The organism is Arthrobacter sp. Z1-9 (genome assembly GCF_054792695.1).
On sequence record NZ_CP096456.1, the window covers coordinates 1,194,491 to 1,252,161 of the forward strand.

The following is a 57,671-nucleotide window of genomic DNA, read 5'->3' on the forward strand; positions in this document are numbered from 1 at the left end:
CCTGGGGCGATGATGGAGCTCATGATGTTCCAGCCTGCGCCGAGATCAACGCGCTTGAGCCAGTCGCCGGCACCGTCGTTGCGATACAACCACAGTTCGCCGCTGCTGTCCCGGGCGATCAGGTCCAGCAAACCGTCACCATTGAAGTCCCCGGGGGCAACGATGGAAGTCATCACGTTCCAGCCGCCGCCCATGTTCTGCCGTCTGGACCAGTCGCCGGTGCCGGTGCCGGGGTAGAGCCACAACTCACCGTTGGTGTCCCGGGCGATGACATCTGCTTTTCCGTCGCCGTTGAAGTCACCTGCGCTGACGATTGTGGACATCACGTCCCAGCCGCCGCCGAGGTCGATCCGCTTGGACCAGTCGCCGGTCCCCGTCCCGGGGTACAGCCACAGCTGACCGGATCCGTCGCGGGCGATCAGGTCTGTTTTGCCGTCCCCGGTAAAGTCATTCAACCGTTTTGCGGTGTACGGGGTGGCTTTGAAGGTGGCAACCCATTCGGTGGTGCCAGTCAGGACGTAATCCGTCTTTGCCTTCGCGGTGACCGTGATGGTCCCCGTGCCTGGGTAGGTCCCGACGGCAACAACAGTGTTGTTGATGAGGTAGTCGACGCCGTTGGTGGCGGGGATGGTGTAGGCGTCCTCGGCTGTGCCGTCTTTGTCCGTGAAGACCACCGGTGCGGGGGTGACCTGGTAGGGGGTGGCCTTGAACGTCGTGGTCCATTCGGTGGTGCCGGTCAGGATGTAGTCGGTCTTGGCTTTCGCGGTCACCGTGATGGTCCCCGTGCCGGGGTAGGTGCCCGCCTCGATGGTCTTGCCACCGACTTCATAATCGACGCCGTCGTTGGCTGGGATGGTGTAAGTGTCCTCGGCGGTGCCGTCGTTGTCGGTGAAGACCACCGGTGCGGGGGTGACCTGGTGCGGGGTGGCCTTGAACGTCGTGGTCCATTCGGTGGTGCCCGTCAGGACGTAATCAGTTTTCGCCTTCGCGGTGACCGTGATGGTGCCGGTGGCCGCGCGGGTGCCGGCAGCAACAACAGATCCGTTGACCAGGTAGTCCACGCCGTCGGTAGTGGGGATGGTGTAGGTGTCCTGGTTGGTGCCGTCGTTGTCGGTGAACACCACCGCGGCCGGGGTGGCCTGGTAAGGGGTGGCCTTGAAGGTGGCGGCCCATTCGGTGGTGCCGGCCAGGACGTAGTCCGTCTTGGCCTTCGCGGTGACAATGACTGTTCCCGTGCCGGGGTAGGTCCCTGCCTCGATGGTCTTGCCGCCGATCTGGTAGTCGACGCCGTCGGTGGCGGGGATGGTGTAAGTGTCCTCGGCGGTGCCGTCGTTGTCGGTGAACACCACCGCGGCCGGGGTGGCCTGGTACGGGGTGGCCTTGAACGTCGTGGTCCATTCGGTGGTGCCGGTCAGGACGTAGTCGGTTTTGGCTTTCGCGGTCACGGTGACGGTCCCGGTGGCCGCATGGGTGCCGGCGGAAACAACAGCGATATTGATGAGGTAGTCGACGCCGTTGGTCGCTGGGATCGTGTAGCTGTCCTGGCTCGTGCCGTCCAGGTCGTTGAAGACCACCGGTGCGGGGCTGGCCTGGTGCGGGGTGGTCTTGAATGTGGTGGTCCATTCGGTGGTGCCGGTCAGGACGTAGTCCGTCTTGGCCTTCGCGGTGGCCGTGATGGTGCCGGTGCCGGGGTAGGTGCCTGCCTCGATGGTTTTGCCGTTGATCTGGTAGTCGACGCCGTCGGTGGCCGGGATCGTGTAGGTGTCCTCAGCCGTGCCGTCTTTGTCACTGAAGACTACGGGTGCGGGGGTGGCTTGGTACGGGGTGGCCTTGAAGGTCACGGTCCATTCGGTGGTGCCGGTCAGGACGTAGTCCGTCTTGGCCTTCGCGGTGACCGTGACGGTCCCGGTGGCGGGGTAGGTTCCGGCGGCTTTCGTCTCACCGTTGACCTGGTAGTCGACGCCGTCGGCGGCCGGGATCGTGTAGGTGTCCTCAGCCGTGCCGTCTTTGTCACTGAAGACTACGGGTGCGGGGGTGGCTTGGTACGGGGTGGCCTTGAAGGTCACGTTCCATTCGGTGGTGCCGGTCAGGACGTAGTCCGTCTTGGCCTTCGCGGTGACCGTGACGGTCCCGGTGGCGGGGTAGGTTCCGGCGGCTTTCGTCTCACCGTTGACCTGGTAGTCGACGCCGTCGGCGGCGGGGATGGTGTAGCTGTCCTGGGTGGTGCCGTCGTTGTCGGTGAACACGACCGGTGCCGAGGTGACCTGGTGCGGGGTGGCCTTGAACGTCGTGACCCACTCGGTGGTGCCGGTCAGGATGTAATCCGCCTTGGCCTTCGCGGTGACCGTGATGGTCCCGGTGCCGGGGTAAGTCCCGGCCGCGATGGTCTTGCCGTCGATCTGGTACTCGACGCCGTCTGTGGCGGGGACGGTGTAGGTGTCCTGGCTCATGCCGTCCCGATCGGTGAATACCACCGCGGCCGGCGTCACCTGGTAGGGGGTGGCCTTGAACGTGACCGTCCATTCCGTGGTGCCGGTCAGGACATAGTCCGTCTTGGCCTTCGCGGTCACGGTGATGGTGCCGGTGGCCACGTGAGTGCCGGCAGCAACAACAGATCGGTTGACCAGATAGTCGACGCCTTCGGTCGCGGGGATGATGTAGGTGTCCTCAGCCGTGCCGTCCTGATCGGTGAACACCACGGGTGCCGGGGTGACCTGGTGCGGGGTGGCCTTGAACGTCGTGGCCCATTCAATGGTGCCGGTCAGGACGTAATCCGCCTTGGCCTTCGCTGTGACCGTGATGGTCCCGGTGCCGGGGTAAGTCCCGGCCGCGATGGTCTTGCCGTCGATCTGGTACTCGACGCCGTCGGTGACCGGGATCGTGTAGGTGTCCTCAGCCGTGCCGTCGTTGTCGATGAAAATCACCGGTGCCGGGGTGACGGAGATCCTCTGAGCCAAGGCGATCAGTTTTGCTGTGGTGGTGGTGTTGGGGTCTGCACCCTGCGGGATGGTTGTAGTGAGGGTGATGCCTGTGTCTGGGTCCTTGTAGTGGATGAAAAGGTTCGGCAGGCCTGAAGCGAGGCGTGGAGTTCTCAGGTGCGCTTCTCCGGCTGCATTGGTGGTGGAACGGGGACGCCAGAATCCGTGGCTGGCTATTAGGCGTTCATTGAGTCCGGTGCCGGCGTCGATCCACTCGTTCGGGCTCATGTCGATGTAGTGGTCGTTGGAGACGGTGGCTCCGGCCACGGGACGTCCGTTGCTGTCGACCACGCGAATTACTGCAGGGATCAGCGGGGGAAGTTTAACGGTTCCGATGTTGGTCGAGCCGCTGATTTCCAGGTTGTTGGTCTCGATGGTGATTTGAGGCTCGGCCTTCGGGGCAGCGTAGGCAAAAGCAAGTACGGGAGAAGTCCCGCCTACGGGGATACTAAAACGGCCTTCGCTATCGGTTAGGGAGTCAGGATCGAGGACGTCCCCGCTGATTCCTGCGAAGGCACCAGCGATCGGCTCGCCGTTCGAATCAACAAGAACACCCGACACAGAGGAGACCGGAGGCAGTTTTGCTGTGGTGGTGGTGTTGGGGTCTGCACCCTGCGGGATGGTTGTAGTGAGGGTGATGCCTGTGTCTGGGTCCTTGTAGTGGATGAAAAGGTTCGGCAGGCCTGAAGCGAGGCGTGGAGTTCTCAGGTGCGCTTCTCCGGCTGCATTGGTGGTGGAACGGGGACGCCAGAATCCGTGGCTGGCTATTAGGCGTTCATTGAGTCCGGTGCCGGCGTCGATCCACTCGTTCGGGCTCATGTCGATGTAGTGGTCGTTGGAGACGGTGGCTCCGGCCACGGGACGTCCGTTGCTGTCGACCACGCGAATTACTGCAGGGATCAGCGGGGGAAGTTTAACGGTTCCGATGTTGGTCGAGCCGCTGATTTCCAGGTTGTTGGTCTCGATGGTGACTTGAGGCTCGGCCTTCGGGGCAGCGTAGGCAAAAGCAAGTACGGGAGAAGTCCCGCCTACGGGGATACTAAAACGGCCTTCGCTATCGGTTAGGGAGTCAGGATCGAGGACGTCCCCGCTGATTCCTGCGAAGGCACCAGCGATCGGCTCGCCGTTCGAATCAACAAGAACACCCGACACAGAGGAGACCGGAGGCAGTTTTGCTGTGGTGGTGGTGTTGGGGTCTGCACCCTGCGGGATGGTTGTAGTGAGGGTGATGCCTGTGTCTGGGTCCTTGTAGTGGATGAAAAGGTTCGGCAGGCCTGAAGCGAGGCGTGGAGTTCTCAGGTGCGCTTCTCCGGCTGCATTGGTGGTGGAACGGGGACGCCAGAATCCGTGGCTGGCTATTAGGCGTTCATTGAGTCCGGTGCCGGCGTCGATCCACTCGTTCGGGCTCATGTCGATGTAGTGGTCGTTGGAGACGGTGGCTCCGGCCACGGGACGTCCGTTGCTGTCGACCACGCGAATTACTGCAGGGATCAGCGGGGGAAGTTTAACGGTTCCGATGTTGGTCGAGCCGCTGATTTCCAGGTTGTTGGTCTCGATGGTGATTTGAGGCTCGGCCTTCGGGGCAGCGTAGGCAAAAGCAAGTACGGGAGAAGTCCCGCCTACGGGGATACTAAAACGGCCTTCGCTATCGGTTAGGGAGTCAGGATCGAGGACGTCCCCGCTGATTCCTGCGAAGGCACCAGCGATCGGCTCGCCGTTCGAATCAACAAGAACACCCGACACAGAGTAGACCTCGGCTGATGAAGCTGGCGGATTCCAAAGCAGCGCCCCTGCTGCGATCGCAAAAATAGTGAAAGCGCTAGCCATACGCTTCAAAGTGGCGGTTGCGCCCACTTCTGCCCCCAAATTCAATGTAAACGAGTATCAAGCCGCATCAAGGAGCCACGTGCCCGGACCCCTTGCCGCTCCATCCTCGTGAAGCGCGGAAACCTCGTAAGAATATCCCACCGAGCTGCCCAGTTACGGCAGATCCCTGACTGGTGCCGTTAGCTCGGCAGAAGAAAACACAGCATTTCCGTGTGTGTCCACGGGTGTGTTAGGCGAAGCCGATATGTCCTGCAGCATTCGGGGCACGGTACGCGGTCGAAAGGCCGCTTCCTCGTTCCGCTGCTGTTTGATCTGTGCTTCGAATGATGAAGGACTCGACGTAGCGGGCAGGGCAATAGGCGCGACGATACGGCTCCCATATCGAGTCTATTAATCGCTTTTTCGATCCATTAGTTGTTGAAGGTCAGTTGAACGGGAAGGGCTGGATACTGAACGCCGCAAAGTGGCACGGCGGCGCAGAAGCCCGGGTCCTCAGCATCGTTCGGGATCCCGGCCCAAAGACTCACAAGGAGGGTGCGAGCGGCAAGTTGGGCATCGAAAATATGACCTAACGGTTGCAGCAACGTGAGGTTTTCGCTGGCAAACTTAGCCCGCACCGTCGGGTCTGGGAATGCCTACCCTTGGTACATCAACATACCGCCCCTTGCTCATCAGGTCAGCCAGGGCACTAAGGTCTTAGACCGCCTACTTGCATTGATGCGAGGGAAAGGATAGTTCTTCTTCAAGGCGGGCATGCTCAGGAGGCTTGGAAAATTCGCGCGCATTGCACCGAGCATGATTGCCAAGAGAGGATTGGTAGGCTGGACAACGACTAGCGGTCCCAAGGCTGTGGGCGGTATTCGCTTATGAGTTGAGCTTCACGAGGCAGAGCCTGAGCTCTTGTCCCGACCGTCTGCCAGCGAACTTCGAGGCCTGCGTGGTCAATTGCGGAACGGGCGGCGGCCTTTGCCCTCATGGGAGTGCCTGCAAGAGCTTCGTCCAGCCGAGCTTGGAGCCACTTCGGGTCTTCTAGGGCTCTGTCAAAAGCATGTTTTCCCAAGCCGGATCCGGCTCCCTTGCCGCTTGCATAGATTGCAAGCCGGCCACGGAGCCCATAGCCCTTCCGTTCTCCAGCCATCCCTACGTAGACAGGGCCGCGACGAGGTTCCGCCGCAATGCGGAACATGTAGATGCCAGGAAAGCGCGGAGCCAGTTTGAGGGCATCACTAAAGGGAATCCATTCGGACCAGGTGCCATGACCCGGGTCATCAACAACTGCTCGCGCGGGATCGGGTCGGAGACTCGGCTCTTAGTCTGCTGGCAAAAGGGCTGGATTAGTGGGAACAGACAAAGGCGTCAATTGTTTTCAAATGCGCCGTCCACGCTCGGCAGCGAGTTGTTCCACGTAAGCGGGTCGAAGAAACGAATTTCCTCCATGCTGGGGAGGTATTTGCACGGCACCGTTGGAACGTTTGTCACGGAGCCCTTGTCGTAGCGTCTTCGGACTCATCCCAACAACGACAGCAGCCCTCTTCCGTGCTGTAGTCGTCCATGAGGCCATCCTGTGGCGGCGGCACGAATGCGAGAGTCTCAATTTAGCCGGACGCCGATGGCCCTCCAACATTTGCAAGCCCCATAAACATCGTCCGGTGCAGGATGTCCACGTGTTTCCGGGCAACCTCCACGGCCTCCTCAACGTTGCGGGCGCGGAGGACGGCCACGAGCGCAATGTGGTCGTGGTTGGACTTGTGCAGCTTCTCGATGGGGTAGGGGATGAAGTAGTCGTAGAGCTCGGCGAGCGTCTCGTGATAAACCTCGACGGCGGAGTGCAGGCATGACGCAGTACCCACGAGTTGATGGAACTGCTCGTCCATCCGGTGGTAGTAGGACCAGTCGCTCGCTTCGGCCATCTCATGCGTCAGCCGCTCCAGCTCATCGAGCTGCTCAGCCGTGGCGTTGACCGCCGCATAGTGTGTCACAGCGCATTCGAACAGCAGCCGCCGGTCCACCAGGCGGTTTACAACCTGGGACTCCGCCGGCGAAGCAGAGAGCTCAGCCAAAACATCAGAAGGCGGCGAATCTGCCACAAACGTCCCGCCGGCCCGGCCGCGCCGGCGGACCACCACGCCCTGCTCGGCAAGGCTGGCCAATGCGCGCCGGGCGGTAATCGGACTGACCGAAAGACCCAGCGCCACGTCCTCCTGGTCCGGCAGCCGCTCGCCCGGCTTCAGCAGCCCCAGGGAGATCGCCATGCCAATCCGCATCCGCACAGCATCAATCGCACTGCGGCGCTCCATTCCGGGCATCCTGCCGGCACCAAAGCGGGCGGGCTCGGCGGTGTCCTCCAGCTGACGGGTCATGTCCGCTACCTTACGGCCCACGCCGCCCCCTTTCCTTTATTGGTTCATTCTGATCTAATATAACCCGGATCACACCCCAACGCGGAGACAAACCCATGCAACGCATCCTTCCCCTCATCGCTGCCCAGGCCCGGCCGCGGCTCATCGGCGAACCCGTCTCGGCCTTCGCGGACGAGGTCAAAGAAGCCCTCGAAGCCCAGCCGCACAGCAAACTGGTGGTCTTCCCCGAGCTCCACCTGTTCGGCGACGAAAACCCGGACCTGCAGCGCACCGAAATGCTCCAGGCAAGTGCCGAGCCCCTGGACGGCCCGCGGGTCAAAGAGCTCAAACAACTCGCGAAAGACCTCAACATCTGGCTGGTTCCCGGCAGCGTCTGCGAACGCGGTCCGGAAGGGCAGCTGTTCAACACCCAGCTGGTCCTGTCCCCGGAAGGTGAGCTCGCCGGCTACTACCGGAAGATCTTCCCCTGGCGCCCGTTCGAGCCGTACGACCCCGGCGACAAGTTCACCACCGTGGATCTGCCCGGCATCGGCAGGGTGGGCCTGAACATCTGCTACGACGCCTGGTACCCGGAGGTGTCCCGCCAGCTCGCCTGGATGGGCGCCGACGTCATCCTCAACGTCGTCAAAACCACCACCCCGGACCGCAAACAGGAACTGATCCTCGCCAAGGCCAATGCGATCGTTAACCAGGTCTTTATGGTCAGCGTCAACTGCGCCGGCCCCACCGGCCAGGGCAAAAGTATCATCGTCGATCCGGAGGGCAACACCCTCGCCGAGGCACCCGACGACGCCCCGCAGCTGCTCACCGCGGAACTGGACCTTTCCGCCGTCGACCGCGTCCGCACGCACGGCACGGAGAACCTCAACCGCCCCTGGTCGCAGTTCCGCGAGGGGGAGCCCGCCGTCGAACTTTCCGTCTACCAAGGCCGGATCAACCCGGCCACCTGGACACCGCCGTCCTACAAGCCCTAAGGAAACACCGTGACAACAACCCTCACCCGCACGCTGAAGCTGCCCTCGCTGGTCCTGTTCGGGCTGGCGTACCTGACCCCCATCATCGTCCTGGGGATCTTCGGCATCATCGCCGAAACCACCGGCGGCGCCGCACCCGCCGCGTACCTCGTGGCGCTCGTGGCCATGCTGTTCACCGCGCACAGCTACGGCCGGATGGCCATCGCCTACCCTGTGGCCGGCTCCGCTTACACCTACGTTCGCCGGTCCATCGATTCCCGGGTCGGGTTCCTGGTGGGCTGGGCCGTCCTGCTGGACTACCTCTTCCTGCCCATGGTCATCTGGCTGATCGGCGGCTCTTACCTGAGCGCCCAGTTCCCCGGCATCCCCATCGGCGTCTGGATCGTGGGCTTCATCGTCATCACCACGCTGCTGAACATCCTGGGCATCAAGGTGGCGGACAAGGCCAATTACGTGCTGATGGCGTTCCAGCTGCTGGTCCTGGTGTTCTTCGTGGCGCTGGCCATTGGCAGCGTGGTGTCCGCCGACGGCGCCGGGGGACTGGCCAGCGGGCAACCGTTCTTCAATGACACCGCCGGCTTCGCCACCATCTCCGCCGGCGCCGCCATCGCCGCGTACTCGTTCCTGGGGTTCGACGCTGTCACCACCCTCACCGAGGAAACCATCAACCCGCGCCGGACCGTGCCGCGCGCCATCATGCTTGTGGCCCTGATCGGCGGCGGCATCTTCGTGGCAGTGTCCTACGTGACCCAGCTGGTCCACCCCGGCGGCGTGTTCGAGGACGCGGCGTCCGCAGCGAGCTCCATTGCCCTGCAGATTGGCGGGCAGCTGTTCGGCGCCGTGTTCCTGGCGGGCCTGGTGGTGGCGCAGTTCGCTTCAGGTCTTGCCGCGCAGGCCAGTGCCTCACGCCTGCTCTACGCAATGGGTCGTGATTCCGTCCTGCCCAAGGCGGTCTTCGGCCGGTTGAGCGAGAAGTTTCACACCCCGGTGGCGAACCTGGTGGTCACCGGCGTCGTGGGCCTGATCGCGATCTTCCTGGACGTGGCCACGTCGACGTCGTTCATCAACTTTGGTGCCTTCACCGCCTTCACTTTGGTGAACGCCTCGGTGGTGTTCCACTATGTGCGCCAGCGCCGGGCCGGGCAGCAGCTGAACCCGGTGTCCTACGTGGTGGTCCCGGTGATCGGCGCCGTCATCTGCGCCTATTTGCTCTCCCAGCTGGACAGCAACGCCATTACGCTGGGGGTGTCCTGGCTGGTGCTGGGCGTGGTAGTCCTGGCCCTGATCACCCGAGGCTTCAAGGCCTCTCCGCCGGAGATGACGGCCACGGAGAAAGCGACGGTTGAGGCGGCTGCCTGACGCTCGCAGTTTGCAGTGTGGCCACCGGGCCGAGGGAAGGATTGCCGTGAGGATTGCGCTGGGGCAGCTGGAGTCGGGCGCCGACCTCCGGGCCAACCTCGCAGTGATCGACCGGTTCGCCGCCGAGGCAGCGCGCGATGGCGCCGCGCTGGTCGCCTTCCCGGAGTACGCCACCTACGAGAAGAAGAAGGTGGACGCGACCTTCCCCGCGGTCGCCGAACCGCTGGACGGGCACGTCTGCCGGGAGTTGGCCGCCATTGCCCGCCGCCACCGCATTGCGCTGGTGGCGGGCGTGGTGGAAACCTCGGACGAGCCGGGCCGGGCGTACAACACGCTGGTGGCGTTCGGGCCCGACGGCGGCGGGCTGGCTGTCTACCGGAAGATCCACCTGTTCGACGCGCAGGGCTTCGGGGAGTCCACGTTCATCAAGCCCGGTCCGTCCACCGCGCCGGTGGTGTTCGAGCACGGGGGAGTGCGGTTCGGGCTGATGAGCTGCTACGACCTGCGGTTCCCGGAGCTGGCCAGGTCACTGGCCGACGCCGGCGCGCAGGTCCTGCTGGTCTGCTCGTCCTGGGTGCCGGGTATTCATAAGACGGAGCAGTGGCTGGCACTGAACGCGGCGCGGGCGATCGAGAACAGCGTCTACGTGGCAGGGGTGTGCCAGGCGCCGCCGGTGTCGGTCGGGCGGAGCGTGCTGGTGGACCCGATGGGGGTGGTTGAGGCGGACCTCGGGCTGGAGCCGGGTGTTCGGGCGGTGGAGGTCTCGCTGGATACGGTGGACCGGGTGCGGGAGTCATTCCCGATGTTCCGGCAGCGGCGGCTGTAGCACCCCTGTATCCTGACAATGTAGGTTCAAGGGCTCCAGCGGCCATCGATCAAGAAGCTCGGTTCGCTGCCGGATGACGGTCTGGAATCTTGGGCCGTAGCCTTGGACGTCGTGGAATCGCCGCCGCAACCGTCAGTCTCCGATCCGCCCCCGGACTTTGGAATGGATCTTTATCAGTACCGACATGCCAGCTCCCCTGGGAATCCCGACGCCGGGCTCCAAGCCCTCGCGCACAGCTGTGGTGGATGAACGCGCCCTCGTGTGCTGGGTCGAGGCTGGTGTCAGCATGACCGCGCGATGGCGTTCGGCGAACGGCAGACCGGCGCCGACGCGCGTCGAAGTGGTCTCCGACTCTCTCACGGCCCATGAGGCGTACCGGATGGCGTCGCAGGGGATCGCGATGCTCTGGCACGGTGACTTCCACAACGCACGGCAGATCCTCAACGCCCTGGACCGGCGGATAAGCGCCGGAAAGAAAGAGATCGCAGGAACTCCGGCCGAAAAGTTCTATCGGCATCGCCAGTCCCGCTCGCATCGTGCACGCATTCTCGGCCTGCTGCTGATTCCCCTTGATCCGGGCCCGGTGGTGCCGCTGCGCCGAGCACCGGATATCCGGGAGGCCGCCGCTGAAGCGTACGGTGATGTCGGCGAATCTTCCATTGTGTCCCTGCATGAGCTTGTCGGGGCAATTGGCGCCCACGAGTGGCGACGCAATGGCGTCTACGTCGACGCCCTGCAGGGCCGCATCCACCCGCACTATGGCACGTTCTTCCCCACCCGGAGTGAGTATGTGGATCTCGTGGCCGCCGCTGCGCTGCCCTCTGACACGCTGGCGTTCGACGTCGGAACCGGCACCGGGGTACTCGCCGCCGTCCTCGCGCGCCGTGGCGTCCACCGCGTGGTAGCAACGGACAATGAACCTCGTGCAATCGCCTGCGCCGGTGAGAATTTCCGGAACCTCGGTGTCCAGGACCGTGCTGAGGCCGTCCTGACCGACATGTTCCCGCCCGGACGGGCACCGCTCGTCGTGTGCAACCCGCCCTGGATTCCGGCCACGCCGCATTCCACCCTGGACAGCGCTGTCTACGACCCCGGCAGCAGGATGTTGTTCCGCTTCCTGAACGAACTCCCCGACCATCTGGAGCCGGGCGGTGAGGGCTGGCTTGTCCTCTCCGACCTGGCCGAGCACCTTGGCCTGCGGTCGCGTGACGATCTGCTGACCGCCATCAAGGCGGCCGGGCTGAAGGTGCGGGAACGGCTCGACACCAAGCCAACCCACCCGAAGGCATCGGATCGCGACGATCCTCTGTTCGAGGCGCGCGCGGCCGAGGTCACGTCCCTGTGGCGGCTTGTTCGCCGATAGTCGCCCTGCAGATCGGCGGACAGCTGTTCGGCGCTGTGTTCCTGGCCGGGCTGGTGGTGGCGCAGTTCGCGTCCGGCGTCGCAGCCCAGGCCAGTGCCTCCCGCCTGTTGTATGCGATGGGCCGCGACTCCGTCCTGCCCAAGGCGGTCTTTGGCCGGCTCAGCGAGAAGTTCCACACGCCGGTGGCGAACCTGGTGGTCACCGGCATCGTTGGGCTGATCGCGATCTTCCTGGACGTGGCCACGTCGACGTCGTTCATCAACTTTGGTGCCTTCACCGCCTTCACGCTGGTGAACGCCTCGGTGGTGTTCCACTATGTGCGCCAGCGCCGGGCCGGGCAGCAGTTGAACCCGGTGTCCTATGTGGTGGTCCCGGTGATCGGCGCGGTCATCTGCGCCTACTTGCTCTCCCGGCTGGACAGCAACGCCATTACGCTGGGTGTGTCCTGGCTGGTGCTGGGCGTGGTGGTTCTTGCCCTGATCACGCGCGGGTTCAAGGCCTCGCCGCCGGAGATGACGGCCACGGAGAAGGCGACGGCCGAGGCCGCCGCCTGATTCTGGCAGTTTGTCGTGTGGCCGCTTGGCCGAGGGAAGGAAGTGCCGTGAGGATTGCGCTGGGGCCGCTGGAGTCGGGTGCCGTCATCCGGGCCAACCTCGCCGCGATTGACCGGTTCGCCGCCGAGGCCGCGCGCGACGGCGCCGCGCTGGTCGCCTTCCCGGAGTACGCCACCTACGAGAAGAAGGTGGACGCGACGTTCCTCGCAGTGGCCGAGCGGCTGGACGGACCCGTCTGCCGCGAGCTTGCCCGCATTGCCCGTCGTCACCGCATCGCACTGGTGGCGGGCGTGGTGGAAACCTCGGACGAGCCGGGCCGGGCGTACAACACTTTGGTGGCGTTCGGGCCCGACGGCGGCGGGCTGGCTGTCTACCGGAAGATCCACCTGTTCGACGCGCAGGGCTTCGGGGAGTCCACGTTCATCTAGCCCGGTCCGTCCACCGCGCCGGTGGTGTTCGAGCACGGGGGAGTGCGGTTCGGGCTGATGACCTGCTATGATCTGCGGTTCCCGGAGTTGGCCAGGTCACTGGCCGACGCCGGCGCGCAGGTCCTGCTGGTTTGCTCGTCCTGGGTCCCGGGCGAGCACAAGACCGAGCAGTGGCTGGCACTGAACGCAGCGCGGGCGATTGAGAACAGCGCGTACGTGGCAGGGGTGTGCCAGTCGCCGCCGGTATCGGTGGGCCGGAGCGTGCTCGTGGACCCGATGGGACTGGTTGAGGCCGACCTTGGGCTTGCCGCTGGCGTCCGGTCGGTTGAGGTTTCGCTGGAGACGGTGGACCGGGTGCGGGAGTCGTTCCCGATGTTCCGGCAGCGGCGGCTTTAGGGCAGAGAAAACTAGCTAGGTGCCGTAAGCGCGGGGATGCGGGAAAACGGTAGCTTCGGAAATGGTAACTGTCGACCTGGTGGTCGGGACGTTTTCACATCGCCGCCGTACCAATGATTTCAATTCTTAGGCGTCAGAGCCGGTCCAGCAGCTGTGCCTTCTTTGCGCTGAACTCATCGTCGGAGAGAATGCCCGCGTCACGCAGGGAGGCGAGCTTAGAGATTACCTCTGTGACATCGGGTGTGGTGATCGGCGCTTCGTCCGCCGGCGGAGTCTTGATTGGGGCAGGGAGTCGATCCTTGATGATTCCCGATACGAGCGAAAATGCCTGCTCTGTCACTGTGGGCTTCTCCACCGGACCCGGAACAACCTCACCTGGCGATCGTTCAGTGGTCAGCGCACGCTGATTCTCAAGCACGAGTTCAAAGTGTTTGAACATCCCGTCAGGCAACTTGATCAGTGAGCGCTTGCCGTCCGCCCAATCGACGCGCACAACATGAGACGATCCGATGGCATCGAACGTCGCGCTGACTGCCGCTGAAGCTGCCTTTCCAAGCCGCCCTGGAAGGACGGCTCCGGCTACCGCCTTGCTCACGTCGCCCACCGGGTTGCCCTTCCCGTCGGTGATGACTTCGTCCCACTCCACGACGTTGTCAGGCGTCAACTTTCGGAACTTGAGCCCTGCCTGCACAACGAGTGTGCTGCCCATTGGGGTCGACACAGTCGCACCTTTGTAATCTCCACCGACGACGCGCCCGTTACCCACCATGGCCACATTCTAACTGCGGACGGACAACAGGACGCATTGTTGCAACAGCGTGCGCGGTGGTGGCGTACGGGGTGGGCGCTCAAGCAGCGCAACCGAACCCGGACCCATGGCGCGGTGTTCTATGCCTGGAGTCCCCACTGCCTTGCCTCAGCGGTGGGACTGTCGCGACACCCCGGCCACTCACCCCTGCCTCTCACCGCGGAGTCGATGGAAGTCCACAGTGGCGCACCGCATTTCCTCTTCTCCGCGTTCCTGACCGAAGCCCCTGGTCTTAACGTCAGCTAGGAAGAGTCAGTCAAGCTTCGTAGCTTTTTCTCCCGATTCCACAGGTCTGCGGATCCGAGATCGACCGGGGTCTATCTCTCCCCGATCTCGAAGTTTGGCGATGTAGTCTCCGACGGTGCTCGTGTGTACCCCCACTCGTGCGGCGACCTGGGAACGAGTCCACCCTTGCTCGTAAAGCGTCTTCGTTAACGCCAGTCGTTCGGTAATCGTGTTTCTCTTTGAACTTGTGGGTAGCGCGCGAATCGCCGAAGTGGGACGTTCGGTCACCTCCGTGGGATCCTTACTCAAACCTCGTACTCCTAAAGCGTTGCGTTGCATTACAGCAGCTGCGGCACTGGTGTGCCGCTGTTCTGGGGTCAAGCCGTCGCGGTTCAGCGGCGGCTTCAGGGACGCGCGCAGAGACTTCTCGGTGCTTTCCACGAGTGAGGCCGAAATGACAACAAAGGACATGGATAAGTTATTGTTCATCCAGCTTGATAACTGCATCTCGTGTTCCCGGACTAGGCCAGGATGCGCTGAATTTCCCCGCCACTCGGCCTGCAAACCCATCAGCGACGCAAGCGCCCTCCGGAGAGTTGACTGGAGTGTAGGCAGTTTATGGTGCTTGGCGCGAGTGCGTAGAGACGTCGCCCGTCCGATATAGATCAGGTCACCCTGCCGAATGGGAGTCAGTGTAGGAGGCCAATTAAAACTCTTTGGAAGATCGCCTTGGAGAAACCACCTATACACGCCTGACAACCTTGGCGTGGCGACCCAGGCCTTTTCACAAGATTCGATGGCCGTCCATTGGTGACCTCCCGGTGATGCTTCCATTGTCAAATGTTAGCCAAAGCTGCGTAACCCCATGAAAAAGATTTTCCTCAAGGGCAGGTTCCGCGAGGTCATCAATGATCTGCCAGTTTTCAGGCCACTACGGAGTTAAGTGTATTTTGTGTCTAGTCAGCTGTATCACCCATAGTATGGGGGCATGGCACAGACGTCTGTTATAAATGGGGCATTCGAGGGCCGCGTCGTCGGCTTGATTTCGGGCGATTTTGTTGTTCCCGGCTATCAGCGTGGTTATCGCTGGGGCCGACCGGAAGTTCGGCGCCTGCTCGAGGACATTCAGACGAGCGAGGGTGCAACCTATTACCTCCAGCCCATCGTGGTCAAGCGATTGGGCGAGGACCGATGGGAGCTGGTTGACGGCCAGCAGCGACTCACGACCCTCTTCCTTATACTCCAATTCATTAGGCAGAATGCCCTGCCATCCGCCGAAGTGCCGTATAAGCTCCAATATGACACTCGCCCACGCAGTGCAGAATTTCTTCAAGCTCCAAGTGCCGATGGGGCGACGGAGAATATCGACTTCTTCCACATCTTCCAGGCCTGGGAGTGCATCGAGGAGTGGTTCGAGAGGCAGGGGCCCGGTAAGACACTCGCTGCAATCAACCTTTACAAAGCCCTCTCCGAACGGGTGAAGGTGATTTGGTACGAAGCGCCCGAATACGTAAGCTCGACAGATCTTTTCACCCGTCTCAACGTGGGCAAAATTCCACTTACGGATGCCGAATTGATCAAGGCGCTTGCGCTATCCCGTAGCCAGGATCTAGTGGACCAAACTGATCGGGCTCAAGCTATGGCCGCCGAGTGGGACGTCATCGAGCGTGATCTGCGCACCCCGGAGCTGTGGGCCTTCTTGACTGGAAACCCACGGCCTGAAGCGACCCACATCAGCCTCCTGCTTGACACTCTGGCAGGCAATCTGAAAGCACACGAACGCCCGCCGTTCCACACGTTCGAAACCTTGCGCCAACAGATCGTCGACAATGCAGACGAGTTCTGGAACAAAGTGGTGGATCTCCACTCACTTGTCCTCGGCTGGTTTGAAGATCGAAATTTGTTCCACAAAATCGGTTATCTCGTAGCCACCGGCAGCCGCTTCGAGGACATCGTCGATTTGGCGAAGGGCTCCAAGAAGTCAGAATTCGACGCTAAGTTGAATACCCAGATCCGAAATCGACTGCGGCTGTCTGTGGAGGTCCTCCGCGAGCTGTCCTATGAGTCTCCCAATGAACGGCAGCGGATGTCAGCTGCGTTGCTCCTTATGAACGTGGAAACCGTGCGAAAGCAAACAAACTCCACTGAGCGGTACTCCTTCCGTGCGCATGCAACCGGCCAGTGGTCCCTTGAACACATTCACGCGCAGAACGCAGAAGAGCTACGAACTGTCCAGCAGTGGCTTGAATGGTTGCGGCTGCACCGTGATGCTTTATCAAGCCTGCCAAACATACTGCAGGTTGACCGGCTCGCCCTCCAGGAGCGTATTGACGAAGCGATGTTAGACCTTACCGAAGAAAAGTTCCTGGAACTCGAACTCGAACTGGCCCCCTACTTTGTGCCGGACGGGGGTGGCACCACGGAAAGCGATGTTCATTCAATAGCGAATCTGGCACTTCTTGACAGCCGTGACAACAGTGCACTCAGCAACTCGTGGTTCGAGGTGAAGCGACTTGAAGTACTCAAGCGTGATCGCGGGGGATCCTATATCCCAGTTTGCACACGGAACGTGTTCCTGAAGTACTACACCGGAGAGCGTGCCCAGCAGGTGCATTACTGGAGCATGCAGGACCGCGAGGCATACTTCAAAGCCATCGAACGCGAACTCGGCCCGTACATGCTGGGCGATTCCGCCGCCAGCGTCTCAAGGCAGGAAGAGAACCAGTGAGTCGAATCGAATCATTCATCAGCGCATTTCGTACGGATGCTGCGGACGGAGACCAGGTAGAGAGAATCAAAATCCCGCTTATCCAACGCGACTATGCCCAAGGTCGTCGCGGAGTTAAAGTGGATGAGATTCGCGAAACATTCCTAGACGTACTACGCGAAGCCCTGGACGGGCCGAACCCGCAGCGTGTCAGCCTCGACTTCATCTACGGCGAGATCGATCACGGAACACTGCAACCGCTCGACGGACAGCAGCGCCTCACTACGCTTTTCCTTTTGCACTGGTATGTGGCAGCTCGTGCCGGGGTGCTGGATAACACGGCGCCGTGGACTCGCTTCTCTTATGCCACCCGGCAAAGCGCACGACGATTTTGCGAACGTCTGGTAACTGCGGTGCCGCCATCCGACGTCGAGAAACTGTCTGGATGGATCATCGACCAGTCCTGGTACCTCTTCGTTTGGCGCCACGATCCAACTATCCAATCGATGCTCGTGATGCTCGATGCGATCCACGAACAGTTTTTCGACGTAGATGCCGTCACCGCTTGGGAGCGGCTCGCCGACACAGCAGAACCGGCCGTGTCGTTCCACCTTCTCCCACTGCCCGACATGGGTTCGGCAGAGGACCTCTACATCAAAATGAACTCGCGTGGGAAGCCTCTCACCGACTTCGAAAACTTCAAGGCTCATTTTGAGAAAATCATCGAGACATCACCGCGCGCGTCAGAGTTCGCTCAAAAGGTGGACGTCGAATGGGTAGACGTCTTTTGGCACTTACGGGGCGACGACGATCTCGTCGACGACGAGTTTCTCCGCTACGTCGAGTTCGTCACCGAGGTATGCGAATGGAGCGACCCCATACTCCCGTCGATCCCCGGGCTGCCGCTCGTAAAAAGGACGGAACGCATATTCGGGGACACGAACCCCAGCAGTGCCGAGCACCTCGAATTCCTATTTTCCGCGTTCGACGCCTGGGTCGATCGTGACATCCCGGCGACCTTCAGCCAACTGTTCGGGAGAAATAGTGACCTGAACGAATCTGAGCGCAAAGTTCCTCTCTTTTTCCGGGGTACCGATGTTAATCTTTTTGGATCCTGCTGCAGATCCTACGGATTGAGAAGTGGCAGCAGCCGACTGTTCACCTTTGGCCAGACACTGATACTCCTGGCGGTACTGCTTCACATTACCCACGCCACTGAGGACTTTCCTCGTCGCATACGGGTGCTTCGCAACCTTATCGAAGGATCAACAGTGGAGATGCGTGCAGAGCGCATGCCTCGGCTGATCGCCGACACCAAAGTCCTTATTCTCACGGGCGAACTGCCGGAGCCGGGCAATGGCTTCAGCGTGCCTCAGATCGACGACGAGCGGGCCAAACAACTGTTTCGCGCCGCGAACCCGGCGACCGAGAAAGCGCTCGACGACTTGGAGGATCACCCACTCCTACGAGGATCGCTGAACGCGTTCGAGCTCGACGCCGCCAAATTCGAACAGCGAGCAGAAGCATTCCGGGAGGTAATCCGGTCCGATGATCTGTGGAGCGAAGCGGCGGGCGCTTTATTGACCTTGGGTAATTACGAGCGGGCACGCGGCCGCGACCCGCAGAACACACGGTCATTCCAATTCGCGACGCCCACCAAAGCGTACCGGGACGTATGGCGCCTACTTCTCACCGGGGCGACACGGAAGGGACTCGAGCCAACAAGCCAGGTGCTTGCTGATTTTCTCGACCGCATTACGGGCCGAGCGGAACCCCTCGCCGAGACCCTGCAAGACATGCAGCGCGAATGGTTAGCCGAGCGCGAGGTGACGATGGAATTGGACTGGCGTTACTACATGGTGAAATATCCGGACATGCGCTCAGGAGGGTCCGGAATCTACTTCGCCGAAGGTGGCAGACTCGGATACTCTCTCTGCAACCTTCGCGGTGGCATGACTCAAATGAACAGCCGCTACCGAGACCCCTACCTACTCACCATCTGGCGCCAACTTGGTGAACCACCAGAAGTCGAAAATCCATGGTTCATCGGCTACGAGTGGAACCCCCGTTTTTTGACGCTCATAACAAGCGGCACGGGGATCCAGTGCTTCGCCGACGGATTCCGGCTCTCGGCGCCAACGGAAGCAGATTCCGTTAGCGTTTTTGAAAGCGCACTCGCAGAGCTCGGTATTGGCGACGATGGCATTTTTGCCATCGAACAAACCGTGATTGGTAACCGCCAGGTTGACTCAGAGGATCGGATCGAGGTGGGGGCAGCACTTGTGCGGGCTCTCATCTCTAGAGGGCTCTGAGCAGTTGCAGTCACCCTAGATTTTGGTGCCGGCGCGCAAGCTGGCAAGCGCATCTCAAGTGAGCGCAGTACTTCGTTCTTGCTTGCTTCTAGAGACAACGCCATTACGTTTGGGTGTGTCCTGGCCGGTGCTTACGTGGTGGTCCCTCCCGCATCACGCGGGGCCTCAAAGGCCTCGTTCTCTTTCACCGGTCAGAATCAGCCATTGAATTCGAACACCAAGTAAGGATCGCATGCCTGATGATGGCCACCGTCGGGGAGCGAAAAATGATGTACGAACGCCTCCGTCTGGAGACGCGCGTGTGACGGCCCCTGTAAGTACTCTTGCTGACTTCGCATTAGGCTTGGTGAAAACATTTACATCGAGGGGTGGATGTGCCCGACTTTAAGTACGTGGACGTTGACAGGTTGCATTTCGACCCAGATAATCCTCGGTTCCCGAAGACCGTCGACGGCGAAAATATCGATTCCGTCTTGGATTTCATGCTGAACGATGCGAATCTAGTCGATCTTATGGGTTCAATTGCTGAGCAGGGATTTTTCCCTGGTGAGCCGCTTTTGGTCAGTCCACACGGCGAGGGGGGAGATGACTGGATCGTGGTTGAAGGGAATAGACGTCTTGCTGCGACCCTGCTCCTGCTTCGGCCGGAAGCTGCACCGACCCGAAGCGTGTCCGTTCGAACTGTTGCCGCTTCGGCCAAGGAGCGTCCAGACCAAATACCTTGCCTACAGTTTGAGACCAGGCAAGAGATTCTCGAGCATCTGGGCTACCGCCATGTTACCGGTATTAAAGAATGGGATCCCTTGGCCAAGGCCAGATATCTTAAACAACTCTACGATGGGTTGTCCGGCGATCCACAGAACCGGTATCAGCACCTAGCACGAAATATTGGTAGTCGTAAAGATTATGTTGGCCGCCTACTGACTGCTTTGGCAATCTACGGAGTAATTGAAGACAGTAACTTTTACAACGTCGACAAGTTAAACGAGGAGACTCTCAACTTTTCGCTCCTCTCCTCCGTGCTGGCATACGAGAGGATCGTGACGTTTCTCGGGCTCCCCACCGCCCAGAGTGCGGAACTACCCGGATTGGACAGGGGAGCGCTTCAGTGGCTGACCCGGTGGATTTTCGAGAGGGGTTCGAACGGCCGGACAATCCTCGGTGAGTCCAGAAACATCCGAGTTCTCGCAGATGTCGTATCTCATCCAGGGTCAAAAGAGGCGCTGAAGGCAGGGCAGCCGTTGGCCCTCGCGGCCAAGCTTAGTGGCGCGGCAACGGAGAGTTTTAACGTTGCCATAGCAGCTGCGCGCGAAAATGTCTCTCTTGCTCACAATTACATAGATGATTTGGATGAGGTCCTTGCGGCCGATACCGCCGCGGTCAATGAGTTATTCACCGACGTCAGGGCTCTGCGCCAGGCCTTGCAAAATCGTGCGGATGGGGAAGATTAAAAGTGCTTGGAGGTCTCCATCGTCTCCCGGGTTCCCCACAGATTCATCGCTGGACGGACTGGGCGGAGCTGTTATGCCTTACATCAGACTCCGGCGTGCTCTCGGCCTCGGAGCTTGCCGAAACCGCGAGGCGCCGTAACGACGTTCGGAACGACGAGTCTGGGGACGACGCCGAGGATTCGGATCGCAGCGAGGATGTCGACGGTGACTCGGACGCCGCGCTGAGTGATGCTCAACAGGCCCGTGCGGCGGATGTATTCCAATATCTGGAGGAGCGAGAACGAGTCTTCGGAACTTCGTATCCCTTTTACCTCGATGAGCGTCGCAGACTTCGCCTAGCTGAAGAAAGTCACAGTCGGAGCATTTACCTCTTCTTGCTACACTGCTCGGTCCTTCGTTATGTGCCGTCGCTGCTGACCAGGACACAGCTAACAGCACGTTTCGAGGCTCTCTCAATGCAGGTGCTCAAGGAGGTCATGCCTTTGAGCGCCCAAGTGCACCTTTTCGGCAAGAACGCCGAACTTTCCGACGATAGGTATGCAGGTAAGTTGTCTCATAAGTTGGACTTATTAGTAAAAGATCTTGGTGAGGAGGCTCGCTTCGACAAGGACGATTTTGGCCCTAAGGATTTCGGTGACAATGGACTGGATTTGGTTGCATGGGTACCTATGGGTGATGCGCTGAATGGCCGTCCGGTCGTATTTGGGCAATGCGCTTGCACCCCCCAGTGGGTCGTGAAGCAACATAGTTCCAGTGGGGCTGCTTTCAACATGGTCATGAGTCAGATCGTCGAACCGATCAACATGTGTTTTATTCCTTTCGACTTCCGCAGAGCCGACGGCACTTGGTACAAAAGACCCTCGATTCAGAGATCCGTTCCAGTTGACCGGCGTCGACTAATGACTCTCCTTGGGGTCTTGACAGATGGACATGCAAATGAGGATTTGGCAGCCAAATGGGCCGAGCGACTGGACTTTCCGAGCCTCAACGAGAGTCGCCGGATGGCCGCCGCGGAGCTTTTAGAAAATTGAAGTCGTAAGTAGCCTAGTAAACGTCAGTTGTTCGCGGCCGATCCGTGCTCGAGAGCCGGTTCTGGAACGAGGCTGGGATTCAATTTTGTCGAGTTCAACCCCGCCCTCGCCCTGGCGCTATGATCGCTCACGTCCCCGAGGTTCTGGTTGGGTACCAGCGAGTTTCCCGCCAGTTCTTCCTTGGAACGCTCCGAGACACGGCACGAATTCGTTACGGCCACGAATCCCGACCGTTGTCTAGGCCACCTTGGTATTCGCGTTTGCGGAGCGAAGCCGCCTCCCGGCAATGTCAGTGCTTGCTGGCAAAGTCGGAGAGACAGGCCTAAGTGCGAAGAGCAACAACAGAAATGAGATGATGGAGTACATGACTACCACCTCCAAACTTGCTGTGCTAGAAATCTGCGCTGGAGCCGGAGGTCAGTCAGTCGGCTTGGAGCAAGCTGGGTTCGGGCACTCTTTGGCCGTGGAAATTGACAACGACGCGGCGGCAACCCTGACGCTTAACCGCCCCGAATGGAAAATTCACCATGGCGACGTTCGTGAAGTCAGCGGTAGGGATTACAAGGGCGTAGATTTGCTCGCTGGGGGAGTGCCTTGCCCGCCGTTTAGCATCGCCGGCAAGCAGCTGGGCGCAGACGATGAGCGGGACCTCTTTCCGGAGGCGCTGCGCCTGGTCGAGGAAGCCAAGCCATCTGCCGTAATGCTGGAGAACGTCCGAGGACTGGCCTCGGCACGATTCTCCACCTACAGGCAGTCAATTCTTGATGCGCTCGGCAACCTCGGGTATCAAGCAGACTGGCAGCTGTTCTACTCCAGCGAGTTCGGTGTTCCTCAGTTGCGACCTAGGTTCATTCTTGTCGCAGTAAAGAAGCGATTTCACAAGAAGTTTGATTGGCCCGCTGCTCACGGGACGCCTCCAACGGTCGGCAAAGTGCTCCTTCCGCTGATGAAGAGCGGTGGCTGGGCCGGCGCTGAGGCTTGGGCGGCCAGGGCCAACGGAGTGGCTCCGACTGTCGTCGGTGGATCAAAGAAACACGGCGGCGCTGACCTTGGCCCGACGCGAGCTAAGGCGGCATGGCTCCAACTTGGCGTTGACGGCAAAGGCATTGCCAACGAAGTGCCAGGCCCTGCGACGCCGCTGGATCACGTACCTCGCTTGACCAATGAGATGGTTGCCCGCGTGCAAGGGTTTCCTTTGGACTGGCAGTTCTCGGGCAAGAAGACGTCGGTCTACCGTCAAATTGGCAATGCCTTCCCGCCGCCTGTCGCTGCGGCCATCGGCACCTCCATTGCCACGGCACTGGGCGTCAAAGCTCCAGTCAACAATCAATTCGAAGAGTCCGTAGAGCGCCACTTGCGCGCCGTCAGCTAGCTAAGGAGCGGCAGCGCTGATGAGCTTTTTGCTCTTCTCGATTTGTTTGATTGTGGCGGCAACAGGCCCGGATGGCCACGGCGTCCATCTGGTCACCTCGTAGTAGCTGCGGATTCGTCTATCTTCTTTGCGCTTGTGAGTCCTGTAATCCCAGTGCAGTTGGCGCAACTCGCGCATGCGCTTCTGCCAGTCATCCTGGTACTGAATCATGCAGGCGGCGAGACCAACAACTTCTGACGGGGCATACTCGCCAGCAGAATGGAAGGCCTTCAACGTCCCACCTATCCGCTTATGTGGCTCCGGCAGGGCTGCGTGACGGATCTTGTCGGCATGAGCATCAAAGGTGGCAAGAAAATCTCGCTTGCCGTGGTTGCAGTCGAGACAGAGCGCCTGCAGATTCTTGATATTGTTCGTACCACCCCAGGTGAGGGGCAGCTTGTGATCGACTTGTAGCTTTGCTCGTCTTCCGTCGGCGTCTTTCCGCATTATGCGCAGCGCTGATGGATCAGAACTTGGGCGCGTACCCGCCCCGAGATCGCGGTTCGTTGGGTTCGTGTTTCGGTCCGCGGACCAGGCAAGACGTAGACGTGTTTGTGGCCGGTGCGGACGGCCGCAATTTCGAAGTGTTCACGAAGACCTCGGACACGCCGACCGGTTTGGGCATGACTGGAGCCTGCTGTCGCCGCGGCATGAGCACGGATCTCCACCATGGTTGGGGGATCGTGGTGGCGCCTGTAGAGGTATGCGTATAGGACTCGGTGGTGTTTCCAAGTGATCAGCTCCGAGAGCTCCAGGCTGTCGGGCTTTGGCAATAACAGAAAATCGACGCTCATTGTGCGAGGACTTTTGGTGCTGGCCCTTTGGGCAACCCTTCGCCATCAATGCTCTGCCAGTATTGGCCTTCCAACGAGACCGAGTTCGCCACCGCAAAATCGACAGGGCCCACCCTGACACTGACAAACTCTCCGGGCTCAGGGACGGTGCAACCAAGTGACCGAGCAATAGCCGTTTGTGCCGAGTAGTCACCGCCGAGAATGATGTAGCCTTCGGATCGCAGCACGCTGCGTGCCCCACCGTTTTCGCGAACCCGTTTCATAAAATCGTCCTGCTGCGCGACGGTCGCGATGATATTGCGGGAAATTCTCCGGTTCGTGGCCACGCGGAAGAGCTCATTAACCCTAGCTTGACCGCTCCGTGGGGCAAAGATTCTGTCAACGTCCTTTTGAGGGAGCTGCAGCAAGATGTTCGGTTGCATGGGGTGGCCTTTGAAAAGCCAGCGGATACGAGACTTCCCGAGGGCATTCAGGCTGCCTTTCTGGTCCCGATTCATACCCACGTTGCGGTTTTCTGGAGTTGCACGAACGAGACCGATGCTCCACGTGGATATTTGATCGTTGGCGACGGATCCGAGGACCAAGTGATTTATGCTCTCCGGCGGAAGCATCCACGCTGCTGTGGCTGAGTACTTGGAGTCAACCTCGAACCCAGCGATTCGGTAATCGAGGACAACCCCGTCATCGAACTGAAATTCCCGCTGGAGATTGATCTCGATGAGAGTCCCATAGTGGGTCTTCTCTGTTTTGAATAATTGATCCCAGCGGTATCGTCCGGTTCGCTGGCCGTCATAGAGCTGATCAAAGGTTGCCCGGAAGACCTTGGCCATTCGGCTGCCATCAGGGTCCATAGCAAGGAGCGTCGCGGCGACTGCTTCGAGTTCAGGATCTTCAGGGTTGGACAGCTCGTCCAGCTCACAGGGCAACATGACCCTTACCCTATTGCACGGTCGCGCCGTCCCAGAATTGAGTTAACGACATCCTGAACAGCCTTATTAACCTGCCTGCCCCTATGCATGCATTTCGGACGCAAAATTGTCATGGGTGCCAGCTAGAGTTGCCACATGCAGGGGGACAAGGTCACTTTGAGGACCAACAGCAGCTATGACGAGTGGCAATCCAGATTGTCGGACGAATTCTTTCGGCCGAATCACTTGAAGTCACCAATCATAATGTTTCTCGATGATGAGGAACTGAGCCGATTGTCACCTGATGCCGCCGACGCCACGGAGTCACTTCGCTTAGCTGTGATGTCGGAGCTAAGGCAAACGGACAAGATAGGTGTCTTGGATTGGGTCCGTGGCAGGATAGAGTCCTGGACGACGGGCTTACAGGAGGATCCGCCCCCATGCCTGCCGTTGCTTGCTTTGACGGTAGTTGCTGGCTCGAGGATGCGGAATGACGGCGAGTTTTCTTCGACCGCGTACTACCCTCGGCTGGCGGACCTGATGTCATCCGAGCCAAACGATTTGCGAGTTAGCGGACTTCGAAAGCACTTTGATGAAGTGGCCACCATGTGGGAACAGCTGCATTCTTGGATCGCCGAACAGCAGGACAGGCTCGGACCCAGCACTATTAATACCCACCGGTTTTTCAGTCTGATCGGTTACCCACTCTCTCAGACTGTGTTGAAAACCTCCGACCGGGAGCGGCTCGCCGATTTCTTCGAACGCATCCACCTCGACAGGCGCTCCGCTCCGTCATCCGATGAGTTGCTGCGGCTTCTCCATTACTGGCTAGACCGCCCTCGGGGCCTGTCCAAAGCCTTCTTGCGTCTTGTGGAACAGGACTCGTCGAACCCTCTGCTGAGAGATCTGCTTCTGAAGCTCGGATCCGAAGAACGGTCCAGGATTTCCACGGCGCGAAGCCGGATTCGCCTCTCGCTCCGTCTCTGTATCGATTTGGAGGAATGGTCTGTTGGGTGGGCAATCCCCTTGCACAATGACCTGGAAGCCGATGAATTCAGGCCTGACGATGGTCCAGTTTTCTCAATTGCTCGTCCAGCATACGGTTCCAGGTATGAGGTGCGTGAGGGAGCTATAGCGCAGGGCCCGGGTCTCATAGACAGACCCTTCCGGGCCGTCGGGAACCGGGCGGTCCTAACAAAAGACGTCCAAGATGTCTGGATTTTACGCATCGACCCTGTGTCGGGCAAATGGGAATCGGTGGATTCGATGGAGCCCGGGCTCGATCACCTGTTCATGGTCCGTGCTTCCGAGTCGGCGGCAATTACCCAATTGCTGGCTCAGAGCGCTGAGCCCGGCTACCGCAGGCTCCGGAATCAGCTGGTCCCGGGCTGGGTTCTATTCGCCGACGTGCTCGTATCAGACAATATAGAACCGACAGCCTCGTCGGACGATGGCCTGACGCACATATTCAAGACCGACATCGGCCCGTCACCCAGACTCGTCAACGGACTTCCCCTTAAGACGGATGTCGGTGGCCGTCACTATCTGCAGGGCGGAGAGCCAGATCTCTTGATCCCTCCGGGCGACTCAGAAAGGTACGTACGCGTAGAACTGGACGGTGTGCCGCAGGAACCCCCGTTGAAAGCGAACGGTGCGCCGCTGCCCCTTCGTTATCTCGGCCCCATGACCGAAGGGAAACATACGGTGCAAATCGACGGCCTGACGCTGAATTTCTTCGTCCAGAAGAGCGGCACGGATGCCCTTCTGGAAAGGGGCCCGGACGGAGGGACGCCCGATCCGATGGATCCGATGTTTGAAGACTCAGGACTGACCTATGCGGTTTGTCGGCGCGGCAAAGAGGCTGCCATGTGGTTCGTAACATCGTCGGGTTGCGCGCGCCAGCACCGCGAACCACCGCTTCCAAATGGCCTCCCCGGATCCCTCAATTGGAAGGTTTCGGTCCCGGACGATGCTACCTGGGTTGTGGCGGAGCGAAACGGACACTTCGCCCATCCGCAGCACATCCGTGACGACCGCGAAGAATTCCATCCCTTGGACCAGATTTCCGAAACGTTCTGGCGGCGCATCACTCCGGTCACCATTTCCACCTCCGATCACCGATGGCGGGAATACCTGGCACAGTTCATAGGGATGGGTGTCCATGGACGGTGACCTTTTCCTGAACTGGCTGAGCGCACGACGGTCCGGGGCACTACCGGATGCGACCAGGACCGCAGCTGCGCTCGTGTCCGGGGTTTCGGATCCACGGGCAGCCCGCCGTTACCTCCGTCGCTTGGAGGATCTTGGCCACATCGACCTGTCATGGACCGCGAATACTTGGCAAATCCGCCCTCGGACGGTGACCCATCTTCCCGGCTCGTCCGCATTCGCGCTCATTCTTGGAGAACGACCTGTCGGGTTTGAACAGCACGTAGATTCCGAGTTCGCTCTCCGTGTCATACGGCCTCCGGCAGCGGACAATGACCGCTTCAGTGATCCTGCCGCCCTTCTCCTTGAATATGACACCGAAGCCGAGCTCCGCGACATGGCGGAGGCAATTGAGGCGACCTTCGTTTCCTGTGCCGCCGTTTCGGTCGCTCGCGGCCTCACGCCCCTCCAACCAGGCGCGATTTCCAGCGGCCCCAACAGACTGGGCTCACCCATCCAGATGTTCACCACTTCGGCAGGCTTCACTGACATTGACTTTCCACGGCGGGATGGTTTGTACAGGCAGCTTGCGAACGGACCCTTCAACCACTGGATCTTTGAAGCCGGTTCTTGGGCTGTTACCAGCCAGGACGAGGGTATTTGCCTGATCAACGGCATGCGCCGGCGCGATCTCCTCGAGTTCCACCCGGAGGACAACGACGGTGAACCCGTCGGCACCCTGCTCGTGGATGCCGGACTGCCTTTGCCTGCTCATCACCGGAGAGCTCTCACGCTGTGCAGCGGTCTGAGGGCGCTCACCGAACGAACGGGGGCATGGACCTACCGCAACGTTCCACTCTCCGTGGCCCACCTAGTGGCAAAGTCTTTGCACCAACAACTTCGGACAACCTGATGATCCAATTCACAATAGAGGGAGCGGCAGAGACATGGCTGTGGACATAGTCGAAACCTTCAAAAATCTCCGGGATTCATATTTCCGGTACTACGACACACCGTTCGGCCTTGCCGACCGCGCTCTAGAAGCTGAACGCCGCCACCTGTTGGATCGGGACAATGGCGTCTACCGCAATCCGTTTATTGAACTCAGGCCTGAATACCGGACAACCGGACGTTCGGTTCAGGAATCCGCCTCATTGGCTGACGCTCCAACGGAGCTGGGCGACTTTGTCGCAAAAGGTCTGATCACTCCCGGACGCCAGCTTTATACACACCAGGAGGCGGCTCTTATTTCTGCTTCGGGCAAAAAGCGAAACATAGTCGTCACCGCAGGTACAGGGGCAGGAAAGACCGAAGCCTTCCTTTTGCCGCTGCTCGCCAACCTTCTCGCCGAGTCCCGATCATGGGCCGGCAATGGCGCTTCCCCGGTCGAGTGGTGGCGGCAAGCGAACGGACCGTTCATCCCGCAAAGGCAGACGGAAACAGGCCGCACCCAGGCCGTGCGCGCCATCATTCTCTACCCCATGAATGCCCTTGTTGACGACCAGCTGGTCCGCTTGCGCAGGGCCATCGACAGCACTGCCGCACGGCAGTGGCTCGATGAGAATAGACGCGGCCACCGGTTTTATTTCGGCAGGTACACCGGTGCCACGCCAGTCACGGGAGCACCGGGAAACCGTACTGCTTTGCAAAACTTGCGCTCGTTCATGCAAGGCACCCATCAGCGCAGCCAAGCGCTGGGGCTCGACGATGAATCGCGGTACTTTGTGCCACACCCGGGCGGGGCCGAAATGCTCTCCCGGTGGGATATGGCGGACGCCGTACCCGACATTTTGATCACGAATTACTCAATGCTCAACGTGTTGCTGCTGCGCGACCGCGACCGCCAATACTTCGACTCCACGCGTGACTGGCTCCATGCAAACCCAAAACATAGGTTCACGTTGGTTGTGGACGAGCTGCACACCTATCGAGGCACTGCCGGGACAGAGGTCGCACTTCTAATTCGGAATCTAAAAATGCGATTGGGACTGGATGTTCGAAGCGACCAACTCCAAGTCATTGCAGCATCAGCGTCCCTCGAAGCCGACCGTGACGAAGCCTATGTCGAACAGTTCTTTGCGGTCCCTCGCGAGACTTTCGATTTCCTCCCCGGCCAGATTGTGCGCCCAAAAGTCTCGGAAGCCGACTTGTCCGGCACATCATTCGCAAGTGGGTCAGGTACGCCATCCAAAGAAGATGAGACCGCGGCAGCTACTGCTCTGGGAAATGCCTTCTTCTCCGGCGCAGATGGGACGGCAGACACGAAACCCCTCGCGAAGTCTGTCAAGGAATTGAGTACGCACCTCTTCCCCGAACTTCCGGAGGAGGCCCGCATCGAAGCGGTCCACCGCGTCCTAAAAACCGCCGCCGAGTCCGAAGCGGGAGAGACCAGGTGGCCAATGCTGCGAAGCCACTTATTCTTCCGCAATGTGCCGGGTATGTGGGCGTGTACGGACGCAGGATGCCCGGAAGCCGACCGAGAGGCTAGCCCGACACGCCCAATCGGACGCCTATACGCCGAGCCGGTAAGCAGATGTCTATGCGGTTCGCGCGTCCTCGAACTTCTCTATTGCCAGAACTGCGGGGACGTTTTCCTCGGCGGTTACGTCCCCACAGGTTCCACGCAGAAACCGGGACAACCTAGCACCCTTCTGGCGGACCTGTCCGACCTCGAACACCTGCCCGACCAAGCGAATCTCGAACGTACGGCAGACAACTACCTTTTGTACTGGCCACAAAAGCGCCGACCCGATTTGGATACCTTGGAGTGGAATAAAGATAACGGCAAAGTCACGTACGCATTCCGACGCTCGCATCTTCAGCCGCTCACCGGTGAACTCCGACCTACAGACAACGACGACTTCACCGGGTGGACCTTCCATGTCCTTACGCCACAGCCAGGCGCCCGGAGCGGTGCCGGAGCGTCCAGAAGGGACCCCCAAGAACTCTCCCCATTCCCGACGCGTTGCCCGAACTGCAGCGACGACTGGGAAATAACGCATACCAAAGACGGACCAGTTGCAGCAGCGGACAAAAAACGGCAGCGGTCACCCATTCGGGCCATGCGGACTGGCTTCGAAAAGATCAATCAGGTATTGATCACTGAACTTCTCCAAAGCCTCAGGCCAGCGAACCGCAAAACCATCGTCTTCGCCGACAGCCGTCAGGATGCGGCAAAGCTGTCCTCGGGCATTAGCTTGCGACACTACCAGGACCTTCTCAGGCTCCTCCTCCATCAGGAACTTTCAACTCTCGGGCAGGTCGACGCCGACGTCGAACTCGCCAGAGAACATTTTGTGAATGGGCATCGGACAGACGAATCCCGCGAAGCAATCGCTCGACTTCGTCTCAGAGATCTGCCCGCATTCACGATCATGCGCGACGTCTGGGAAGGCGAATCTAGTGTCCCCGAGGATGCAGCGTCACGCACGCTGACCCGTCGACCTTCTCTGCCATCCCTCGCTGCCATGGTGGCGCATCGGCTTCTCGACCTAGGCATGAATCCGGGCGGACCGCGCGCAACTCTGCAACAGACAACTGAAAAAACGCCAAGCCCATGGTCTAATCTCTACCGATGGGAGCCGACGGTTGAAGCAAGAACTGGTCTTTCGACCGGCCAGCAAGACCTCCTCCAGCGGATCAATGAATCGTTGGAGGAAGAAGTCATTGACGGCCTCTTCTCTGGCGCCGGTCGCGATTATGAGTCTCTGGGTCTAGGCTGGCTCGGACTCATCGACACCGAAGCTGAGCCAGGGACATCACCTTCATCTCCCTCAGCAATTGCGCAAGGGAGTCTGCGCGTCCTTGCGGACATGCGTCGCTTTGCGGGCCTTAGAAACACATCCCTGACGGCTCCCCGGCGATTAAAGAATTACTGGGTCGCTGTTGCGAGAAAGTACGACCTGGATGTTGATGAGCTTCAGTCATCCGTCCTGAAGGTCTGGGGACCCGCGGTACTCGAGTTCCTGATCCAGCCCGGGGCCGTCACAATCCATGAACCCACCACGTCCGCCTGGGTTTGCGGGAACTGTCGGCGGCAGCACCTGGTCTATGGCTGTGGTCTGTGTACCTATTGCCGTCGGGAGCTTCCAAGGGATGCAACTGCGCCTTCGGCTAATCCTGACTACTACGGATACAACGCCATTCACGCTAAAGGGCAGTTTCGGCTCAACACCGCAGAACTAAGCGGTCAGACGGACCGCTTGGACGCGCAGTCCCGCCAAGCGAGGTTCCAGGATGTCTTCCTAAATCAATCGGAAAACAAGAGAACGGACGGGATCGAGCTTCTTTCGGTTACCACGACAATGGAAGCCGGTGTCGATATCGGGGCGCTTGACTCCGTCGTCTTGGCAAACATGCCACCAACCCGCTTTAACTACCAGCAGCGTGTCGGCCGTGCCGGGCGCCGGTCCACTCCTATGGCCGTTTCCCTAACGGTGTGCAGGGGGCGCAGTCACGATGAGTACTATTTCGGGCGCCCTGATCTGATCACCAATGCCCCCACGCCCAAGCCCTACTTGGCCCTCAGTCGACCCGAAATATATCTCCGGTCTGTGCGAAGTGAAGTACTTCGACGTGCCTTTAATGACTTGGCTGACGTCATCTCCATCGACGACAGCATTTCGGGGTTAGGAAACAACACTCACGGACAATTCGGACAAATTGTCGACTGGTCCTCTGTGAAGCCCCTCGTTTTGGCCTGGATGGAAGACAATGCTGACTCGGTCAAGGAGGTTGTCGAAGGGTTGGCGAACTTCTGCAACTTGCCTGGAGGAATAATCCAAACAGCTCCTGACTCTTTGTACCCTCTATTCGACCGCATCACAGACATCGCCGAGAGTGGGGTTCCAGGGCACTCCGATCTCAGCCAACGCCTTGCCGAAGAGGGAATTCTACCGATGTTTGGTTTTCCGTCCAAGGTTCGTGATCTGTTCCTGCAAAAGCCCAATTCATCCTTTCCCTGGCCGCCGGACAACGTGATTGACCGCGATTCGGCGATGGCCGTCAGCCAATTTGCCCCCGGCAGTGAACTTGTACGCGACGGACGGATCTACCCTGTCATCGGCGTCACTTCATACCGTCCGGCCGGTCCGTCGGTCGCCACAGAAGAGCAACCCCTCGGTGAGCAGCGGCTCATCGACATCTGCCGGCGTTGCGCCTTCGTGGAGAACAGACCAACTGGGTCAGATCCGACGGACACGAACTGTCCCCGGTGCGGGGCGGACTCCGGAAGCTTCAACACTATCGATCTTCGCGAGCCGCTCGGCTATCGGGCAGGAAAGGCCAGAGACTTCGATGGCAACTTCTCGTGGACTCCACGGTCCACGTCAACCAGAGCGATGACAGATCTCGAAACGCTCAGTCTGAGTCGAGTGGAGAGCTTGGCCGCGTACTCCGGACCTGCTCACAAATATGTCATCAATGACAACTCCGGCAAGTCGTTCACCTTCATGAAGGCCTCCGATTATTGGGGTGGCTATCTAGCCACGGCCCCAGACGGATCTCCCCTCCATGGGTCGCCTTTGGACAGCGTCGGCAGGCTGCGCGTCGACCCGTCCGCGACGCCCATCATTTCCGCACTGGGAACCATCCAGCCCACCGACTTCCTCTTCCTGGGACCTCGAAACCCCATCGTCGAAACCGAAGGTCTCAGACTAAACCTGACATCGGGACTGAGCCAACAGTATGGCCCCACCGATTCGATACAGGGCCGTCGCGCTGCCTGGTACTCCTTGGGGTTTCTGATGAGGACTGTGGCTGCCACGTACTTGGACGTTCAGCCGCAGGAATTTACCGCTGGAATTTTCACGGGACTGCAGGAAAACGAGCCCACAACCTTCGCTTTCCTCGCAGACAGCCTCGAAAACGGCGCCGGATTCAGCAGCCATCTTGGGCAGCAGGACGTGCTGCCGGGATTCCTCAATCAGGTCGACTCGTACCTGACAGAACTAGCGGGCGACCACGCCATAGAATGCACTTCCTCCTGTTACCGCTGTCTACGTGACTACTCCAACATGGCTTACCATGCACTCCTCGACTGGCGCCTAGCCAAGGACCTCCTTGACGTGCTGCACGGGAAACAACTGATCGTGGACACCGCCCAACATCAACGCGCTATCCAGAGATGGGCAGCAGCGTACTCCATGACTTCGGTCGACAACGTCAGTGGTGCATGTGCCATCTGGGACAAGAAGGCGGACGGCCGTTTTGGCATAATCCTGCGGCACCCCTTGGAGTCCGCGGAACAAGGACTCATGCCGAAGCGGCTCGTTGAGGCCACGACCCAAATGCAGCTGGAGTATCCAGATCTCGACGGCATCGTCTATGTCGATAGTTTCGTCCTCGACAGGGATCCGAGCCATGTTGTACGGCTGTTGCGTGAGGTTCACCCGCTTGGTTAGTGCAAGTCGTACTGAGACGGTGTGTGCGATTGGTGGTAGTTGCGATTTTCGCAACAGATCCCTGTATACTGCTAGGCATGGACGATGCACTCATAGGGCGTGTACGGCAAATAATGCAGACGAGTGGCCTCAATCAGGCTGACTTTGCCGAACTCATCGCCACTTCCCCGGACCGTCTCAGTAAATCGCTTGGTGGAATACGAAAATTTACCACTACCGAACTCGCTCTTACCGCTCAATCGGCCGGAACAACTGTTGAATGGCTGCTTACTGGTCAGCACAAGGCTGCGCCGGCGATTGCGGCCAGAACAGCCCTGGCAGCAGCGCCTTCTCATGACCAGATCTCGGAAATAGTGGGACGCTTCAGCACAGCAAGCGAACAGTTGCACATGCTGACCGAGACGCCTAGGACTCTCGCACCCCTTCCGGCTTTGGCTAAGACGCCGATGTATGTTGAACAGGCTGACCGCCTTGCGGCCGACGCGCTAACAATGGCGCGAGACCGGGGAAGAGACTTAACGCAAGAATTAGACCTTCCCGCCCTGCTGGAAGAAGTCTTTTCTGTAGATGTTGCAATTGTTAATCTTCCACCCGGATTAGACGGCTGCGCTTGGCAGACCGAGACGGACAGGCTAATAGTGCTGAACCGCACGAGCAACTGGGCTAGGCAGAGACACACTCTGGCCCATGAACTCGGTCACATCCTGGCTTGCGATGCGCAAACGCTGATTGCCGAGGAGGTACCGCCACACAGTAGCCAGACGACGGAAAAACGGGCCGGTGCCTTTGCGGCTTCGTTCCTTATGCCGGCCGATGAGGTGCGCAGCATGGCAACGGATGTAACTGACCCAGCCCATTTCGCTGTCTTGGTGAACCATTTCCGGGTATCTCCCGTGTCCATGGCCTGGCGACTCGTCAACCTCGACCTGATGCCATCCAATTGCGTAGCGCAGTGGCAGAAGGTTACGGCTGAGAGTTGTGCGCTCAGCGCTCGAACTCCCGAGCTGATTAGTAGGGAGAGAGCTCGCTCAGAGGCAAGTCGGATGCCGCCCCGCATTCTGAATGAGCACTTGGAGCACTTCTATAATGGTGAAACCTCAGCCCGGCCACTTGCAGCGCTTCTCGAGATGTCGAGTCGTGACATAATCCACCTCCTACGGCCGGTTGCGAATCAGAAGTGACCACGCTGCTTTTTCCCGACAACACAGTGCTGTGCAACTACGCATGCGTAGAGCGGATCGACTTGCTGAAGACAGTAGTGACAGACCGAGGACGATGGACGCAGGCGGTATTCGCTGAAGCCCGAAAATCTTCCTCAGTTTGGCCAAGTCTGGACGAACTTATGGATCATTCTTTGCTTGGCGAGCCCATAGAAATAGATGATGCGGAAAAAGTCAACAGGATACGCCAAGGTCGGCTTTCGGGAAGTCCGCTAAAGCCGACACAGCACCTGGGCGAAGCCGAGACTTGTTATCTCATTCGCAACGACCCGTCGTATCAGGATGCTATCTGGATCACCGATGACTACGACGCCTTCGATTTCGGTCAGCAGATGGGAATCATCACATGGGATACGCGCAGCACCCTTGAGAATCTCATCGCCATGGGGGATGTAACGGCAGAGCAAGCATTCGACCTGATGCAAAGAATGTACGACTCGGGTCAATCACCTCGCCGAATGCCCGGGCACTATAGAGAACTGCAGTAAACCCAAGTTTCGATAGTAACGCCCTATCGGACGGGCTCAATTATCCGAACGAAGCCCACTCGGGCACTACACTTAAGGTGTGATGGTTGACGACCCTGCCGCAGCGGTAAGAAGATGTCGGAGACAATCTTGATGCCTGTTCTTGTTGAGCAGCTGATACTGTTGCGTTTTTCCCCAAGAGGATGCTTCGAGATGTCCCCGGGAGTAGCGGATCTGGAACCGGCGACGTCGCCGACGTTTCTATAACCCGCGCAGGCGTTGATATGCGAGAGTCTCCGACAGCTGCTGTTCTTGGGGTGCAGTTGAAAGTCAATGTGGAGCGGGGGTTCTTTGTGCTAAACCTCCAAAACTGCCTGTGCTAGTCTCTTCCGCCCGGCCCCTCAACTCCCCGCATGCCGAATAGAAGCCTTGAATCTTGCCCGTGAGAATCATTACCGAGCCGGAAAAGTAGCCCGAGGGTGCAGTGTGAGGGAGTCGGCATCTATAGACCACACGCGGAGCTCAATCGCGACTCACGATGTGGATGATGCAGCATCTGCAAAGCTGCGGTATGCAGTGCACCATCCTTGAAGCGCGCCAAAGTAGAGTGGGGTTACGCTTTTTGGGCAGGAGCTATAGGAATGGAGCGGGATGAGTATCAACTGGGCTCGAGACGAAATAATCCTTGCATGCGAGTTGACCAGGACTAACAATTGGAACGGACTGGATGAAAAGGATAACCGGGTAGTGGCACTGTCCGATTTGCTTAATAGAAGCCATTTCCATCCACTAACGCTGCGAGACGACAAGTTTCGAAACCCCGCCGGCGTGGCCCGCAAGACGTGGGACATCGCCACACAGCACCCAGAATATACTGGCAAAAAAACCAAGGGCAACAGGCTCGACGCAGTCGTGTTGAACGACTTCCTCCTGGCACCCGGGAACATGCAGGCTGTGGCTGCCGAGATTCAAGCAGAAATGCTGCGGGACAATGCTGCCGCCCCAGACGAGGACGATCTGGATGGTGACATAGAGGTTCCGGAGGGACGGCTGCTGCTTGCCCGACACCTCAAGCGGGAACGGAACCGCGGTTTGCGCGCCCGGAAAATTCAAAGCGTCAAGAAGGCCGGCCTACCTGTCGCCTGCGAGATATGCTCCTTCAACTTCCAGAACACCTACGGGCAGCGAGGCCAAGACTATATAGAAGTTCACCACGTACTGCCGCTGCACGCTTCCGGCCCCACAAGCACGCGCTTGTCTGATCTCGCCTTACTCTGCGCCAACTGCCACCGCATGATACACCGAGGCAGTCCCTGGCTGACACCGAAGGAACTAGAAGCGTTGGTCAGCCAGAGCGTTCAACTACTAGACCTGCACCGCTGAATCGTGCGCCCGCCAGGAAAAAGAGAATTCTTCCGCCTCCATTTTCGCCTTTACGGCCAACCTCATTGCTGCTGATAGGGCACTGGACATGTCCGCTCATCATGCCGGGCAAGAAATCACCAGGGGAAAGATGCGAAGTATAAAATTACGGCCGCAGATGCTGAGGAATCGACCCAATAAGTTGCCGCTTTCTATACAACGGCATTATCCTGCTTCTCTTGACAGTAGTAGCTCTTGGTGCGATATCTAAGGTCCATTCGATAACAAAACAATGACAACGCTGGAAGTCTGCTGGCTACAGCCGTCAATATGGTTTTTTTACAGTACATTTGTGATTGTCATTGCATTCTTCAATCCAGGAAGGTTGTAGAGGGAAACGAGTAGGGCGGCGGTTGCAACTACGTCCTCCAGGTGATGAAGGTATTCATTGCCCCATCATTTCAGAGGACGGGCGGTATCTGTCTGGTTCCCGTAGCCCATGCGTTTTGACACAAAGCTTGCGAGCCAGCGAAGCCCAGTTAGACCATAGCGCGCTGTTGCTGCACGCGACTCTTGAATTGGCCAGGACGGCCGGAACAACCATAACTAACTAAGCAGGAAAAGCTTGGGCAGGCTGTTTTCGCAGTCTTACCCAATAGGCGTAGCCGTAGTCCACAAGGACGAAGCAGGACCGGTCGTCACATCCGGCCCTGCTGCGCAAACTGTAGGAGCAGTTCTAGTACTTCGTCACGTGCCAGCCGCCACCCTTGCCCCCATGAAAAACACTGTAACGCTTACCATGACGTGTGTGGATGAGAACAGGCCGGTTGCGCTCTTGGTTCTTTTGTGGGGCACGATCAATACTGACGATGTCTTCAGCCGGTACTTTGTACTTTTCCTGCAACTGTCGAACGTGCTCGCCAAATTCAACTAGATTCCGCTTCAGAGTAGCGGCGTCCATTGAGTGATCGTCCGTCTCCCCGTATGCATCCGCGAGGGCTTCCCTGGCTTCATCGGTCTCGTTCATCACAGCACTAACATCCACGGCGCTGACTATGTAGATTGCAATTGCGAGGACTAGCGCCCACGCTGTCATGAAGGTCCCAGCGACCTCAAATAGGTCCCTTTGCCACTGGTCGATCGCCGCTAAAAGCACTGCAATCGCAGCCGCGAAAAGCAGCGAGCCGCCTAACACGAGGGGACGCTGGCGCAGCGTGAACTGGATGACGGGCGGATTTAAGTCTTTGGGCGGATTACTCACTAAGTCAGCATATATAGCTGACGCATTCCTTTTGCATTGCGTCTTAGTTGTGCGGCTTGTTCGTCAGTTCAATATGACGGAGAACCGGGCGGGAGCGGTGATGATCGACGTCGCCTGGTGCGCTATCTGCCGGTAGGCCATGACGAGTATCTGGAAGACCCCATCTTCGTCCCCCCCGTCGGGGCATCCGCGTCCGCTATTCCACAATGAAACGCCAATGACCTTGGTACGAATTCTTTGGAACTCTCTCGGAGGCTGTACGTAACTGACCAGGCGCCGGCGCGCATACGAGGCGACGTTGCCTTGGTGGGCGGCTCAAGCCACATCAGGCTGCCCACGCGGCCGTCCCCTAGGGCATTGACGTGACCACGCTCGTCAGCGAACTGACACAGGCAGGCAAGAAAGTCCGTCGCCACTGGAGGCAAGGGGGCCGACGTCGCCTGCGAATGCTCCGGCGTGAACGCTTTCCTGGTCACAGTGCCCGGCGCTGTCCGGCCGGGCGCCGTGGAGGTCTGCCGTCATCAAGAAGGTGCACGAGGGCAAGAAGGACCTCAAGCCTTCATAACCGGCAGGATCCACCAGTGGGCCACATGGAGCAGGGCTTCGGCACGCTCCGCGAAGCAGCCGCAGCACGCGCCCGGCATCGGAACACCCGCGAGCCCCGTCGCCGTGGAACTCGCCAGCCGGCCCTGCCTGTTCAGCAGCGCCAGGTCGCGGCGGATGGTGGAGGCCGTCACCTCGACCGGGCGGAGAGTTCCTCCACGGACGCCGGGCCGGTGGTCACAGCAAGGTGATAGATCTCCTCGCGTATTTCTGGGACTAGCGAGCTGACCGCAGGCTGCTGTTGCCAATGCTCTGCGTTCGGCTTCCGGACTGGCGGTCCTGCATAAGGTGGAGCGGTCGCAGGCACAAACCATGGGTTTCCGCCGTTTCTCAACCCACCGGGCTAAAGCTTCAGCGTGAACACCCACAGCAGCACGTCCTCGCCCGGCACGTACCAGTCCCGGTCCGGCGCCCGCCGGAAGCCCAGCGACTCATATAGCCTGTGGGCGCGTTCCATGAACGTGGCACTGGTGATGCTGATCGCCTCGATGCCGGGCAGCTGCCGGGCATGCTCCACGATCTCGCGGACCACGTTGCGTCCCACGCCGACGCCCTGGCACGCCGGGTCCACCGCCAGCATCCGGAACTCCAGCTCCCTCTCCTGTGCGATCTCGCTGTACGACTCACCGGCGAACGTCAGCGTTACCGCCGCCACCACCCGCCCGGCGGCCTCCGCCACCCACACCTGCGCATGCTCGGCGCGGTGTTCCACATCCTCCAGCATACTCATGTACGGATGGTCCGCTGCGAAGTGCCCGGCACGAAGGTAGGCATCCCGCGTGATCCGTCGGACCTCCGGAAAGTCGGCGCGCACCGCCCGCCTGAACGTCAAGCTCACCGCGCACCCTCGGCCACTGTCGTCGGCTCGACGTAATAACCCAGCTGTGCCAAATCCGGCTGCGAGGAGGGAGCGCCCACAGCATCCGCACCCACAGCATTGGCCACCGCCAGTGCGCGCGCATTGTCCAGCCCCTGGCGCAGCGCAAGGACCAGGGCCGCGCAGAAGGCGTCGCCGGCACCCACGGTGTTCGCCACCGCAACTGACGCCGACGACGCCTCGGCCACCTTCCGTCCGCGCTGGAACAACGCCGAGCCGTCCCCGCCGTACGTCACCGCCACCAGCTTCGCTTCAGCAAGGGCGGGGATCAGGGCGTACTCGCTCTCGTTGACGATCACCAGGTCGCAGCGCTCCAGCAGCTCCGCCGGCAGGTCCATGGCCGGAGCAGCATTCAGCACAAAGAACCCGGTGTGCTGCCGGGCAGCCTCCAGCACCACGGGCAGGCCCACCTCCAGCTGGCACAGCACCGCCTCCTCCGGACCGAACCCCACCCCGTCCAGGGACAGGCTCGAGTTGGCGCCCGGGCACACCACGATCTGGTTCTCGCCGTCGCGGTCCACAACAATCAGGGCCGTCCCGGTCGGCTCCGGCAGGACGGCGACGTCAGCGGTGTCCACGCCGGCAACTGCCAGGGCGTCCAGCATCCGCTGCCCGTGCGCGTCGTTGCCCACGGCGCCGACCATCCGGGCGCTGCCGCCAAGCCGTGCCGCCGCCGCGGCCTGGTTGGCGCCCTTGCCGCCGGGCTGCTCGGACAGGACGGCGCTGCCGACGGTTTCACCAGCAGTGGGCAGCCGTTCGGCGGTGGCGATCAGGTCCAGGTTGATGCTGCCGACAACGGTGACGGCAGGAGGTCGAGTGCTCATGGGAAGTCCTAACGGGGGAGGGGCCGGAAGCGGCCGGATTGAGAAATAGTGTAGACCATGGTTGTACTTGTGCGTCATACATGGTTGTATAACAACTCACATCCCAAGCGCAGGACCTGCCTGCAGAACAAAGGAGTTTGATGTGAACACCCCAACCCCGGCGGCCACCGCGCCGTCCGCGGAAGCCGCCTCCGCCGTCGTCCTTCCCGAAGAAACGACATTCGCCGACCGCCGCGCCGCCCTGCTGATCTCCACCCTGCTGCTCGGCGTGCTGTCCTTCCAGCTCAACGCCAGCATGGTCACCCCTGCACTGCCGCAGATCGCCGCCGAGTTCGGCCAGGGTGCCGACAGCGCCGCCCCCGTCCAGTCCATGTTCTTCCTGGCCGGCGCCATCGCCGGGCCCGTGATTGGCCGGTGGAGCGACTTCATCGGCCGCCGCGCCGCGCTGCTCCTGGTCCTGGCGATCATGGGCGCTGGCACCATCCTCTGCATCACCGCCCCCACCCTGCCGCTGCTGGTCACCGGCCGGTTCCTGCAGGGCGTCTCCAGCGCCGTCTTCGCGCTCGCCTACATCGTGCTCAGCGAAAACCTGCACGCCAAAGTCTTCGGCACCTCGGTGGGCATCATCGCCGCCATCAACGGGGGAGTGGGCGGCGTGGACGGCTACGTGGGCGGGCTCATGGCCGAGACCCTCGGCTTCCGGTCCATCTTCGTCGTGGTCCTGGTCCTCACCGCCATTGCCGCTGCCTGCATCATCAAAATCGTCCCGGCCGGACGGCCGCAGGGCGTGCGCGGCGCCATGGACTGGTGGGGCGCCGGCTCACTCTCGCTGTTCCTGGTGTTCACCACCTACTTCGTCTCCGGCGGCTCGGCCGCCGGCTGGACCGCGCCCGGCACCCTGGCCCTGCTGGCCGGCACCGTCGCGTCCTTCGCCGCGTTCTGGATGATCGAGAAACGCCGCAGCCACCCGCTGATAGCCGTCCACCACCTGCGCTCCTGCCAGGTCTGGCCGGTCATCGCCACCACCGTCCTCACCCTGGCCGGCATCTTCGCCATCATCAACTTCACCGTGGTGCTGCTCAGCCAGGACCCCGACGGCGGCTTCGGGCTCACCGCCTCCATCTCGGCGCTGCTGTTCCTCACCCCCGCCGCTTTGATTGGCGTGTTTGCCGCGCCTTTGGCGGGCTGGCTGGCCGATCGCCACGGCTGGATCAAGACCCTCCGGTTTGGCACGGGGCTCAGCCTGGCCTGCGCCATCGCCGCCGCCACCTTCTCCGACAACCAGATTGCGGTGCTGATCGCCGTCGCGGCCCTGGGCATTTTCTACAACGGCTTCTTCCTCACCGCCATCAACGGGCTCTCGGTGCTCCTCTCACCCAAGGAAGCCCCGGCTGCCCTGCCCGGCATCAACGGCGCGTCCTTCGGCATCGGGGCGAGCCTCGGCGTCGTCCTCGTGGCGCCGTTCGCCGCCCAGGCCACCGCCGCCGGGTACGCCACCGCCCTCTGGATCTCGGTGGCCATCACCGCCGCCGCTTTCATCGTCAGCCTCTTCGTCGCCGCCCCCAAGGGCGAGACCGTCTAACCCCTTTTCACTGTAGGAGAACCACCATGACCACGCCCTCCCCGTTCTACCTGGACTGCGACACCGGCATCGACGACGCCCTCGCCCTGGCCTACCTGCTCGCCTCTCCTTTTGCTTCTGTTGTCGGTGTTGGGACGGTCAGCGGCAACGTCAGCGCCGCCGCCGGCGCCCGCAACACCCTGGACCTGCTGGCGCTTGCCGGCTCCGGTGATGTGCCGGTGGCTCTCGGTGCGCATGATCCCCTTGCCGGGTCCTTCGGCGGCGGGGCTCCGTGGGTGCACGGCGAGAACGGGATCGGCGGGGTAACGCTTACGACGGCGGCTGCTTCCGTCGTGCAGGAGTCCGCGGCTGAGATGCTGGTGCGGCTGGCCCGTTTGTACCCGGGCACGTTGAAGGTGCTCGCCATCGGCCCGCTGACCAACATCGCCGAGGCGCTTCGGCTGGAGCCTGCCTTGCCGTCTTTGGTGGAGTCGGTCATGGTGATGGGCGGGGCGGCGCTGGCTCCGGGGAACATCACACCGGTGGCCGAGGCCAACATCTTCAACGACCCCGAGGCCGCCGCCCGGGTGCTGGCCGCCGACTGGGACGTGACCCTGGTGCCGCTGGACGTGACCATGGCGTCTGTCCTGGAGGAGACGCACCAGCAGTCACTGCTGGCGTCCTCTTCGCCGGTGGCGCAGGCGCTGGGGGAGATGCTGGGCTACTACTTCCGGTTCTACCAGAACATTTACGGCCGGCCCTGCTCCGCCATGCACGATCCTCTGGCGGCGGCGCTCGCTGTTGGTGCTGTAAAGGCCGCTGTGGCACCCGTAGTGCGTGCCGCCGTCGACACCTCCGACGGGCCAGGCCGCGGGCAGACCATCTGCGATCTCCGGGGACTGTATGCGGGCTACCCTCCGGTGCAGGGAGCGCGGTGCCGGGTGGTGCTCTCCCTTGAGGAGGACTTCGCGCCGCACCTGGTGGAGACGCTTCTGACGTTGGAGCGGGTGGGTGAGCCGGCACCCGTCGGTTGAGCCTGGGGCCCGGTGGTTGTATTCGGCCTGCTCCCGCGATGGAAGGTGGAACTACCTCCCCGCGGGAGCGGCTTCAGGCCTGCGGCCACCGCCCAACATGAAGTAGCCCGCCGCTACCATGGCGAGCCCAAAGGGTATGGCCAGCAGGACCGCCGGCGTCTGCTCATTGGCTGCCAGCAAACCGAAACTGCTGACCACGAAGAAAATCCCCAGCCACCGGGGAAAAACTCCCGCACGAAGAATGAAGACCCCGATCATCAGGAAGCCTGTGATCGCGGCCAGCAGTCCGGGGATGACAAAGAACGGCATACCGGGGAAGTCGCCGGCGAAGACTGCCGTTTGTATGAGCGAGCCGGCAAACAGCAGGATGAAGCCAACTGCGGCCGTCAGCAGGCCGGCGTTCGCGAGTTTCCGGTGGTGGCCGGATCGCCGCGCAAGCAGGGTCATTCCCGCGATGCCAAGCAAGGTGAGAAGAGATGCGGCAGCGCCCGCGACGGAAACAAACCCGGTGGCTGAACGCATCGCCGTCGTCTCGCAGTCCATGCCGACGCAGCCTATGGGTTGCAGGTTGTGCAGGAAGGCTGCCAGGGCGCAAAGCAATCCGCCGAGCATGGCTGCTGCGCCGGCCCACCTCGGGAACTGAGCTGTCCAGAATGTCTGGTCGAAACTTCGCTGGGCCATCACGGACCCTACAGCGTTTCGGGAATTGGGCGGCCCGGGAAGAGCGTGGCGTACTGCTTGCGGTACAGCCTCCGTCCGATGAGACGGTAGCCGAGGCGGACCGACGGGGGAATTTCCTTGAACATCTCCCTCTGGTCCGCCGGCGGATTCGTGGCAAGCACTATGCCGAGGTAGCCCACCAGGAACTTCTTGTCGAGCTGATTGATCCCGTGCTGTGCTGCTGTCTGCATTTCCTTGTCGGTCAGCACCCTGTCCACCACGGGCATCACCTCGGTGACTTCCCGGCGCAGATGGATGTCAAGGACAGCCTTCAGGTCTTCGTAGCGTTCCGCGAGTTCCTTGCCCGTTTCCGCGTCCGCCGCTTGCATCCATCGCAGCCGGAGCGGTTCGATGCTTTCGAGCCGTTCGGTGACCTGCCGGTGCTGCTCGAGCATCTGCCCCACGTGCAAAGCGCATGCCGGTGCCCGTTCCTTCAGCTGCGGGTACATGAGCATGTCCTCGCCCTCGTGGTGGATGTGGAGGACCTTGTCGAAGTTCCCCAGCACTTCGCCCATATACGCGGCGCGGGCGGTGTCTCCGGCTGCGGCTGAACGCACCAAGCCGGGCGCCTCGTGGTAGGCCCAGAGGAAGAAGCGGTGGATGCGACGCATGCCCGCCGTCCCTGCGCACAAGACGGGCCCCGCGGGAACTGGAGCTGCGCTCTCGCCGGGCTGCATGGTGAAGAAGTCGGTCATTGGATGGCCCCTTTGCGCTCGTCAATGCGAGACCAGGACCTCTCCCCGCGAGCATCGTAGTGTTCCGCCCGTTTGCCGCACAATAGCCCCTCGATACGGCGGGGGATTAGGTAGGGCGATTCGGCTGGGAGCACTATCCAGCCGGCACAGGTCGGGGCAATATAACCCCATGAAAAAGATCGTTATGGCGGGTTTCGCAGCGGCAATGTTGGCGTTTGGGGCAATCAATTCAGCAGTCGTGGGTAATGCGGCGCCGGATCCGTCCCACATCCAAGGGCAAATCATGGTCAAGTTCCGGGACCACGGTGCGGCCGCCGGAGTGTTGCGGCAGCATGGGCTCATCGACGGCCCCGGTATCGGGGACACCGGCGCGCACCTCATCAAGGTGCCCGAAGGTAAGGAAAGCCAGCTCGTCCAAGCATTGAACCGGAACCCTGTGGTTGAGTATGCCGAGCCGGACCAAGTAGTTACAGCCGCCACCAATGACCAGTATTTTCCGCGCCAGTACGCCCTGCAAAACGATGGTCAGTCCTTCACCAACACCAAAGGCGATCTGAAGATGGCGGGGGGCAAAGTGGATGCTGATGTGGACGCCGTCGAAGCGTGGAACATCACCACAGGTGCCGACATTAAAGTCGCTGTACTCGACTCGGGTGTCGCAAATGATAACCCCGACATTGATTCAAAGGTCGTCGCACGAGCCAACTTCACCAACGGGGAAACCGGTGATGACAATTACGGGCACGGCACCCATGTCTCAGGAATTGTTGCCGCCACCGCCGACAACACCATGGGCGTGGCCGGAACGTGCCCGGGGTGCAGCATCCTGGACGGCAAGGTGCTGAACGACAGCGGAGTCGGATCATCGTCGAGCCTAGCCAGTGGCATCGACTGGGCCATGAACAACGGAGCCAAGGTGATCAATATGAGCCTAGGCGTCAGGTCATCCCGCACCCTCGAATCGGCCGTCAACAACGCGTGGAGCAAGGGTGCCGTGCTGGTGGCCGCCGCCGGCAACGGCGGTAATCAGACCAAGATCTACCCGGGCGGGTACGCCAATGTCATTGCCGTCGCCGCAACGGACAATTCCGATGCCAAAGCCTCGTTCTCAACGTACGGGGCCAGCTGGGTGGATATTACGGCGCCCGGAGTCAACGTTTACTCAACGTTTCCGAACCACACATTCGTCCTGGGGACACAGAACAACCGCTCGCTGGGGTATGACGTGGGGAACGGCACCTCCATGTCGTCCGCCATCGTCGCCGGCATTGCCGCAATGGTCTGGAGATCGCATCCCGCGGCCGACCATAAATCGGTCCGGACCTACGTAGAATCCACTGCCGACAAGATCGCCGGCACCGGCACTTATTGGGCAAATGGCCGCGTAAATGCCTGCAAAGCTGTCGGCGGGTCGTGCTGAGCACAACGTCCAGATAGTCCTGCGGTTAGGACTGCAGCGACTGCATCACAGACAGGTGCCCGGCCTTGGCGGCGATCAGGCATTTGGCGAGGTAGAAGGGCTGGTTGCCGTAGCGAACGTATTGGGTGAGGACCAGCACGGGATCGGACGGGCGCAGGTCCAGCAGCTTCGCACGGCTGGGGCCCACCTGGCTGAGGCTGATCTGGCACTCGCCCGGCCCGGGCAGCCGGCCCAGCTGGGTGTTGAGTGCGGCAAGCAAGGTGGCGCCGCCGTCGTCCTTTATATCCAGGGGCGCGGCGGCGCTTTTGCCGAGGCTGACGGGCTGGGCGGAGATGTTTTCCTGCAGGTGGGCGATGGCTTCGCCGTCGCGGGTCAGGACTGATTCCCAGAGCCAGCAGTCGGTGCCCGGTTCGACGCCGACGCCGGGGGCGACGAACTCGGACGCGGGCTGGCGCACCACCTGGATGCGCTTGACTTCGAGCTGCTGGCCGGGGCTGCCGAGGACTTCCTCGAAGGGGCGGATGCGTTCGATGCCGATGCGGGGGAGGGTGTCCGAGACGAAGCGCCCGACGCCGCGCCGCGCCCTGATGAGCCCGTCTTCCTCCAGAAGCATGAGGGCTTCGCGGACCACGGTGCGGCTGACTTTCATGTCGGCGCCGAGTTCGGTTTCGGTGGGGATCATGGAGCCGGGCGTGAGGAGGCCGTTGCGGATGGCTTCGGCGATCCGGGAGTACACGGCGACGCGGAGGGGTGAGCCGGGCTGGGCGGCCACCGGCTGGGACAGGAACCGGGGGGCGTCATGGTGCACGTTTTGCCTCGCTTTGTGGGTCTTGAGAGTTCCAGCCTACCGGTGTGACGGGTTTGTTGGACAAGCTTCCGTTTAGCTGACTGTTCGGGCAGGGCCTCCGTACACTGGGGTCCATGGTCTCCCGAATTAGCGAACTGGTCCTCAACTGCGCCGATCCGGAACTCCTGGCAGGGTTCTGGAGCGAGGTTCTCGGATATGTCGAGCTCGACAGGGAGGACGGAGCCATCGAGATCGGCCCGCCGGACGCCGGGTTCGGCGGTCTGCAGCCGACCATCATCCTGAGCCCGAGCAGCAACCCGCGGCCCGGGCGCCTCCCCCTGCACATCGACATCAACCCGGTGGACCGGGACCAGCACGCCGAGCTGGAACGGCTGCTTGGCCTTGGGGCCCGCCCGGCCGACGTCGGGCAGACGGGCGACGAGCAATGGCACGTCCTGACCGACCCCGAGGGCAACGAATTCTGCCTCCTGCGCAGGCGGCTTGACGCCTGACCGGGCGCCGCCCACCGGACGCACGCCGCCAGGTTACTGGCCAGACTGAAGTCAGGGGAGCGGCTGCCGTTCGCCGACGCTGACGGAAGCCAACGGCGCAAGGTAGTCCCGCCGTCGTCGTTCCAGCCTTTCCTGCTGGCCCGGTGAGGGGATCCGGGCGCCCTTGGCGCGGTTGCACCTGGCGCAGGCGGCCACAAAGTTCTGCAGGCTGGTGGACCCGCCCTTGGACCAGGGATAGAAGTGGTCGCCGTGCTCAGCGGGCCGGGAACAGCGCCGCCGGAATCCTGCCTCCATCTCACACTGTCCGCCGGCGCGGCCCATGCCCTCGCGGCGTTGCTGACGGGTGAAGCGGCGGACCGGATCCCGGCGCTGGGTGTCCCGGGCGTTCACGACGGCGGCGACGATGACCAGTGCGACGGCGAACAGGCCCGGTGGCATTACGGCGGCCAGGACGCCGTTGAACATGTCGCTGAACACCTCGCGGACCACACCCACGCCGGAGCTGGAGAATGTGCGTCCTGCAGCACCTGGCTGCATGTTCGACGTGAGCGACAATAAGGCTGCAGACACCAGCCACAGCATGACGGCCATGTATGCCAGCCGCAAACCTGTGCGGGTCCAATAGATGCGTTTCAGTTCCGGCATTAAGACTTCCCCCATAATTCTTCAGCTCGTAAATCTGCCGCCCCTACAGGGCTAGCAAGATCGTACAGTCAAGCGGTTGAGTGATTTCGGGCGGACACCGTCCTGATACTTTCGGTTCATGAAGACTGCACTCCACGACGCCACGGCGCTCGCCTCCGCGGTGCGCACCGGTGAAGCCTCCGCCGAGAGCGTCCTGGCAGAGGCGCGGTCCCGGGCCGATGCAGCCCCCGATCTTTGTGCTTTCATACAGGAGGACTGGGACGGGGCTGCCCTTGCCGCGAGGGAGGTGGACCGCCGCCGGGACCGCGGGGAGGATCCGGGGCCGCTGGCCGGTGTTCCCCTCAGCGTCAAAGATGTCATCGCCGTGGCAGGTCTGCAGCTGACCGGCGGCAGTGCCGCATACGCCGGAAACATCGCCTCATTCACTGCCACTGCTGTCCGGCGCCTGCAGGACGCGGGGGCCGTGGTGATTGGGAAAACCAACTGCCCCGAGTTTGCGTTCGGTGCCATCACCGAGAGTACCGTCGGTGGCCGGACACTCAACCCCCGGTTTCCCCGTGCGACGGCGGGTGGCTCGAGCGGGGGAGAGGCTGCCGCCGTCGCTGCCGGCATTTCGGCACTCGGCCTGGGCACGGACTACGGCGGATCGCTGCGGTGGCCGGCGCAATGCGTGGGTATCACCGCACTGCGGCCCACCCCGCGTTCAGTTCCTGACCTGGGAATCGTTCCGGGAGCAGGCGGCTGGTACGGGGGCACCAACCCGTCCCCGCCCGGCGCCCGCCTTCAGGCCGCCACTCAAGTCATTGGCCCGCTCGCACGAACGGTGCGGGACCTGCGGACGGCGCTCGCAGTGCTTACGGACCAACACCCCGGGGTTCGGACTTCACCGGCCGTGCCCGTCCCCGGCAACGTTGCGGTGGCATGGAGTGATGGTTCCGCGTTGGGGCCGGTACGGCGTGAAGTGTCGGAAATGATCGCGTCATTGGCGGAGCAGATTGCGCCGGAGGTCCGGACCCTGACGGACGTACCGGATCTATTTGCGGGATCACTGGCAGCCTATAACCGGCTCCGCCCTATTGATCCGATGATTGATCATGCCGCGGCCGTCGCCGGCCAGGAGCACCTGATTCTCGGTGCCAACCTGGACGTAATCCAGCGCTCCATGCAAACCGACACATGGGAACTGGAAGCGGCTGTTGCGGAATCCGAGCAGGCAAAAAGACGGGACTTGGCGGTGTTCGATACCGCTGACATCGTCCTCCTGCCGGTGGCCGGCGGTCCTGCTTGCGATGTGTCCGGAAAGCTGGACATTGACGGGCGGTCCATTTTTGGCTGGGACATCATGGGCCAATGCAGGGCTGTAACCATGGTTGGCGCACCTGTTGTTTCGCTGCCCGTCGCGTTCTCGTCCGAGGGCCTGCCGCTGTCTGTCCAGGTTGTTGCACGGCCGGGGGCAGATGCGCTGGCGCTGGACTTTGCCGAATGGCTCGAGGGGTTGACACGGTTAGACTCGCCGGTCTCGCGTAAGTAGGTAATTGTTACAGCCCTTGGTGCTTGAGATCCAGAGGGTCTCCCGGCACCTGCTCAGCCGGCGGTACTTATCCCTTAACTACAGTCACCTCAACAGCAACCCCCGCGTCCCGGAACTTCTGCACCTGCTCGGGGTCGGCGCCGTCGTCCGTCACGAGGGTCCAGGGCAGCGCCAGCCGCGCCCATGCGTGGAAGGGCCGAAGTCCGAGCTTCGACGAGTCCGCGAGGACGTAGACTTCCCGGCCGCGCCGGGCCATGAGCTCCTTGAGGCGGGTCTGCTCGTGGCTGGCCTCGCAGATGCCGTCCTCGGCGGTGACGGCATCGGCGCCCAGGAACACGCGGTCGAAGCTCATGCGCTCCAGCGCCGCCTCGGCCAGCGGGCCGACAAAACTCTGCGAAACACTGCGCAGCCGGCCGCCCAGGCAGTCCACCTCGATGCCCTCGGAGTCGGCGAGCTCCTGCATGGTGTTGATGCCCGGCGTGGTGACGGACAGCTTCTCGAACCCGCGCAGTTCGTGGGCCAGGGCACCAACGGTGGAACCGGCGTCGAGCAGGATATTCTCCCCGGGCCGGATCACCGACGCCGCCCAGCGGGCGATGGCGTGCTTCTGCTCAAACGCCTCGCCGGTGCGCTGCCGCAGCGACGCCTCCGGGTGTGCCCCCAGCGCCATCGCCCCGCCGTAGGTGCGGGCCAGCCGGCCCTGCCCGTTCAGCAGCGCCAGGTCGCGGCGGATGGTGGAGGCCGTTACCTCGAACCGGGCGGACAGTTCCTCCACGGAGGCGAGTCCGGTGGTCACGGCAAGGTGGTAGATCTCCTCGCGCCGCGCGTTTGCGCTGAGCATTCCCGGTCTCCTTCCCGTGGCAGTGGTAACCATGCTAGTTCCGGCCCCCGCCCAGTCCCCGCAGCAACGCCTACACGGCCACGGCAGGCCGGGTGGCCATCTCCGCTGCCTGGTGCAGCGCCTCCACCATGGACCGCGAATCGGCGATTGCCTTGCCGGCGATGTCGAAGGCGGTGCCGTGGTCTACGGACGTGCGGATCACGGGCAGACCGACAGTGATGTTCACGCCGGCCTCGATGCCGAGGACCTTCACCGGCCCGTGGCCCTGGTCGTGGTACATGGCTACCACCAGGTCGTAGTCGCCGCGGCCGGCCAGGAAGAACAGGGTGTCCGCGGGCAGCGGTCCCACGGCGTTGATGCCGGCAGCCTGCGCCGCCTTCACGCCCGGCTCGATCTTCTCGGCTTCCTCGCCCTGGCCGAACAAACCGTTCTCGCCGGCGTGCGGGTTGATGGCGCAGACGCCGATCTTCGGGTTCGGTATGCCCGCGCGGACCAGTGCCTCGTGGCCGCGGCGGATGGTGCGCTCCACCAGGTCCGGGTTGATCTTGCGGATGGCATCCATCAGCCCGATGTGTGTGGTCACGTGGATCACCCGGATCTTGGGGGTGGAGAGCATCATGGACACTTCCTCCGTGCCGGTCAGGTGGGCCAGCAGCTCGGTGTGCCCGGGGAAGATGTGCCCGGCGGAGTGCAGCGCCTCCTTGTTCAGCGGCGCCGTGCAGATGGCCTGCACCTTCCCGGCCATCGCCAGTTCGCTGGCCACCCGGATGTACTCGTACGCGGCGTGCCCGGCCACGGGAGAGAGCTGGCCCCACGGCAGGTCCTCCGGCAGCAGCGCCAGGTCGATCACGTTCACCCGGCCCGGCGTGAACACCGCGTCCTCCACATTCTCGATGCTCTGGATGTCCGTCTCTAGACCTAAGACGTCAGCGGCCTGGCGCAGGCGCAGCGCGTCGCCGATCACCACCGGCCGGCACTCGGCGTTGCTCTGCGGATCCAGCACGGCGGCCACCACCACTTCGGGGCCTACGCCGGCGCCGTCGCCCATTGTGACGGCCACGTAGGGGAGTTCGTTCTGCTCGGTCTTGCTCACTGCGGCGGTTGTCATTTCTGCTCCAGATCGTTCGGAAGTCTTGCTGGGAAGGGTGTTGGCGGGAGCCGGCGCGGACCGGCCGCGGCGCTCCCGGATTTCGTCGTAAAGCTGTAAGAGGGCGAGGTCATCGCCGAAGCTGCCGGGCTTGGTGCCCACCAGCGTCCCGTCACCGGTGCGGCTGAGCACCGCCCCGTGCTGCACGGCCGCGAGGGGCGCCAGGCTCTGGTGGCCGACGGCGTCCAGGACTTCCCGGGCCGTCTCACCGCCGGTGAGGATCAGGTCTGCCTTCAGCCCTTTCGCTGCCTTGGCCGCGAAGGAGGACAGGGCCTGCACGATGCTGGCGGCGCGTGCCGGGTCCACTTTTCCTGCCGCCAGGGTAACGGCCACGTCGGTGCCCGCGGCCAAAGCCACCCTTGCTTCCTGCAGCTGGGGTCCGTAAGCGCCAGTGGCGCCGGCGTACTGCGGGTGCAGCCTGATGACTTCGAAGCCGCGGGCCTCCAGCTCGGCCAGCTGCGCCTGCGCAGTTTTGGACGCGGAGCCGACGACGGCGAGCACCGGGATGGCGGTTCCCTGCGGTTTCGCGGTGGCTGCTTCAGCTTGTGCCTCAACTTGCGCATTTCGCGCAACTTGTGCAGCCAGGCGCTGCGCGAGGACGTCCGCTGTTCCACCGGTGCCCACGACCACGATGCGGCGGTTGCCCGCCGTAAAGCCGAGTTCCAGAAGGGCGTCCACCACGTGCTCCAGGTCCTGCACGGTTTCGCCGTCCGCCACCACCAGTGTGGGCTGGCCGGAGTCAAGGAGCCCGGACAGTTTTGCGGCGAGCGAGCCCGACCGGACCTCGGCCAGGCCCAGTGTCCGCACAGAGGACGGATCCTCCGGGCGGAGCAGCGACGGGAGGTCCGTCGGCGGGGCTTGCAGTTCCGCCTGCCACAGATCCGTCTCCACCAGGGGAGTCCCGGCAACAAATGGCTGACCGTTCCGTACCGAACGCTGCAACTGGGGAAGTGCACCCGCAACAACGGTATGAAAACCAAGGCCTGTCAGCGCAGCAACTTCGGCACGCACGTTCCCGCGCCACAGTGAGTCGATCTTTTTGAACGCCACCTGCGCGCCTGATGCTCCGGGACCGGAGAAGGCTTTATTCGTCAGCGCCTTAGCCGCGGCATCAGGAAGCCCGCGCGAGTGCGTATCCGCGACCAGCACATCGGTGACGGGCCGGATGAAGGAGGCATCGCCGTCGTGGTTCCCCAGCAGCACCTGCGCGGAGAGCCCATGCTGCACAAAGCAGTAGCCAACCTCGGCGGCGCCGGAGAAATCGTCGGCCTGCACAAATACGGAAGCCACGTTGCTCCTCTCGTCCGTAGTCGGGTCGAACCCCGCCACATAGCGGGATGCTTTCAAACATTCTGACACGATTGCGCGAATCGCGCTATAGGGGTTGCGCAATTTACGCAGGAGTGGCAAAGTGATGGACACAACATTCGGCGCAGCCATCCGGCCGGCAGCCGTCCCCCGATCTACCGAGAGGTCAACGATGACCGTTCTTCCTCAAGGAAGTGAGATTTCCCGCCGCCGCCTGCTGCAGTTCGGCGCGGCTGCAGGGTTTCTGCTGGGCACCGGCAGCCTTTCCGGTTGCGCTGGCCCCACCGGCTTGCCGGGACCCAGCACGCTGACCCTGGCCCTCAACCGGTCGCTGGTCAGCCTGGACAACAAGCTCAACCAGTTTGACGCCGCCGTCACCGTCCAGCGGGCGGTCCGGCAGGGCCTCACCGCCATCGGCCCCGAAACCAAGCCCGTCCTGGTCCTGGCCGAACGCTTCGAGATGACCGGCCCCACCGAATGGACCGTCACGCTCCGCGAAGGCATCCGCTACTCGGACAACAGCCCCGTGCAGGTGGAGGACATCGCCACCGCCCTGAAGATGTACCAGCAGGTGCAGGGCTCCTTCGTTGCCGGCTTCTTCCCCGAATTCCCCGAAGTGGTTCCGGTGGATGACCGCACCTTCAAGATGGTTTCCCAGAAGCCCATCCCCATCCTGGACTCGCTCATGAGCATGGTCCTGATAACCCCCGCGGCGCAGAACAAGCCGGAGGAACTGCAGGAAGGCGTGGGCACAGGCCCGTACGTGGTCACCAAATTCAACCGCGGCGCCGGCACCTACAGCCTGGCCCGCAACGAGAACTACTGGGGCCCCAAACCCGAGGTGGACAACGTGGAAGTCCGGTTCCTCCCTGAAGAATCCAGCCGCGTCATCGCCCTGCGCAGCGGCGAGGTGGACGTCATCGACTCCATCACGCCCGACTCCCGTGAACAGCTCGCCGGACTTCCCGGCGTCCAACTCCAGGAAGCGTCCAGCCTCCGCCTGAACCAGATCTTCTTCAACTTCCGCAAGCCCGCCGGCCACCCGCTGGCCGATCCCCGCGTCCGCCAGGCACTCAGCATGGCCATCGACGGGCAATCGCTGGTCCGCGACGTCCTGGTGGACTCCGTCACCCAGGCCGAAGGCGTCACACCCTCCAGCCTCACCGGCTACTACAAGACCGGCGAGTACGTTTACGATCCCGAGAAGGCCAAGGCCACCCTCGCCGAGCTCGGCGTGAAGGACCTCACCCTGAAGATCATCTGGGAAACCGGCGAGTTCGCGTCCGACACCTCCGTGATGGAAGCCCTGGTGGAGATGTTCGGCAACATCGGCGTGAAGGCCGAGCTGCAGCAGTTCGAACCCGGCGGCAACATCCTTGCCTGGCGCCAGGGCAAGCAGGGCGACTGGGACCTCCTCGGCAACGGCTACCCCAGCCCCACCGGCCTGGCCATCACCATGCTGCAGGGCATGTACTCCGGCACCCCGGAGAAGGAAGCCACCCGCGATACCTACCAGGGCTACGTGATCCCCGAGGTCACCGCCAAGATCCAGGCCGCCTCCGCCGAAGCGGACCCGGCCCGCCGGACGGAACTGCTGAACGACGCACAGCAGGCTGTATGGGACACCTGGCCCTGCGCCTGGGCGTTCGTCCCCAAATCCGTCCTCGCCCACCGGGAGCGGGTGTCCAACATCAATCTGGCACCCACCAACTCCTACCCCCTCGTTGATGTCCGGCTGGAGGCCTAAGCCATGACGAACTACATCCTCAAGCGCCTGGGACAGGGTCTGCTGACCGTGTTCCTCACGGTGTCCACCGTGTTCATCCTCATCCGCATGGCCCCCGGTGATCCCGCCGTTTCCTACGCCGGACCCCTGGCCACCTCGGAGCAGCTCGCGAAGGTGCGGGAGCAGTTCGGCCTGGACCGGCCCGTGCTGGAGCAGTACTGGATCTTCCTGCAGCAGCTGTTCACCGGCAACCTGGGCCAGTCCTACTCCTTCCAGGCCCCGGCCATGCAGGTGGTAGCCGAGCGGATGCCGTACACACTGACCCTCGCCACGGCGTCCATCCTGCTCACGGCCGTCGTCGCCATCCCGCTGGGCGTGTGGATGTCCCGCCGCCCGGACACCGGCAAGGAACTCGGCGTGAACGTGCTCACCATCGCCGGGCAGTCAATGCCCGACTTCTGGACCGGCATCATGCTCCTCACCGGCTTCGCCGTGCTGATCCCGATCTTCCCGGCCTCCGGGTTCGCTACCTGGGGCGGACTGGTCCTCCCCACCATCACCATCGCCATCCTGCAGATCGCCCTGATCTCCCGGATGGTCCGGCGGGAAATGACCACCAACCTGGCAGCCCCGTTCCTCACGGTGGCCCGCTCCCGCGGTGTCCGCGGCTCCGTGCTCACCTGGCGCTACGCCATGGGCAACTCCGCCATCCCCGTCTTCACCGCCCTGGGCACCCGGTTCGCCGCGATGCTCAACGGCGTGGTGGTGGTGGAAGTGGTGTTCGCCTGGCCCGGCGTTGGCTCCCTGATTGTGCGGGCCCTCGAAACCCGCGACTACCCCCTCATCCAGGCAACGGTCCTCCTCACCGCACTGCTGGCCGTTGCTGTCCAGCTGCTCATCGACCTCGCCTACCCGCTTCTTGATCCCCGCGTTCGTCTTGGAAAGGCGGCAACAGCATGAGCCTCGACACCGCAACCCCTACTGCAGCGCAACCGGCCCGGCAGCCCAGCCCCAGCGCCGTCACCAAGGCGGACATCGCCAAGGCAGGCGCAACCCGCCGTCGTAATGCCGCCAAATGGAAGCTCATTGTGGGCACCATCTGCACCCTGCTGGTGATCGTCCCGATCATCCTGGCCCAGGTGCTCCCGCTGCCGGACGCCAACTTCCAGGACCTCGGTGCCCGGCGCCTGCCGCCGCTCACCGACGGGCACCTGTTCGGCACCGACCAGCTGGGCCGCGACCTCCTCTCCCGCGTGCTCCACGGCGGACAGGTGTCACTGACCATCGGCCTGCTGGCAGTGCTGGTCTCCGGTGCCATCGGCATCATCCTCGGTGCGGCCGCCGGCTACTTCGGCGGCTGGGTGGACACCATCGTCTCCCGCGTCCTCGAGGCGCAGATGTCCCTGCCGCTGCTCATGATGCTGCTGCTGGTGGTGGCCCTGTTCGGCCCCTCCATACCCGTGATCACGTTTGTGATCGCCATCGCCCAATGGCCCGAAGTTGCCCGCCTCACCCGCTCCATGGTGCTGGTGGAACGCGAAAAGCCGTATGTCTCCGCCGCCCGGATCCTGGGCCTGCACAAGATCCAGATCCTGATCCAGCACATCATCCCCAACGTGATCAAGCAGGCAACCCTGGTGGTGCTGCTCCTGCTGGCCCAGGCCGTGCTGCTCGAATCCGCTTTGTCCTTCCTGGGTGCCGGCCCGCAGCGCCCCTTCGCCACCTGGGGCCGCATCATCTCCGACGGCCAGGACTACATCACCACCTCCTGGTGGATGGTCACCCTGCCCGGCCTGGTGATCGTGCTCATGGTGGTGGGCGTCAACCTGCTGGGCGACGGCCTCCGCGACCGTCCCCGCCGCAAGAAGAAGGGTGCCTGACATGACCGCTTCCACTGAAACCCCGTTCAAGGAGCAGCCGCTGCTGGAGGTCCGCGACTTCCAGGTGGAACTGATCACGGACGCCGGCATCATCCGGGCCGTTGACTCCGTGAGCTTCAGCATCCACCGCGGCGAGACGGTGACCATCATCGGTGAGTCCGGTTCCGGCAAGTCGACGACGGCGATGGGCATCCTCCGCCTGCTGCCCGAGGACCTGGCGGTACTGTCCGGCACCGTGATGATTGACGGCGTCGACATCAGCGCTGATCCCAAGGCCATCGACAAGGTGCGCGGCAAGACCCTCGCCCTGATCCCGCAGGATCCCATGACGGCGCTGAGCCCGGTGCACTCCATCGGCAGCCAGCTGTTCGAGGCCATCCGGATTGCCGGTGCCGCCTCCGCCAAGGACAAGGGCGCGCTGCAGGCCCGGGCCATCCGGCTGCTGGAGCAGGTGCACATCCCAACCCCGGAGAAGCAGCTGAAGAAGTACCCGCACCAGCTCTCCGGCGGCATGCTGCAGCGTGTGCTGATCGCCATCGCGCTGGCCTCCGAGCCGCAGCTGCTGGTGGCGGACGAGCCCACGTCGGCCCTGGACGTCACCGTGCAGGGCGGCATCCTGGACCTGCTGCTGGAACTGCAGGAACAGCGCGGCATCGGCATCCTGATGATTACGCACGATCTGGGCGTGGCGCGGCTGATCTCGGACCGCATTCACGTGATGAAGGACGGCTCCTTTGTGGAGTCCGGCGAGGTCCAGCAGATCGTGGACCACCCCGCCACCGAGTACACCCGCACCCTGCTGGCCGCCGTACCCGTGCTGGGGCCGTGGGACGAAACTCCTGCCGCTTCCCCCGGCCGTCCCCGTGGCGCGCACGCCGCCGCGGGTACGTCCGCCACCACTGGAAGCACTGCCACAACTACTGACCCAGCCCTCACCCAGACCGGAGCAAAGCCATGACGAAGCCGTTCCTCGCCGTCGAGAACCTGGTGGTGGATTACCACGTGCCGGGCGGCACCTTCCGGGCCGTGGACGACGTCTCGTTCTCGGTGGACAAAGGCAAGACGATCGCCGTTGTGGGTGAATCCGGCTGCGGCAAGTCCACGGTTGCCAAGGCGCTGATGCGGCTGGTGACCCCCACCAGCGGCCGGATCGAGCTGGACGGGACGGACATCGCCGGGATGAGCGAGTCCAAGCTGCGGCCCATGCGCTCCAAGTTCCAGATGGTGTTCCAGGACCCGTACGGCTCGCTGGACCCGCACATGACCGCGCAGGAGATCGTGGGCGAGCCGCTGAAGCTGCAGGGCGTCCGGTCCAAGGCCGAGCGGCACAAGGCGGCCGCCAAGCTGATCGACCAGGTGGGCCTGCCCGTCCGGTCCTTGGACAAGCACCCGGGGGAGTTCTCCGGCGGGCAGCGCCAGCGCATCGGGATCGCCCGGGCGCTCGCCTCCAAGCCCGAACTGCTGGTCTGCGATGAGGCAACCAGCGCCCTGGACGTGTCCGTGCAGGCGCAGGTGCTGCGGCTGCTGAAGTCCATCCAGGACGAAACCGGCATCACCTACGTGTTCATCTCGCACAACCTTGGCGTGGTGCAGGAGATCAGCGATAGCGTCATGGTGATGCAGAAGGGCAAGCTGGTGGAACACGGCTCCACCGCCTCCGTCCTGACCGCCCCCAAGGAGGACTACACCCGCAAACTCCGCCGGGCGGCGCTGGACCCCTCCACCATGACGGGCCTGAAGCCGCGGCACCTGGTCCGCTCCCTGGCGCTCGCCAACCAGGCTTAGTCCCTATTGAATTACGCAACCACGAGGAATCAAACCATGAGCACGCAGCCCGAAGGCGCCCAGGTGGACGGCCTGAAACTTCCCATCTCCCGGCTGGTTTTGGGGACCATGACGTTCGGCGACACCGTCGACGAGGCCACCGCGGGGCGGATGGTGGAGGAAGCGCTCGACGCCGGCATCACCACCATCGACACCGCCAACGCC

The 57,671-nt window shown here is 61.9% G+C and carries 42 protein-coding genes and 2 pseudogenes (2 of these 44 running past the window's edge); 28 read left to right on the forward strand and 16 right to left on the reverse strand.

The window, feature by feature from the left end:
• Window positions 1–4,805: the 5' portion of an FG-GAP-like repeat-containing protein gene (locus M1D93_RS05545; RefSeq protein WP_461174156.1), read on the reverse strand. 295 nt of this gene lie to the left of the window's left edge; the window shows 4,805 of its 5,100 coding nt (coding positions 1–4,805); it begins with the start codon at window positions 4,803–4,805; its stop codon lies off the left edge, out of view.
• Between the two features lie 1,595 nt (window positions 4,806–6,400).
• On the reverse strand, window positions 6,401–7,165 hold the full coding sequence (locus M1D93_RS05550) for a FadR/GntR family transcriptional regulator (RefSeq protein ID WP_461174157.1): 765 nt from the start codon (window positions 7,163–7,165) through the stop codon (window positions 6,401–6,403).
• Between the two features lie 95 nt (window positions 7,166–7,260).
• On the opposite strand from M1D93_RS05550, the gene M1D93_RS05555 reads away from it, so the two are divergent.
• From M1D93_RS05555 to M1D93_RS05580, 6 genes and pseudogenes are all read left to right on the forward strand, one after another.
• On the forward strand, window positions 7,261–8,139 hold the full coding sequence (locus M1D93_RS05555) for a carbon-nitrogen hydrolase family protein (RefSeq protein ID WP_461174158.1): 879 nt from the start codon (window positions 7,261–7,263) through the stop codon (window positions 8,137–8,139).
• Window positions 8,140–8,148: 9 nt separating this feature from the next.
• A complete protein-coding gene (locus M1D93_RS05560) occupies window positions 8,149–9,498 on the forward strand; it encodes an APC family permease (protein WP_461174159.1) in 1,350 nt (449 codons plus the stop codon).
• 46 nt (window positions 9,499–9,544) lie between these two features.
• Window positions 9,545–10,324, forward strand: coding sequence for a carbon-nitrogen hydrolase family protein (locus M1D93_RS05565; RefSeq protein ID WP_461174160.1), 780 nt, complete (start codon window positions 9,545–9,547; stop codon window positions 10,322–10,324).
• A gap of 286 nt (window positions 10,325–10,610) precedes the next feature.
• Window positions 10,611–11,687, forward strand: coding sequence for a methyltransferase (locus M1D93_RS05570; protein ID WP_461174938.1), 1,077 nt, complete (start codon window positions 10,611–10,613; stop codon window positions 11,685–11,687).
• Complete coding sequence (locus tag M1D93_RS05575; protein ID WP_461174161.1) at window positions 11,666–12,241, forward strand: amino acid permease; 576 nt, start codon at window positions 11,666–11,668, stop codon at window positions 12,239–12,241. Before M1D93_RS05570 ends, M1D93_RS05575 begins: the two co-directional genes overlap by 22 nt.
• Before the next feature lie 47 nt (window positions 12,242–12,288).
• Window positions 12,289–13,065: pseudogene (locus M1D93_RS05580) on the forward strand (carbon-nitrogen hydrolase family protein).
• 133 nt (window positions 13,066–13,198) lie between these two features.
• Here M1D93_RS05580 and M1D93_RS05585 read toward each other — a convergent pair.
• A complete protein-coding gene (locus M1D93_RS05585) occupies window positions 13,199–13,786 on the reverse strand; it encodes an SHOCT domain-containing protein (RefSeq protein ID WP_461174162.1) in 588 nt (195 codons plus the stop codon).
• Window positions 13,787–14,125: 339 nt separating this feature from the next.
• Window positions 14,126–14,932, reverse strand: coding sequence for a GIY-YIG nuclease family protein (locus M1D93_RS05590; RefSeq protein ID WP_461174163.1), 807 nt, complete (start codon window positions 14,930–14,932; stop codon window positions 14,126–14,128).
• A gap of 154 nt (window positions 14,933–15,086) precedes the next feature.
• On the opposite strand from M1D93_RS05590, the gene M1D93_RS05595 reads away from it, so the two are divergent.
• The 5 genes from M1D93_RS05595 (at window position 15,087) to M1D93_RS05615 (ending at window position 22,971) form a co-directional block, all read left to right on the forward strand.
• Entirely contained in the window at window positions 15,087–16,826 is a 1,740-nt protein-coding gene (locus M1D93_RS05595; RefSeq protein WP_461174164.1) for a DUF262 domain-containing protein, read from the forward strand.
• A complete protein-coding gene (locus M1D93_RS05600) occupies window positions 16,823–19,117 on the forward strand; it encodes a DUF262 domain-containing protein (RefSeq protein WP_461174165.1) in 2,295 nt (764 codons plus the stop codon). The genes M1D93_RS05595 and M1D93_RS05600 overlap by 4 nt, the downstream gene beginning before the upstream one ends.
• A 374-nt stretch (window positions 19,118–19,491) precedes the next feature.
• Window positions 19,492–20,568 carry a hypothetical protein gene (locus M1D93_RS05605; RefSeq protein ID WP_461174166.1) on the forward strand — a complete coding sequence of 359 codons (1,077 nt, stop codon included), beginning with the start codon at window positions 19,492–19,494 and terminating at the stop codon, window positions 20,566–20,568.
• 95 nt (window positions 20,569–20,663) lie between these two features.
• The gene (locus M1D93_RS05610) at window positions 20,664–21,599 is read left to right on the forward strand and encodes a hypothetical protein (RefSeq protein ID WP_461174167.1); all 936 of its coding nucleotides are present in this window, start codon (window positions 20,664–20,666) and stop codon (window positions 21,597–21,599) included.
• Between the two features lie 364 nt (window positions 21,600–21,963).
• Window positions 21,964–22,971 carry a DNA cytosine methyltransferase gene (locus M1D93_RS05615; RefSeq protein WP_461174168.1) on the forward strand — a complete coding sequence of 336 codons (1,008 nt, stop codon included), beginning with the start codon at window positions 21,964–21,966 and terminating at the stop codon, window positions 22,969–22,971.
• On the opposite strand, the gene M1D93_RS05620 is transcribed toward M1D93_RS05615, so the two are convergent.
• Together M1D93_RS05620 and M1D93_RS05625 are read right to left on the reverse strand one after the other, a co-directional pair.
• Window positions 22,972–23,457, reverse strand: coding sequence for an HNH endonuclease (locus M1D93_RS05620; protein ID WP_461174169.1), 486 nt, complete (start codon window positions 23,455–23,457; stop codon window positions 22,972–22,974).
• A 343-nt stretch (window positions 23,458–23,800) separates the two neighbouring features.
• On the reverse strand, window positions 23,801–24,733 hold the full coding sequence (locus tag M1D93_RS05625; protein ID WP_461174170.1) for a NaeI family type II restriction endonuclease: 933 nt from the start codon (window positions 24,731–24,733) through the stop codon (window positions 23,801–23,803).
• Window positions 24,734–24,868: 135 nt separating this feature from the next.
• Here M1D93_RS05625 and M1D93_RS05630 point away from each other — a divergent pair, with 135 nt between their 5' ends.
• From M1D93_RS05630 to M1D93_RS05655, 6 genes are all read left to right on the forward strand, one after another.
• Window positions 24,869–26,884 (forward strand): hypothetical protein, encoded by a 2,016-nt coding sequence (locus tag M1D93_RS05630; protein WP_461174171.1) that lies wholly within the window; start codon window positions 24,869–24,871, stop codon window positions 26,882–26,884.
• Window positions 26,874–27,773, forward strand: coding sequence for a hypothetical protein (locus M1D93_RS05635; RefSeq protein ID WP_461174172.1), 900 nt, complete (start codon window positions 26,874–26,876; stop codon window positions 27,771–27,773). The genes M1D93_RS05630 and M1D93_RS05635 overlap by 11 nt, the downstream gene beginning before the upstream one ends.
• Window positions 27,774–27,807: 34 nt before the next feature.
• Window positions 27,808–33,261, forward strand: a complete 5,454-nt coding sequence (locus M1D93_RS05640; RefSeq protein ID WP_461174173.1) for a DEAD/DEAH box helicase — start codon at window positions 27,808–27,810, stop codon at window positions 33,259–33,261.
• Between the two features lie 77 nt (window positions 33,262–33,338).
• Entirely contained in the window at window positions 33,339–34,442 is a 1,104-nt protein-coding gene (locus tag M1D93_RS05645; protein ID WP_461174174.1) for an ImmA/IrrE family metallo-endopeptidase, read from the forward strand.
• Complete coding sequence (locus M1D93_RS05650; RefSeq protein WP_461174175.1) at window positions 34,439–34,969, forward strand: hypothetical protein; 531 nt, start codon at window positions 34,439–34,441, stop codon at window positions 34,967–34,969. Before M1D93_RS05645 ends, M1D93_RS05650 begins: the two co-directional genes overlap by 4 nt.
• 726 nt (window positions 34,970–35,695) lie before the next feature.
• Window positions 35,696–36,331 (forward strand): HNH endonuclease, encoded by a 636-nt coding sequence (locus M1D93_RS05655; RefSeq protein ID WP_461174176.1) that lies wholly within the window; start codon window positions 35,696–35,698, stop codon window positions 36,329–36,331.
• Between the two features lie 715 nt (window positions 36,332–37,046).
• Here the strand turns inward: M1D93_RS05655 and M1D93_RS05660 are convergent.
• The 4 genes and pseudogenes from M1D93_RS05660 to M1D93_RS05675 all read right to left on the reverse strand — a co-directional run bounded on the left by M1D93_RS05660 (window position 37,047) and on the right by M1D93_RS05675 (window position 39,875).
• Window positions 37,047–37,571 carry a hypothetical protein gene (locus M1D93_RS05660; protein WP_461174177.1) on the reverse strand — a complete coding sequence of 175 codons (525 nt, stop codon included), beginning with the start codon at window positions 37,569–37,571 and terminating at the stop codon, window positions 37,047–37,049.
• 653 nt (window positions 37,572–38,224) lie between these two features.
• Window positions 38,225–38,382: pseudogene (locus tag M1D93_RS05665) on the reverse strand (DeoR family transcriptional regulator); the annotation flags it as partial.
• A 135-nt stretch (window positions 38,383–38,517) separates the two neighbouring features.
• Window positions 38,518–39,012: a GNAT family N-acetyltransferase gene (locus tag M1D93_RS05670; RefSeq protein WP_461174178.1), complete on the reverse strand. Its 495-nt coding sequence runs from the start codon at window positions 39,010–39,012 to the stop codon at window positions 38,518–38,520.
• On the reverse strand, window positions 39,009–39,875 hold the full coding sequence (locus M1D93_RS05675; protein WP_461174179.1) for a ribokinase: 867 nt from the start codon (window positions 39,873–39,875) through the stop codon (window positions 39,009–39,011). Before M1D93_RS05675 ends, M1D93_RS05670 begins: the two co-directional genes overlap by 4 nt.
• 142 nt (window positions 39,876–40,017) lie before the next feature.
• Here M1D93_RS05675 and M1D93_RS05680 point away from each other — a divergent pair, with 142 nt between their 5' ends.
• On the forward strand, window positions 40,018–41,457 hold the full coding sequence (locus tag M1D93_RS05680; RefSeq protein WP_461174180.1) for an MFS transporter: 1,440 nt from the start codon (window positions 40,018–40,020) through the stop codon (window positions 41,455–41,457).
• 26 nt (window positions 41,458–41,483) lie between these two features.
• Complete coding sequence (locus tag M1D93_RS05685) at window positions 41,484–42,470, forward strand: nucleoside hydrolase (protein WP_461174181.1); 987 nt, start codon at window positions 41,484–41,486, stop codon at window positions 42,468–42,470.
• Window positions 42,471–42,521: 51 nt separating this feature from the next.
• Here M1D93_RS05685 and M1D93_RS05690 read toward each other — a convergent pair whose 3' ends face one another.
• Window positions 42,522–43,151 (reverse strand): hypothetical protein, encoded by a 630-nt coding sequence (locus tag M1D93_RS05690; protein ID WP_461174182.1) that lies wholly within the window; start codon window positions 43,149–43,151, stop codon window positions 42,522–42,524.
• Window positions 43,152–43,159: 8 nt separating this feature from the next.
• Window positions 43,160–43,885, reverse strand: coding sequence for a hemerythrin domain-containing protein (locus M1D93_RS05695; protein ID WP_461174183.1), 726 nt, complete (start codon window positions 43,883–43,885; stop codon window positions 43,160–43,162).
• Window positions 43,886–44,054: 169 nt separating this feature from the next.
• On the opposite strand from M1D93_RS05695, the gene M1D93_RS05700 reads away from it, so the two are divergent.
• Window positions 44,055–45,305 (forward strand): S8 family serine peptidase, encoded by a 1,251-nt coding sequence (locus M1D93_RS05700; protein ID WP_461174184.1) that lies wholly within the window; start codon window positions 44,055–44,057, stop codon window positions 45,303–45,305.
• Window positions 45,306–45,330: 25 nt separating this feature from the next.
• Here the strand turns inward: M1D93_RS05700 and M1D93_RS05705 are convergent, their stop codons facing one another.
• Window positions 45,331–46,113: a GntR family transcriptional regulator gene (locus M1D93_RS05705; protein ID WP_461174185.1), complete on the reverse strand. Its 783-nt coding sequence runs from the start codon at window positions 46,111–46,113 to the stop codon at window positions 45,331–45,333.
• Window positions 46,114–46,226: 113 nt separating this feature from the next.
• Between M1D93_RS05705 and M1D93_RS05710 the strand changes: the two genes are divergently transcribed.
• Window positions 46,227–46,604: a VOC family protein gene (locus tag M1D93_RS05710; RefSeq protein WP_461174186.1), complete on the forward strand. Its 378-nt coding sequence runs from the start codon at window positions 46,227–46,229 to the stop codon at window positions 46,602–46,604.
• Between the two features lie 51 nt (window positions 46,605–46,655).
• On the opposite strand, the gene M1D93_RS05715 is transcribed toward M1D93_RS05710, so the two are convergent.
• Window positions 46,656–47,249: an HNH endonuclease gene (locus M1D93_RS05715; protein ID WP_461174187.1), complete on the reverse strand. Its 594-nt coding sequence runs from the start codon at window positions 47,247–47,249 to the stop codon at window positions 46,656–46,658.
• Window positions 47,250–47,367: 118 nt separating this feature from the next.
• On the opposite strand from M1D93_RS05715, the gene M1D93_RS05720 reads away from it, so the two are divergent.
• Entirely contained in the window at window positions 47,368–48,780 is a 1,413-nt protein-coding gene (locus M1D93_RS05720; protein ID WP_461174188.1) for an amidase, read from the forward strand.
• 67 nt (window positions 48,781–48,847) lie between these two features.
• On the opposite strand, the gene M1D93_RS05725 is transcribed toward M1D93_RS05720, so the two are convergent.
• Window positions 48,848–49,621 carry a DeoR/GlpR family DNA-binding transcription regulator gene (locus M1D93_RS05725; protein ID WP_461174189.1) on the reverse strand — a complete coding sequence of 258 codons (774 nt, stop codon included), beginning with the start codon at window positions 49,619–49,621 and terminating at the stop codon, window positions 48,848–48,850.
• Window positions 49,622–49,691: 70 nt separating this feature from the next.
• The gene (pdxA, locus tag M1D93_RS05730) at window positions 49,692–52,058 is read right to left on the reverse strand and encodes a 4-hydroxythreonine-4-phosphate dehydrogenase PdxA (protein WP_461174190.1); all 2,367 of its coding nucleotides are present in this window, start codon (window positions 52,056–52,058) and stop codon (window positions 49,692–49,694) included.
• Window positions 52,059–52,182: 124 nt separating this feature from the next.
• Between pdxA and M1D93_RS05735 the strand changes: the two genes are divergently transcribed.
• The 6 genes in view from M1D93_RS05735 to M1D93_RS05760 are tightly spaced (at most 36 nt apart) and all read left to right on the forward strand, a layout consistent with a single transcriptional unit that may run on beyond the window.
• A complete protein-coding gene (locus tag M1D93_RS05735; protein WP_461174939.1) occupies window positions 52,183–53,823 on the forward strand; it encodes an ABC transporter substrate-binding protein in 1,641 nt (546 codons plus the stop codon).
• A gap of 3 nt (window positions 53,824–53,826) precedes the next feature.
• Window positions 53,827–54,762, forward strand: coding sequence for an ABC transporter permease (locus M1D93_RS05740; RefSeq protein ID WP_461174191.1), 936 nt, complete (start codon window positions 53,827–53,829; stop codon window positions 54,760–54,762).
• On the forward strand, window positions 54,759–55,682 hold the full coding sequence (locus M1D93_RS05745) for an ABC transporter permease (protein ID WP_461174192.1): 924 nt from the start codon (window positions 54,759–54,761) through the stop codon (window positions 55,680–55,682). Before M1D93_RS05740 ends, M1D93_RS05745 begins: the two co-directional genes overlap by 4 nt.
• Before the next feature lies 1 nt (window position 55,683).
• Window positions 55,684–56,640 (forward strand): ABC transporter ATP-binding protein, encoded by a 957-nt coding sequence (locus M1D93_RS05750; protein WP_461174193.1) that lies wholly within the window; start codon window positions 55,684–55,686, stop codon window positions 56,638–56,640.
• Complete coding sequence (locus M1D93_RS05755) at window positions 56,637–57,467, forward strand: ATP-binding cassette domain-containing protein (protein ID WP_461174194.1); 831 nt, start codon at window positions 56,637–56,639, stop codon at window positions 57,465–57,467. The genes M1D93_RS05750 and M1D93_RS05755 overlap by 4 nt, the downstream gene beginning before the upstream one ends.
• A 36-nt stretch (window positions 57,468–57,503) precedes the next feature.
• Window positions 57,504–57,671 carry the 5' end (the start) of an aldo/keto reductase gene (locus tag M1D93_RS05760; protein ID WP_461174195.1) on the forward strand. 822 nt of this gene lie beyond the right edge of the window, so 168 of the gene's 990 nt are visible here — the first part of the coding sequence; its start codon is at window positions 57,504–57,506; its stop codon lies beyond the right edge, outside the window.

What these genes read in the sequence shown, in the direction of transcription:
- M1D93_RS05550 (WP_461174157.1), bottom strand. Translation starts at nt 7,165, where the DNA reads ATGACCCGTCAGCTGGAGGACACCGCCGAGCCCGCCCGCTTTGGTGCC.
- M1D93_RS05555 (WP_461174158.1), top strand. Translation starts at nt 7,261, where the DNA reads ATGCAACGCATCCTTCCCCTCATCGCTGCCCAGGCCCGGCCGCGGCTC.
- M1D93_RS05570 (WP_461174938.1), top strand. Translation starts at nt 10,611, where the DNA reads ATGACCGCGCGATGGCGTTCGGCGAACGGCAGACCGGCGCCGACGCGC.
- M1D93_RS05590 (WP_461174163.1), bottom strand. Translation starts at nt 14,932, where the DNA reads ATGGAAGCATCACCGGGAGGTCACCAATGGACGGCCATCGAATCTTGT.
- M1D93_RS05595 (WP_461174164.1), top strand. Translation starts at nt 15,087, where the DNA reads ATGGCACAGACGTCTGTTATAAATGGGGCATTCGAGGGCCGCGTCGTC.
- M1D93_RS05615 (WP_461174168.1), top strand. Translation starts at nt 21,964, where the DNA reads ATGACTACCACCTCCAAACTTGCTGTGCTAGAAATCTGCGCTGGAGCC.
- M1D93_RS05620 (WP_461174169.1), bottom strand. Translation starts at nt 23,457, where the DNA reads ATGCGGAAAGACGCCGACGGAAGACGAGCAAAGCTACAAGTCGATCAC.
- M1D93_RS05625 (WP_461174170.1), bottom strand. Translation starts at nt 24,733, where the DNA reads ATGTTGCCCTGTGAGCTGGACGAGCTGTCCAACCCTGAAGATCCTGAA.
- M1D93_RS05630 (WP_461174171.1), top strand. Translation starts at nt 24,869, where the DNA reads ATGCAGGGGGACAAGGTCACTTTGAGGACCAACAGCAGCTATGACGAG.
- M1D93_RS05635 (WP_461174172.1), top strand. Translation starts at nt 26,874, where the DNA reads ATGGACGGTGACCTTTTCCTGAACTGGCTGAGCGCACGACGGTCCGGG.
- M1D93_RS05640 (WP_461174173.1), top strand. Translation starts at nt 27,808, where the DNA reads ATGGCTGTGGACATAGTCGAAACCTTCAAAAATCTCCGGGATTCATAT.
- M1D93_RS05645 (WP_461174174.1), top strand. Translation starts at nt 33,339, where the DNA reads ATGGACGATGCACTCATAGGGCGTGTACGGCAAATAATGCAGACGAGT.
- M1D93_RS05675 (WP_461174179.1), bottom strand. Translation starts at nt 39,875, where the DNA reads ATGAGCACTCGACCTCCTGCCGTCACCGTTGTCGGCAGCATCAACCTG.
- M1D93_RS05685 (WP_461174181.1), top strand. Translation starts at nt 41,484, where the DNA reads ATGACCACGCCCTCCCCGTTCTACCTGGACTGCGACACCGGCATCGAC.
- M1D93_RS05690 (WP_461174182.1), bottom strand. Translation starts at nt 43,151, where the DNA reads ATGGCCCAGCGAAGTTTCGACCAGACATTCTGGACAGCTCAGTTCCCG.
- M1D93_RS05695 (WP_461174183.1), bottom strand. Translation starts at nt 43,885, where the DNA reads ATGACCGACTTCTTCACCATGCAGCCCGGCGAGAGCGCAGCTCCAGTT.
- M1D93_RS05700 (WP_461174184.1), top strand. Translation starts at nt 44,055, where the DNA reads ATGAAAAAGATCGTTATGGCGGGTTTCGCAGCGGCAATGTTGGCGTTT.
- M1D93_RS05710 (WP_461174186.1), top strand. Translation starts at nt 46,227, where the DNA reads ATGGTCTCCCGAATTAGCGAACTGGTCCTCAACTGCGCCGATCCGGAA.
- M1D93_RS05715 (WP_461174187.1), bottom strand. Translation starts at nt 47,249, where the DNA reads ATGCCGGAACTGAAACGCATCTATTGGACCCGCACAGGTTTGCGGCTG.
- M1D93_RS05720 (WP_461174188.1), top strand. Translation starts at nt 47,368, where the DNA reads ATGAAGACTGCACTCCACGACGCCACGGCGCTCGCCTCCGCGGTGCGC.
- M1D93_RS05725 (WP_461174189.1), bottom strand. Translation starts at nt 49,621, where the DNA reads ATGCTCAGCGCAAACGCGCGGCGCGAGGAGATCTACCACCTTGCCGTG.
- M1D93_RS05735 (WP_461174939.1), top strand. Translation starts at nt 52,183, where the DNA reads ATGGACACAACATTCGGCGCAGCCATCCGGCCGGCAGCCGTCCCCCGA.
- M1D93_RS05740 (WP_461174191.1), top strand. Translation starts at nt 53,827, where the DNA reads ATGACGAACTACATCCTCAAGCGCCTGGGACAGGGTCTGCTGACCGTG.
- M1D93_RS05745 (WP_461174192.1), top strand. Translation starts at nt 54,759, where the DNA reads ATGAGCCTCGACACCGCAACCCCTACTGCAGCGCAACCGGCCCGGCAG.
- M1D93_RS05750 (WP_461174193.1), top strand. Translation starts at nt 55,684, where the DNA reads ATGACCGCTTCCACTGAAACCCCGTTCAAGGAGCAGCCGCTGCTGGAG.
- M1D93_RS05755 (WP_461174194.1), top strand. Translation starts at nt 56,637, where the DNA reads ATGACGAAGCCGTTCCTCGCCGTCGAGAACCTGGTGGTGGATTACCAC.